Here is a 57671-nt window from a genome sequence, read left to right as displayed (position 1 = left end):
AGTATTTCCGCTAGTTGCTTCAACCAATGTTCCGCCTTTTTTAATGTCGCCTCTTTTTAAAGCTTCGTTTATCATATTAAACGCAGGTCGATCTTTTACACTTCCACCAGGATTATTTCCTTCTAATTTCAAAAATAAACGCACCCCTTTCTTTTGAAGCAAATGTGTTGCTTCAACCAAAGGCGTATTTCCTATTTGACCAATAATACTATTCTCGTATGCCATTCTTTTTTGGTCTTATTTTAATTTCTGTTTGATAGGTTACTAATGAATTTTCAGGAACTGATTCTGTAATCCAAACGTTTGCTCCAATAATACTGTTTGCTCCAATGGAAATATCTCCACCCAAGATAGTCGCATTTGCATAAATGCACACACCGTCTTCAATAGTTGGGTGGCGTTTAGTTTTTGCCAAACTTTTTGAAACAGAAACGCCTCCTAAGGTTACCCCTTGATAAATCTTCACATCCTTTCCTATAATTGAGGTTTCACCTATTACAATACCCGTTCCATGATCGATATAGAAAGACTCTCCGATAGTGGCTCCTGGGTGAATATCAATACCAGTTATACCATGCACATACTCGCTCATCATTCTCGGTAAAATGTAAACACCGCGTTTATAAAGGGCGTGACTCAATCTGTAAACTGATATCGCATGAAATCCTGGATACGCCAAATAAATCTCCTGCAAACAGTGTGAGGCAGGATCGTTCTTTTCAAATGCAATGGCATCCAAATCTAGCTTTTTTCTTATTTCTGGAAGTTCTGCTTTAAAGCTTTCCCAAATGGTCGCTCCATTTTCCATCTCTAAAGCAGATAATATCTTTAAGAAGGTCTTTTCTAAATACGAACCATGCTCCTCTTCTTGTTCACAATCGAACAAAGAATAAAACAAGCGTTTCGTAAAGGTTTTAACCGTATCTTTTAAGCAAACATTATAGCTTTTCATCTTTCGATTTTTCGGTTGATAAAAGTAAAACTTATCTCTGTAAATCCCATTCTTATTAAACATTAAATCCTACAAAGCTTTCACACCTTGCAGGATCATGTTAAAAATATGTTTTATTGGGCGTTACCCACAAAGGGTCGGGCTTTACGTTTCAAGTCCTCGCACCTCCCGCGTCGGGCTGTGGGCTTTTCTCTGCAATCCCTAACGCGGGCATACCTGCCAAGGTCATTTCTAAACCTAATTTATAGCTTGTACCACCGCTTTTGGTGCTTCTTTTCTTGTACCATCAAATCCATCAATACCAGAAACCGTGGTGTACTTTAACACAAATTTCTTACCAGGATTTATAATTTTATATGCCGCTTGACACATAATAGTGGCTTCATGAAAACCGCAAAGTATCAGTTTTAATTTTCCTGGGTAATAGTTACCATCACCAATGGCAAATATACCTGGAATATTAGTTTGATAATCTAAAGCATTATTCACTTTTATAGCATTCTTTTCAATCTCTAAGCCCCAGTTTGCAATTGGTCCCAATTTAGGTGACAACCCAAATAACGGAATGAAATGATCTGTTTCTAAAGTAATCGGCGCTTCATCTTTTTTAGTTATTTCAATGGCCTCAACCTTACCATCTCCAAGAATGTTAGTAACTTCAGCTGGTGTAATCAAAGTAATTTTACCTTCATTTTTAAGCTCTCTAACCTTTTCAACAGAATCCAAGTGCCCTCTAAATTCATTTCGTCTATGGACTAGTGTAACACTTTTTGCTACGTCGGCTAAAAAGATACTCCAATCCAAAGCAGAATCTCCACCACCAGCAATAACCACATTTTTATCACGGTACATTTCTGGCTCTTTAATAATATACTCAACACCTTTATCCTCGTAATCAGCCAAGGCATCAATAGCTGGTTTTCTAGGTTCAAAACTCCCCAAGCCACTAGCTATTGCAACAACAGGTGCGTGATGTTTTGTCCCTTTATTGGTCGTCACTATAAACGTTCCATCCTCTTGTTTTTCGATAGTATCTGCTCTTTCCCCTAAGGTAAACCCTGGCTCGAATTGTTTTCCTTGCTCTAACAGATTTCTTGTTAAATCCCCAGCAAGAATTTCTGGAAACCCAGGAATATCATAGATAGGTTTTTTGGGATAAATCTCAGAACACTGCCCACCTGGTTGTGGTAATGCATCAATTAAATGACATTTCAATTTCAATAATCCTGCTTCAAAAACAGTGAATAATCCTGTTGGTCCTGCCCCTATGATTAGTATATCCGTCTTAATCATTTTATGATTCTCTTTTTTGTATTAATCCTTTAGTGAATTCGTTTAGTGTTTCCACTTTTTCTTCGAAATCTCCTTTTATCGTTTTTCTATATTCGTTTAAATTCTTTACTAAATCGTCAATATTCTCAGGAATGACTTCCTCAAAAAATTGCCGCAAGCGTTTAGCCGTTGTTGGCGACTTTCCGTTAGTTGAAATAGCGACTTTCACATTGCCTTTTGTTACAATACCTCCCATATAAAAATCGCAGTACGGTGGATTATCTGCTACATTAACCAATTTTGCCTCGGCTCTACAATCTTTCCAAACTTGAACATTGACTTCTGGCACATCAGTCGTAGCTACAACCATATGCTTGCCAATTAAATACTTTTTTTTGTAAACATCGTCAACCAATGTTACACAACCTTTCTTGGCAAGTTCTATAGTACCTCCACGAAACATTGGTGATACCATAGTTATATGCGCATCTGGACTCGATTTTAATAAGAACGTTAGTTTTTCTTCGGCTACGTTTCCCCCTCCAACAATCAATACATTCAGGCTTCGTGCTTTTAGAAAAATAGGATATAAATTATTGCGTTCCATCATTTATACCTTTGCCACTTCACTATATATAGAACTTAACACTGCTCTTTCCTTAACCACATCGCCTATGATTATAATTGCAGGGTTTGCTAATTGCTTTTCCTCAACTATTTTTTCAATAGTATTGATGGTTCCAATGCCAACATTTTCGTTATCTCTTGTTCCATTTTGAATGATTGCCACTGCGGTATCTTCTTTTCCTTCTTTAGAAAAAATATTTACAATTTCAGCCAATTTACCCATACCCATCAATATCACAACCGTCGCAGTGGATTTGGCCGCTAAGGCTACATCTGCCGACAATTTATGCTGTTTTGTGGTTCCTGTAATGACCCAAAAACTTTCAGACGCACCGCGTTTTGTTAACGGAATACCTTGATAGGCCGGTACCGCCACAGACGATGAAATCCCAGGCACCACAAAGGTTTCCAAGCCGAACTGTCTTACATAATCAATCTCCTCAGCACCCCTTCCAAAAATAAATGGATCACCTCCCTTTAATCGTACTACATGTCCTTTTTCTTTGGCTTTTGCAACAATCAACTCATTGATTTGTTCTTGTTGAAATGCATAACACCCCTTGCGTTTCCCCACAAAAATAAGTTCGGCATCTTCCGAAGCATAGTTTAATAAAGATTCGTTGATCAGTGCATCATATAGAATGACATCAGCGGATTCGATAGCTTTAATCGCTTTTAAAGTGATTAATTCCTCATCACCTGGGCCAGCACCAACAACCGTTAATTTTGGGGTTTTAATACTCATTTCGATTTCTTAAACCGCCTTTTTTTGAGCGGCACTTAGCTCTAATTCTCTATACACTCTGGCACTTTGCAAAAATTGACTGGCACCTTCTATGTAATTTAAAGCAAACTCTCTTGAAGGTGCAAATTTATTGATTTGATACACAATATTAGCAAAGCTATCTGTTAATTCTATTATACCAGTAGAAACAAAAACCTCATCAAATTGTGTAATAATATTTGAATGACTGTTGGTTTTCTTTTTCTCTGCAGTCAATAACGCCTTTGCAGTATTGACCATAGAACTATAGGCATGATAAATAGCTCCAGAATACACGCTATTTGCAACGGATGCCTTAGCATTTTCTATTTTTTCATCACTCTCTAAGAATAATGTTGCTACTAAATCAATCACCACTCCTGCACATTCACCAATACCAATTTCTTTTACATATTTTTCCTCAGTTCCCCAATCAATAAAATCTAACTCAGTCAAATTAGATACATCTTGTAAATCTTGAAGAATATCATAAAAATATTTTTCTCCTTTTTCCTTGTAGTAGTCCACAAATAATTCTCCGTTGGAATTAGCTTCGTAATCATCTAAAATACGACGCAACGCTTCAGGACCTCTTCTACTTGGCACTTTTACAACCTTGTCTGCAAAAACACCGTTACCATCGCCTAAATTTCCACCACCAAGCAATACCTGTAAAGCAGGTGCCACCAACTTATCTGGTGTACGAACCGACATTCCTTGAAATCCAATATTTGCCATATTGTGTTGCCCACAGGCATTCATACAACCACTGATTTTAATTACTAAATCTTCGTTTTTTAAATATTGTGGATATTCCGCTTTAATCACGCGTTCTAATTCATCTGCAATTCCTGTACTGCTTGCAATACCCAAATTACAGGTGTCAGTTCCTGGGCATGCCGTTATATCTACGGCTTTGTTATAACCGGCTTCAACAAATCCTAATTTTTCTAATTCTGAGTAGAAAAATGGTACCAATTCCCTTTTTACAAAAGGAATGACGATATTTTGGCGCAAAGACAAACGAATTTCTCCTGCTGCGTAATTCTCCACCAAATCTGCTAACAACCTTGCTTTATCCGTATAGAAATCACCTAACAGCACTTTGATTCCGATAGCCACATAACCTTCCTGCTTTTGAGGAATTAAGTTGGTAGCCTTCCAAGTTTCGAAGGCTTGCTGGTCTTTAATTTCTACTGTCGGAATTTCAGCTATTTCTGCCGGCGTTGACGCTTCGTAAGTATCAGCATCAATGGCTACTGACTTTAATTCAATCGCATTTTGTTCAGCTTCTACTAACTCCTTAAACGCATCTAAACCTATATCTTTGATTAAGAATTTCATTCTTGCTTTGGCGCGACTTTTACGCTCACCATGACGGTCAAAAATCCTTAAAACACCTTCCATTACTGGAATGATTTTATCTGTTTCCAAAAACTCGTACAACACATCGGCATGACGAGGTTGCGAACCCAATCCGCCACCAATCATCACCTTAAACCCGCGAACTCCATCTTTGATTTTAGCTATAAAACCTAAATCGTGCATGTACGACAATCCTGTATCTTCATCTGAAGACGAAAAAGACACCTTGAATTTACGCCCCATTTCCTGACAAATTGGATTACGCAAAAAGAACTTGTACAGTGCATCTGCATAAGGTGACACATCAAACGGCTCGTTTATATCAATACCCGCAGTTTCAGAAGCTGTTACGTTTCTAACTGTATTACCACAAGCTTCACGAAGGGTTACGTCGTCGCGCTCCAATTCCGCCCAAAGCTCAGGTGTACGGTTTAAATCCACATAGTGAATTTGAATATCTTGGCGTGTGGTAATGTGTAATCTTCCTCTTGAATATTCATCAGAAACATCAGAAATTCGGTGTAACTGATTGCTTTTTACTTTTCCGTAAGGCAATTTAATACGAATCATTTGCACACCCTCTTGACGCTGACCGTACACCCCACGTGCTAAACGCAAGCTTCTAAATTTCTCTTCGTCTATTTTCCCATTGTGAAAAAGCTCAATTTTATTCGCTAATTCAATGATATCCTTTTCAACAACTGGATTTTCTATTTCTGTTCTAAAACTTTGCATTGTTTCTAAGTTTGAATGTTGAAAGTTGAAAAGTTGAAAAGTAGTTTGCTTTGCAACTTTTCACTTTCTAACTTTTTACTTATTTATTGGATAAAACCAGCGCCAACTGTATTGTTAGACTGTGTATCGATTATAATAAATGACCCGTTAGTTCTGTGATTTTTAAACTGATCGTAAAAAATTGGTTTGTTTAATTTAAAAGTTACAGACGCAATATCATTGATTCCCAAACTTGTTACCCCTTTTTCAAAACCAGAGTAATCTGGATGAATTTTATGGTTTATGCTATCAACTTTTGCCAGTACTTTATTAATACCATGTTGAACGATATATTTACCACCGGGTGTTAACTCATCAGTATCCATCCAACATACATTGGCTGTAAACTGTTTATCAATTGTCGGTAAGTCATTCTCTTTCACAATCATATCACCACGACTTACATTGATATCATTTTCTAAAGTGATCGTAACTGAAGAACGTCTTGATGCCGTTTCATACTTTTCGTCATAGAAATAAATATCCTTGATTTTTGAACGTGTTTTTGATGGCAACACAATAATATCATCACCAACGCTTAAATCGCCTCCATACACTTTACCCGCATATCCTCTAAAATCATGGTAATCTTCAGTTTTTGGCCGAATTACATACTGCACAGGGAAACGTGGTGTACCCACATTAAAAATATCTGCCTTATCTAATTGCTCTAAGTGCTCCAATAATGCTTCGCCTTTGTACCAAGGCATGGCATCAGATTTATTTACTACATTATCGCCTTTTAATGCACTTACTGGTATAAATGAAATTTTTTGATCTTGGTAATCACGTTTTTTCATTAATTCTTCAAAATCAGCCTTAATCTTATTATAAACCTCTTCTGAATAATCTACCAAGTCCATTTTATTAATAGCCACAACAACGTCTTTAATCCTCAATAGATTATTGATGAAGAAATGACGATTGGTTTGCTCAATAACCCCTTTTCTAGCATCGATTAAAATGATAGATGCCTGTGATGTTGAAGCCCCTGTTACCATGTTTCTTGTATATTCAACATGACCAGGAGTATCTGCAATAATGTAACTTTTCTTTTTAGTTGAAAAGTAAATATGAGCGACATCAATTGTGATACCTTGTTCTCTCTCGGCAACTAAACCATCGGTAGCTAAAGAAAAATCTAGGTAATCGTATCCACGTTGTTTACTTGTTTTTTCAATGGCTTCTAACTTATCTGTAGTTAAGGATTTTGTATCGTAAAGAATACGTCCTATTAAGGTACTTTTTCCATCATCTACACTTCCTGCTGTTGCTATTTTTAATACTTCCATTTTTTATTGGCTGTTGGCCTTTGGCTATTAGCTGTTGGCTAATCTCCGCTTGCCTAATTTTAAATTCTTTTTAGTTTGCTAATGGCTAAAGCCAATAGCTAAAGGCAAAATTTTCTAAAGAAAATTTTAAAAATACCCCTGTTGTTTACGTTTTTCCATTGCTGCTTCAGAGCGTTTATCATCAATTCGTGCTCCTCGTTCTGAAATTGAAGAATCTCTAATTTCTTCAACAACTTTATCTATTGATACTGCGTCTGATAATACCGCTGCCGTACAACTCATGTCGCCTACAGTTCTAAAACGCACCATCTCTTCTATAACTTCTTCGTGTTCGTCTCTGTAAACAACCTCATCATCAGCTGACCAAATCATACCATCTCTTAAGAATACTTTACGTTTGTGCGCAAAGTAAATTGATGGTATTTCGATGTTTTCTTTTTCTATGTAAGACCAAACATCTAGTTCTGTCCAATTTGAAATAGGGAATACACGAACATTCTGCCCATGGTCAATCTCACCATTCAACATATCAAATAATTCTGGTCTTTGGTTTTTCTCATCCCATTGTCCAAAATCATCACGAACTGAAAAAATACGCTCTTTGGCTCTCGCTTTTTCTTCGTCACGACGTGCACCACCAATTGCAGCATCAAACTTAAACTCTTCTAGGGCATCTAAAAGTGTAGTAGTTTGTAGCATGTTTCTACTAGCGTAACGTCCTGATTCCTCTTTAACTTTTCCTTGATCAATAGAATCCTGTACGTTTCTAACAATCAACTCTAAACCTAATTCTTTTACCAAACGATCTCTAAACTCAATCGTTTCAGGGAAGTTATGGCCAGTATCAATATGCATTAATGGAAACGGCACTTTAGCTGGGTAAAATGCTTTTACTGCTAAACGCACTAACGTTATCGAGTCTTTTCCTCCTGAGAATAACAACACTGGTTTTTCAAACTGTGCTGCTACTTCTCTCATAATGTAAATCGCTTCGTTTTCTAACGAGTTGATATGTGATGTATCTTTATTCATAATTAGAAGCCCCTCCTAACCTCCCCAAGAGGGAGGAAAACTTACTCGGGCGGAGTAAGTGTTTTTTGTTACTATTTTAATGTCTTAATCGGTTTCACTGTTTTACTGCCACTGCTTACTGACTATGCGTGTAAACCACACTCTCTATTTTCTAATGCTTTTGTTGGATCGAAATATTTAAATTCGTTTGGTAAGTTATTTTCTTCTAAATAAGTGTCTAATTTTTCATCAGACCAGTAATAAAAAGGACTCACTTTTAAAACCCCATCTTTACTTAAACTAAAAATGCCAATGCTATTTCTAAATGCTGTTTGTCCTTGACGTAGATTTGTAAACCAAACTTTAGGTTTGTGCTCATCCATAGCCCTTTTAAAAGGTTCCAATTTTACCTGCTCCGTAAATTCAGCATGCTTAGGGTCGTCTATAGAAGGAATCCCTAAAACCACATCACGGTGTGCTGATGTTTGTTTTGGCACATATAGATGCACATTCAAGCTTAAATCTTTAATCACCTGTTCCGCATGTCTGTAGGTTTGTGGTGTATTGTAACCTGTATCACACCAAACTACAGGTATTTCAGGTTTTACTTTGCTTACCGCATGAAGGATTGCAGCTTCATAAGGTCTAAAGTTAGTGGTAACTACCGTGTTATTACTAAGCTCAAAAGCCTTCTGGATAATTTCAGTTGGCGATGCTTTTTCAAAACTTTTATTTAATTCTTTTATCTGATCTTCTGTAAACATATCTTCTTGTTTATTTTCCCCATTTAACTGCATTCCAAATACGCTCATGGAAAAAGTAAAGTACCAATTTTGTTAAGAAATCCACTGAGGCGATTGATGCAGCAAGGGATATTCTACCTGTTAACACGTAAGAAACCACTAAGGTGTCTAAAGTACCCACTACCCTCCAACTAAGTGCTTTTGCTACACTTCTTATCGGTTTTTCTCCAACACTATCCTCCTTGTAAGTGGACTTCTGTTTACTTTTAACTAACATTTGCGCAATCATTTGTCGTTATTTTATATTAATCCTATCAATTTAGTAGGGTTTACAAAAGTAATACTTTTTTCTACACGACAAACGCTCTGTTTAATTTTTTAGGATAATGAAGTATTTTGGTGATAAAATGAAGAAAACTTATAAAGAAACGGAGTTATGATATGAATTTTACAATCTCTAAACCTTTGATAAATCTGCCAATGTCGTATTTCTAAACACTTTAAGTGTGCTATCTCTAACTTCAATCATTAATCGATGAACACTACATTTGTGCTCATCTGGACAATCATCACACTTTTCATAGTAGTTTAAACTTACGCAAGGTACCATAGCAATTGGTCCTTCAAGAACCCGCATGACATCGGTCATTTTAATTTCAGAAGGTTCACTTCTTAAATAATAGCCTCCATGCTTTCCTTTTTTAGAACCTAAAATTCCAGCCTTCCTCAAGGTAAGTAATATACTTTCTAGAAATTTTTGTGGAATTTGCTCGCTTTTAGCGATAACGCTAACTTGCACAGGAACATCTTCTCCGCTTCTTGCAATAAATGTTAGGGCTTTTAAACCGTATTTCGTTTTTTTGGATAGCATTAGGCTAATATATATATTTTAAAACACCTAACTAGTTTGTTGTATGAGATTTATCCAATGCATAAAATGTTGCCTGTACATAATCATCTCCATTACCAGAATTATTTTGGTTATAAACTCCTGCTTTAAAATACATGTATTGACCGCCAACATTGAATCCACTGCTGGCCATATTTACAGTTTTAACCACGTTATCTTTTCCTTCCCTAAAGATAATAACCGTTAGTACATCTCCAACAGTCCTAATACGATAGCTAAATTTTTCATTAAGCGCAATTCCATCCTCAGGATTTGATGCGCTACTACTTCTTGATCCAATCATCTCATACCATTGTTCATCACCATTGCCAGGAGTAGGCTCATGAGCAAAATAGATTGATCCTTTTTCATTGTTTGGTAATTTCCTGTAATACAACCGGATAGGCTCATCATCATTGGCATGTATTTGTCCAATAATTACCCTACCCACTTGATTACTATTTCCTGAGGTGGTAACATGATTTACGGCTACTGTAGCATTCATCTCGCCATCATAACCAAAAGCCGCATTTTTATCAGCTGCTGGTGCGGTACCAAAAACCCAATTATTCTTTGTAACGCCTTGTGCTTTTATACTTGTATTTGTCCCTCTAAGCATTTCGCGAAATTCTACACGTGTGTAATTCGTATTAGTAGATGTTTTAAAACCATCAACAGGACATTTAAACACCATGCCTCCATCATCAGCGGTGTAGAAATATTTACTGTTTTGATATTTGTTATTTAGTTGAGCAACTGTAATATTTAATGATGTGCCGTCCCCTTCATCTTCGGGTATACTTAAATTCCATGTAGATAAATCGAAGTTCTCTGATGGAGACTTGTTAGAATCTAATCCTTGAGGGTTTTGTGTGTCATCAGGCTTTTCAGTTTCTTCTGTGTCGTCATCAAGCATGTCGTCATCAGCCATATTTTCTCCTGAGCTACAACTAAAAAAAATTATTAGGGCAAAAAGTAAGTAAGGAATAGGGGTATATGTTTTCATTTTTCTTTTTTAAAAGATAGCTAGCTTTTCTGATAAATTACATAAGAAAATTGAAACAATTAATGTGCCAAATTATATACTCAACTTTGCCTCAAAAACAGTAACAGCTTTCCCTTTAATTTCTACATTGTAATCTTTCAAAGCTACTTGCAAAACGCCACCTCGCTTCGAAATTTGATGTGATATCATTTGTGTTTTACCTAATCTGTTAGCCCATAATGGCGTTAAGGCACAATGTGCAGAACCCGTTACAGGATCTTCATTAATTCCTGCTTGCGGTACAAAACAACGCACTACAAAATCAACATCTTCGCTTTTTCCTTCAGACGTTACCATCAAATGTCCAAGTCCGTTTGTTCTTAGAGCCTCAAAGTTCGGATTACACTTTTCAATAGCCTCTCGTTGTGCTGCAACAGCGACTACCCAATTGTCATCACTTTTATAAAACCCAACAGGTTCAAAGCCAACTAGAGTACTAAAATGCTTTGGAGTCTCCGCTTTTGAAAGGCGATACTGTGGAAACGTCATCACTACATAATCTCCTGATTTGGTAATCGTCAAATCACCACCTTTTGCTTTAAAGTGAATCACCTCATCGGATGCTTTCATTCCTAATTGATACATCATATGTGCCGACGCTAACGTGGCATGACCACACAACGGAATTTCAACGGTAGGTGTAAAATAGCGAATATCATAACCTGAACCATTGGGCGCCACAAAAGCAGTTTCGGATAAATTCATCTCCATAGCCATGTGCTGCATCCATGCTTCAGAAGGCAATTCATCAAGAATCATAACACCTGCGGGGTTGCCTTTAAAAACCTCTTCCGCAAATGCATCAACCTGGTATATTGTTTTGTTATTCATTATGCATTATTTAAAGCCTGCTCAATATCAGCAATAATATCATCAATATGCTCCAAACCTAAGGAGCAACGTACCATCCCGTCGGTAATGCCTGCAGCAGTTTTCACTTCAGCTTCCACCTTAGCGTGCGTAGTACTTGCTGGGTGCGTTACAATAGTTCTAGAATCTCCCAAATTGGCAGACAACGAACACATTTTAATGTTATCAAAAAAGGCACGACCACCATTTAAACCACCTTCAACCTCAAAAGCTACAATATTGCCACCTAAACGCATTTGTTTTTTAGCAATCTCATATTTAGGATGCGACTTTAAAAACGGATATTTCACCCATTTTACCTTTGGATGCGCTTCTAAAAACTCCGCCAACTTTAAAGCATTCTCACAATGCCTATCCACTCTAATTGCCAAAGTCTCTAAAGACTTAGATAACACCCAAGCATTAAACGGACTCATCGCAGGCCCCGTTAATCTAGAAAACAAATAAATTTCACGTATCAAGTCTGCTCTACCGACAGTAACACCACCTAAAACACGCCCTTGTCCGTCCATCAACTTCGTAGCCGAATGAATCACCAAATCCGCACCAAATTTTATAGGATTTTGCAAATACGGCGTTGCAAAGCAATTGTCAATCACCAACAGCAAACCATGTTTTTTACAAATGGCACTCAAAAACTCCAAATCCAACACATCCACACCAGGATTCGTAGGCGTTTCGGCATAAATAAATTTCGTGTTGGGTTTAATCAAGCTTTCAACCGTTTCAACGGCGTTGATGTTAAAGTACGAACACTCGATATTCCACTTCGGGAAATACTTGGTAAACAACCCATGCGTTGCCCCAAATACCGAACTACACGACACCACATGGTCGCCCGTATCCAATAAGGTGGCAAATGTAGAAAACACCGCCGCCATACCACTAGCAAACGCAAACCCCGCTTCCGCGCCTTCCATCGCGCACACTTTATCCACAAATTCGTTCACGTTCGGGTTGCTGTAGCGGCTGTATAAATCCCGCTGCTTTTCCTCGGCAAACGACGCGCGCATTTCCTCGGCATCCTCAAATACAAATCCCGATGTTACATACAACGGCACCGAATGTTCCGAAAACTGTGTCATTTCACATTGCGTCCGTATCGCTTCCGTTTCAAATTTCTTTTTACTCACTTTTTATATTTTATTTTTTTATTTGGGCGTTACCTCCGCTTAGGCTCCGGTCGGGCTTTCCGTTCCAAGTCCTCGCACCTCCTATCGTCGGGCTGTGGGCTTTCCTCTGCAATCCCTAACGCGGGTGTGTTTGCTAAGGTCATTTTTTTTACAATAGCCTTTTCAACTTTCCCAAGTTATATAATCTAGCGTTCCATCTTGATTAATATTTAGAACTAAAATTTGATTACAAGTATCTCCATCGATATCAATTGAGTAATCGAAAGTTCCAAAATGGGGGAAGCTTGCGGATAAACTCCAACCCTAACCAGATTTAGCTTCTTCATCAGTAGCCCAAGTCTTGATTTTATCGGCACATTTTTACCAATTATACCAGCCAATTCACTTTCAGTAAGTTCATCTAAGTAAAAATTTAAATAGTCTGATGTCATACTTTCTTTTTGCTCAAAGTCCGTCTTAATATAGCTACGATTCTGCTTTTCAAAATCTGGTATCTTATGGATGAAATTCAAAATCTGACTCAATTTCAATTGATCCGTTGAGACTGTTTCAAAATTCAAATCCAAGTTAATTTTTCTATCTCCAAAATTTAATGTCCAATCATAATAATCTTTTAAGTTTTCAGTGTCAATTTCTGAAAAATCAGGACTTTCTATAGTTCGAATTTTTTCTAAACTACTATCGAAATCTTCTTTTTTTGTCTTTCTAAAAAAATCAAATATTCCCATTTTCGATGATTTATCAGATTATAGTCAACTAATTAACACGCTTACCCAACCGCAAAATATCACCAAACACCCCACGCGCCGTTACTTCCGAACCTGCACCTGCACCTTGAATCACAATAGGTTGCTCCCCATAACTTTCTGTAAATATTTCAAAAATAGCATCACTTCCCTTTACATGGCCTAAGGTGCTATCGGCAGGAATTGACACCAATTTCACTTCTAAATTTCCTTTGTCTTGCGATAAATCTCCAGATAAATCGCCAACATATCTAAGTACATGCCCTGCCTTTTGGTCGTCTTTCAACTTCTGATATTGGTCGTCCAAAACTTCTAACTGACTCAAAAATGCTTCCACCGAAATATCTCGATAGGCTTCTGGTATTAAATTCAATACCTCTACATCATCAAACTCATTTTGCAAATCTAATTCCCTAGCTAAAATCAATAACTTTCTAGCCACATCATTTCCTGAAAAATCCTCACGCGGATCTGGTTCTGTAAAACCTTTATCCACCGTTTCTCTAATAATAGCACTAAACGGTTTGTCTTCCACCGAAAAATTATTGAATAAATAACTCAAGGTTCCCGAAAAGACACCTCTAATCCTGGTAATATTTTCACCCGATTCGTGTAATAATTTAATCGTATCAATCAATGGTAAACCAGCACCAACTGTGGTTTCATATAAATATTCTTTGTTATGCGATTTAAGTTCTTCTCGCAACTTGGTATAAAACTCATGCGAAATGGTGTTTGCGATTTTGTTACTTGATACCAAATCAAAACCAGCCTCAACCAACGGCATATAATTTTTATAAAACACATCACTCGCCGTATTGTCCACCGCAATTAAATTTTCCAAGTGATGGTTTTTCGCAAAGGTAATCACATCATCAATAGAACTCTCAAAATTACTGGACGCAATTGCATCTTTCCAATTAGCATCTGCGCCGTCTTTATCTAAAATCAATTTCCTTGAATTCGCAATAGCAAACACATTCAGGTTAATACCTTTGCGTTTTTCAATATCGTCTTTCGACTTTAAAATCTGATTAATCAATGCACCACCAACGCCACCATGACCAAAAATGGCAATATTTATCTTTTTAGAAATACCAAAAATCTCTCCATGCACCACATTTACCGCCTTGTGCAATTGCGATTTTTTCACCACCAAACTCACATTCTTACCCGTTACCGTATTGTTGAACAACAACGGCGTAATTTGGTTTCGAATTAACGCATTAAACGGTTTATGGAACGAACTCAATTCAATCCCCACAATAGAAATCACCGCCACATTATCATCCACAGAAATGGCATTTACGTCCTGCGCACGAAAATCGGTTTTAAACTCACGCTCCAAAGCTCTTACCGCTTGGGATGCTTGGTCGGCATCAATAATTAGCCCAATACCTCTTTCCGAAGAGCCTTGAGATACAATGCTCACACTAATCCCGCTGCTTCCTAAAGCTCCAAAAATTCTAGCATCAACGCCTATTTTTCCCAATAAACCCCGACCTTCTAAATTCAATAAGGCCACATTGTCCATTACAGACAATGACGTCACTTCTTTGGCACTTGGCTTCGCCGTAATCAACGTGCCTTTATCATCAGCATTAAATGTATTTAAAATCCTAAGGTTGATATTCTTTTCCACCAAAGGAATAATGGTTTTGGCATGCAATACCGAAGTTCCAAAATTTGCCAATTCATTCGCTTCACTAAACGACAATTCCCGTATCTGTTTTGCATCTGGCACTAAATCAGGATTCGCTGTATAGATACCGCTAACATGGGTGTAATTTTCCAGTTCTTCGGCTTCTAAAAAATTAGCAATTAAAGCTGCTGTATAATTACTGCCGTTACGTCCTAAAGTTGTGGTTTCATTCTTTAAATTCGAAGCGATAAACCCTGTAACTACATTCACCACATTCTTATTTTTGCTAAAATAGGCTTGCGTATTTTCCTTTGATAATTTAGATAAAGGTTGTGCATTACCGAAAGCTTCGTCTGTTTTTATCAATGCCCTCGCATCGGTAGCTTTAGCTGATATTCCGCGTTCATTCAACAAACTGGAAATCAACTTTACTGACAACAATTCACCTTGCGCTAAAATATTATCTTTTGTTTTTTTACTGTAATCACGCAATAAACTCACGCCTTCAAATAACTGATCTAAAAGAGAAAACTCCTTAGAAAAATCTATAGTTTTTGACGGCTCACTTTGATACGCTTTAAACGCTTCCAAATCCTCTTGATAAGGCTTTCCTTCAAGAGCTTTATTCAAAATAATCTCTAAATCATCCGTAGCCGAACCTCTCGCCGAAACCACAACAGTAATCCGTTCTCCAGCGTCCACTTTATTGGCAATTATAGAAAGTACAGTTTCTAAACCTTTGCAGTTGGCCAAAGATTTGCCACCAAACTTTAACACCTTAATGGGTTTACGCTTCGAGTCTGGCACAAAAATACCCTCAACTATTTTTTCTAACTGCTCATATTCCATTAAAAAGGCATCATGCCCGTGCAACGAATGGATTTCGCTGTAGGTTACATTAGGATTCGTCAACGCCAATTGCTTTTGCGTTTCCCGGTTTTCTTCCGCAGTAAAAAACAAATCTGAATCCACACCTATAATGTGAATCTTCGCTTCAATGTTTTCCAACACGTTGAAATTCCTATCCCTACCCTTAGTCACATCAATGGTCTTCAACAATTGATTCATCAATTTGTACGCAGATAACTGAAAACGCTCCTGCAACTTCTTACCATGATGCAACAACCAACTTTCTACATTAAAAATCTCTAAATCCTCATTTTTAGAACGCTGAAAACGTGCCTTAAACGACTCTGGCGTGCGGTAACACAACATCGCATGCATACGCGCATCATGCACCGGATGTTTAGAATTCAACAAAAATTGCTCCTGAATTTGGCAATTGGCAATCAACCAATCGGTAGATTTCCAATCTGTAGCCACAACAATTAAATGCTCCGTAAATTTGGGGTCAATTGCAGCCATTTCCCAAGCGATACCACCACCTAACGAACCTCCAATCGTCGCAAAAAGTTGTCCGGTTTGCAACACTCCCAAACCTTGTAAAAACAGTTTCGCTACATCGCGTGCCACAAAGTCCTTGTAATTGTCAATCACAAAACCGTCATACCCATTCCCAGGAATATTAAACGCCAGAATAGTATATAATTTGGTATCAATTACTTTGTCTTCACCAATTAAATCCTGCCACCAACCCATTTCACCAGCCACATTACTGTTTCCCGTCAAAGCATGATTTACCAATACAATCGGCGCCTCACCAATGGGTTTTCCAAACACCTGATAGCTTAATTGTATTTCAGGGTTCAACACACCGCTTTCGGTGGTGTAATTTTCAATTGTTATATGTTGCAGTTCGTTTTCCATAAAGAAGCCCCTCCTAGCCTCCCCAATTGGGGAGGGATTTTTACTCTTATGTTTTAAAGTCGACTATAAATTTAAACCTATCAACTTTTTTTTTTACTTATCTCTACCCCCTAAAACAATGGGAGACACCTACTATTATCTTTAAAATCAAACTCTTACCTCCCCAATTCTTCAATTACGCAAAGCACAAGTGAAGCGGAACGCTCAATGTAACGCAATACTCCACATGAGTATGATTCCTCCCCTTTGGGGAGGTTAGGTGGGGCATTTATATTTTAGCAAACGCCTGTTTTAAATCTGCCTTTAAATCCTCAATATCTTCAATACCAACAGACAATCTAATTAAATCTGGTGAAACACCTGCTGATGCTTGTTCTGCCTCGTCTAATTGCTGGTGCGTGGTACTTGATGGGTGAATAATTAAAGATTTTGTGTCCCCAATATTGGCCAACAGAGAAAAAATTTGTGTTTCGTCTGCAATGGTTTTTGCCGCATCAAACCCGCCTTTGTGACCAAATGTTACAATACCACTTTGGCCTTTTGGTAAGTATTTTTTGGCTAAAGCGTTGTACTTACTACTTTCTAAACCTGGATAGTTTACCCAAGCCACTTCGTCTTGCGCTTCTAACCATTTTGCCAATTCTAAAGCATTTTCACTATGTTGCTTGATTCTAACTGGCAATGTTTCTAAACCTTGAATAATGTTGAAAGCATTTGTTGGACTCATAGCACCGCCAAAATCACGCAATCCTTCCAAAATTAATTTAAAGGTGTAAGATGCTGCACCTAAAGTTTCATGATATTTTAAACCGTGATACCCTGCTGAAGGCTCTGTAAATTCAGGGAATTTTCCATTAGCCCAATCAAACGTTCCTGCATCAATAATTGCACCTCCCAGTGATGTTCCTTGTCCGCCAATATATTTCGTCAAAGAGTGAATAACTATATTCGCTCCGTGCTTAATCGGGTTTAATAAGGCTGGAGTTGCTACCGTATTATCCACGATAAATGGCACACCTGCTGTTTTAGATTTTTCAGCAATAGCTTCTAAATCTAATACATCTAATTTAGGATTTCCTAAAGATTCTACAAAAAACGCTCTGGTATTATCCTGTACTGCATTTTCAAAATTTTCTGCATCCGATGCATCAACAAAAGTAGTTGTAATACCTAATCTTGGTAGTGTTACACTTAATAAATTATACGTACCACCGTATAAACTACTTGAGGCTACAATATGATCGCCCGCTTTTAAAAGCGTTAATAATCCTGTAGCAATTGCTGCCGTTCCTGAAGCAAATACTACAGCACCTATACCACCTTCTACAGCAGCTAAACGCTCTTGTAAAATTTGATTGGTTGGATTATTTAAACGTGTGTAAATAAAACCTAATTCTTGTAAAGAAAATAAGTTTGCTGCGTGGTCTGAATCGTTAAACACGTAAGATGTAGTTTGGTAAATTGGTACAGCTCTTGCGCCTCCGTTTGTTGCTACATCATGCCCTGCGTGTAATGCGTTTGTTGCTAATTTTTGATCGCTCATTTTTTTAGTTTTTTTTGATTTAATAATTATATCTAATGTCCCGCAAAAAGCGGGATTAGTTCATCTTACTATTTTGAATGCATTGCTACGCAATCTCTCAAAATAGTGTTTCACTAAAAAAATGTTATAAAGAATTTTTTTAAAACTACAGACTGTAATTTTTTGGGTTATCTATCCAAACACCAATAAATGAATTGGGGTTTAAGTAGAATTTAGCACCTTCTTTAATAAGTTTAAAGGGTTGCTAAGGTTTCATCGGGTCTAATCCCTCCACCTTTCTTGATAACATTTCAATACGTTTTTGAACTTTGAGACTGCAAAGATTCGTTCTGAAAAGTTAATTTCCAAATTTTCGGGAAACTATTTTTGTTTTTCTTGGTTTTACCTGAAATTAAACACTTGACTTTGTAAAAATTTTCTACTAACTTCGTTTACCGGCGGATATGAAGAACTTGTACTGAGCTTGTCGAAGTATTATATAACGGCGCATATCCGAAATCTTGTTACCTGCAAGCTGAACCAACCAATGAGAATTTTCAATATAATAGCGACTTTCATCTTGATAATACTGGTTTTGACCATTTCATATCTGATTCCAGAATTTGATAGTATTAAGGTTGACCCAATGGGAGATGGACAATCTGGTATTGGAAAAGGAATTATTGGTCTAATGATATTAGGATTGGGAGCTTTAAGTCTAATTTTTGGGATAATTTTTGGTCTTCTAATAATAATTAGAGCTACGAATCGAACTAAATGGAGTTATATAAATTTATTGGCTTCATTGCTAATTTCAGCATATACCCTTATATACTTATTTGGTTGAAAGAAATGAAAAAAAAAATTGGACTTTTATCTTTGTTAATCCTAACAAGTTGTTCGTACAATACGGACTTTTATATATTCAACACAACGGAGAATCCAATTTTTGTGACATATGAATGTGGTCCTAATGGAGAAGTATTTGTCCCTATTCCAAGAATTGTGGAATTTGACTCGGATTTTGAAATACTGGAAATTAAAAAGGCTTATGAAATCGGAATTGAGTCTAAATCTGACTCTGAAAACAAAATCATAACGTGTGAATTAAAAAGTAGACAAGCTTTATGGATTGGAAATGACATAAATTTTTCACTAAACGACCCAAACGATGTGTTGATTTTAAAAGAAAATCTGAACGAACTAAAAGTCGAACAAAACGGAGAAAAATTATTTCGAGTAGATGACAGATATGTGGTTGACTTTTTTGAGACGATTGACAGACATACTGTTGGAATAAAAGTAAAAAAAGCCAGCAGGTAACAATGGCTATAATTCATTGCGGTTGAATTCCTAATCGGAATTCAACGCTTATTTGCTATCTTTCGGCTACGGCGGAAAGAATCCTGCGGATTTTTCCGCAATGTAAACATACGAGCCGAGACCGGTAAACGAATCTCCCCAAAAAAGCAAAATCTAAACAGATTAACCAGAAATTAGCAAACAAGCCCCGCGCAAGGGATTGCAGTGGCAGCTTTTGGCGAGGCGTGCATCGAGCCAAAACTATTAACGAAAAGCCCGACCCCTTATGGGTTGCGCCCAAAACATCTAAGCTTGTGTTTGTAAAAATTTATCGCGAATAATTTGGCCTATAGGTCGATTTTCAATCTTTGATTCCAGCCAAGAAATGATGTCTAAATACAAAAACGCGCGACTTTGATAGGGGTCGTTCTCAAACTCTTTTAACTTTTTGTGTAGTTTGATGAATTCGCCTTTTACTTCGTGCGGATAAATATCGGGTAGGGTTCTTAAAAACTTAATGAATTCTTTTTGCACTTCGTACAAATCTTCCATCTTAATTAAGAACTTGTAGGTGCTTTTTATGAGGATATCCAAATTGTAATCCAGTCCCGCCTCGTAGTGCGCCACCAAATTTAAAATTCTTGAAAAACACAATAAATCCTCGCGCATTTGCAATGATTTATTGCTAATGATTTTGTCCAAGTAAAAGATGCACTTTCTGGTTTCGCCAGCCCCAAAATACATGCTCGCCATTTTATAATAAAACACCATGATATGATGCTCATCTATGCGGTTTTTATAGCTTTTAAGTTTTTCTAAAACCGTATCAATTAATGGTAACCCTTCCACAAAACTGCCTTCAATAAAGTGCAGATTAAACTTGTTATTGTATATGTATAAAAACGCCAGAGATTCGTTATTATCATCTAAAGGAAACCACTTTTCTTGAGTAATTGCCTCAAATTTTGATAAGGTTTCTTTGAACTTATCATACTGCCGTAAGTAAAATAAAGCCTCCAATAAATAGTGATTTCCGCGAAGGAAAAAGACAGGATTTAGTACAATCATGTCCTTTTTATCATAGAATAAATCCACCCATTTGGATGCGTATTTATAACAGGCCAAAAAATCTACAGTTAAAAAGCTATACCACAGTTTCGCCTTGTACAACCATAATTTTTCACGAAAACCTAGTTTGTTGATATCATATTTAGGCAGCCTATCGTGGTAATATTTATCAATAATTTGAAACTCTTCGTCATTTTTTACATATCCCGTTTTTAAAAAGAGGCCATACAACTGCAACGACAAATTGGAGAGTTTACTGGCCAAAACATTATGTTGGCTTAGTTCCTTGGCTTGAATGGTCAACTCGTCCGCACGATTACTGATACTTCTGGTAATGTACTGGGATTCAATAATTTTTTCAAGTTCAACTATTTCATAAGCTACATTCTTTTCTTCATTAGAAATTGCAAGACTTTTTGCCTTATCAAGAATTTTTAAACTTTGTTTGTAAAGTCCTTTGTGATATAAAATGGTTGCAAAATCAAGCTGCTCACGTATCTGAATCCTGATGTTTTGATGCGACGGATTCAAACGCAAACTAATGAGAATCTGTTTATATAAATGTGCTTTAAGGTTGGATAACTGTTGCTTTTTTACGATGCCCTTTTTTAAAATGGCAGCCTCATCATAGGCCTTTAATTTATCCAAAATATTGAACAGCATTAAAAACTTAGAATCATCGTTTACACCCAATCTGCCGACGTAAAGTTTGAATTGTCGCTTTTCAGATTTTGAAAGCGATTTTACCAAAACAAATAAATTATCTTTTTGCTCTTTTACCATAGTCATAAAATCAACTTTATATAGTTGATTTTCAATTACTTAAACTATCATTAATTCAGTTAAACGTCGTAAAAAAAATGAGATGAATAGTAGCTTTTACGAAACCAAAATATAAATTCGTGTAACAATAAGAAAATATATTCTAATAAATGTCTGATAATCACGTTCAAATTTTTGACACTACCCTTCGCGATGGTGAGCAAGTTCCTGGCTGTAAGTTAAATACAGAACAGAAATTAGTTATTGCAGAACAACTTGATAATTTAGGGGTGGATATTATTGAGGCAGGGTTTCCCGTCTCTAGTCCTGGAGATTTTAAATCGGTAGAAGAAATATCTAAAATAGTAAAACATGCTACGGTTTGCGGACTTACCAGATCAGTAGAAAACGATATTAAAGTTGCAGGAGAAGCGCTTAAATACGCTAAAACACCAAGAATCCATACAGGAATTGGCACTTCAGAATCTCATATAAAATTCAAATTTCGTTCAACACAGGAAGATATTATAGAGCGTGCAGTAAAAGCTGTGAGTTACGCCAAATCTTTTGTGGAGGATGTTGAGTTTTATGCTGAAGATGCTGGTAGAACAGATAATGAATATTTAGCTCGAGTATGTGAAGCGGTTATAAAAGCTGGTGCTACAGTGCTAAACATTCCTGATACAACAGGTTATTGTTTACCACATGAGTATGGTGCTAAAATTAAATACTTAAAAGAAAACGTAAAAGGCATTGAAAAAGCTGTTTTGTCGTGCCACTGCCATAACGATTTAGGTTTGGCAACTGCCAATTCCATAGAAGGTGTAATTAACGGTGCCCGCCAAATAGAATGTACCATTAACGGTATTGGCGAGCGTGCTGGAAATACCGCTTTGGAAGAAGTTGTGATGATTTTGCGTCAACATCCTTATTTAAATTTGGATACCAAAATAAACTCTGAAATGTTATATGGCATCAGTCAATTGGTATCTGATAGCATGGGTATTTACACCCAACCGAATAAAGCGATCGTAGGCGCCAATGCTTTTGCACACAGTTCTGGCATTCACCAGGATGGTGTGATTAAAAACCGTGAAACTTACGAAATTATAGACCCTAAAGATGTGGGGGTTGATGCATCTGCTATTGTTTTAACAGCGCGAAGTGGAAGAGCAGCGTTGGCTTATAGGGCGAAAAACATTGGCTACGAGTTAACGAAATTGCAGTTGGATGAAATCTATACCAATTTCTTAGATTTTGCCGACCAGAAAAAAGAAGTTGATGATAACGATATTCATCAAATAATTGAAAATAGTAAGGTATACAAAGAAATTGTATCCTCTTAATCGAATAAATTTCAATTTTAAAAACGAAGCTTCTTAATTTACAAGAAGCTTTTTGCGTAAAGCGTACAAAACCAAATTAAATGAAATTAGATATTGCTGTTTTACCAGGAGATGGCATTGGCCCCGAAGTAACCGCCGAGGCGGTTAAGGTGCTTAAAGCTATTGGTATGGCATTCGAGCATACATTTAATTTCAAATATGGTTTAGTTGGTGCAGCTGCAATTGACGATAGCAAAAACCCTTTACCAGAAGCTACTATCGATTTATGCAAGGATACTGATGCCATACTTTTTGGCGCCATTGGGGATACTGCTTACGATATTGATCCTGACGCCAATGTACGTCCAGAGCAAGGTCTTCTGGGATTGCGCAAGGCATTGGGGCTGCACACCAATATTCGTCCTGTGATTGCCTATGACGATTTATTAAACAAGTCTTCATTAAAGGTAAAACAGATCAAGGATACCAATATTCTCATTTTTCGCGAACTTACTGGAGGTATTTATTTCGGTAAAAAAACTTTGAGCAAAGACGGTAGCACAGCATCTGATGTTTGTGAATATCACCGTTTCGAAATAGAGCGTATCGCGCATTCTGCTTTTAAAGCAGCCCGTTCTAGAAAAGGGAAATTAACTTTAGTGGACAAATCCAATGTGCTGGAAAGCTCACGTTTATGGCGTCGCGTGGTTTTAGAAATCGCAAAACAATACCCAAAAGTAGCACTCGATTTCATGTTCGTAGACAACGCTGCGGTTGAGCTCATCAAAAACCCAAGGCAGTTTGATGTTATCCTTACGGAGAATATGTTTGGAGATATCCTATCAGAAGAGGCCAGCGTAATTGTGGGGTCCATAGGTTTGTTGGCATCCGCATCCAAAGGAGATACCCATGCCATGTTCGAGCCTATCCACGGTGCTTATACCAAAGCCAAAAATAAGGGCATTGCCAACCCTATCGCCTCTATCCTCTCAGCAGCGATGTTGTTGGATCATTTCGATTTGGTAGACGAAGCTGCACTAGTAAGGGAAGCTGTAGATAAATCATTAAAATTGCACATCACCACACCCGATTTAAATACCAAATACGATAATATCACCACAAGCAAAGTGGGTGATTTTATTGAAGATTTTATAAACAATCCAGAAGAAACCAATCTAAACTTTACTAATATTCACTTAGGGCAATCCACAATTATTTAATTATTTTGAATTAGTCACCAATACAATTAAATACCAAACTAAACTTTAGGAGACGTCCAGATGCAAGAGCCCAATTCTAGGGCTCTTTCTCTTTTATTTTTTTAGGGCGTTACCCGCAAGGGGTCGGGCTTTCCGTTACAAGTCCTCGCACTTCCTGCGTCAGGCTGTGGGCTTTCCTCTACAATCCCTAACGCAACCCTATCCGCCAGCTTAGTGCATCAAAACTATCTTTTTAGTACATTTGGAAATACACAACTAAAAAATATGGAAGTTTTAGGAATAGACATTGGGGGCTCAGGCATGAAAGGCGGATTAGTCGACCTAGAGACAGGAGTACTTACCACCGATCGCTACAGAATACCAACGCCAGCATCACGCAAGCCAGAGGATATGGTAAAAGTATTTAAGCAGATTGTAGATTATTTTGAATATGACGGTCCCGTTGGTTGCGGATTTCCCACTATTATAAGACATGGCGTTTGCAAATCCGTAAGCAATCTAAATAAAGGTTGGATGAATGTAAACGTGCAAGAACTATTCTCTAAAGTCTGTGGAAATCCTATCACCATCATAAATGATGCTGATGCAGCTGGGTATGCCGTAATGAATTATGGTATTGGTAAAAATGAAAAAGGTTTAGTAATTATGATAACCATTGGCACTGGCATTGGTAGTGGTGCATTTTACAACGGCAAACTCATCCCAAACTTCGAGTTAGGTCAGATACCTTATAAAAAGTATAAAAAAATAGAACACTATGCTGCTGATTCTATCCGTACAAAAGAAGATTTAAGTTTTAAAGTTTGGGGTAAACGCCTTAATAAGTTTTTAGGTTTAGTAGATGTTATTGTATGCCCTGATTTAATAATACTAGGTGGTGGTGTGTCAAAACATTACGGCCAATACGAGAAACAAATACATATTGAAACGCCTGTAAAACCTGCCGAACTTGGTAATCATGCTGGCATTATTGGTGCAGCAGCAGCTATTTTAGATCAGGACAAAAACTAAATAACGCCCATTCTAGATAGGGAACTTAGCTCTAATCTTATCTAAGCACAAATTGTGAATACTACCAACGTGTGTATGTTGTTTTGAGGTATCTGGAACGTAGGTACCATCCTGTACTTGCCCACCAATTTTTTGGTAAGCTTCTCTAAAACTTTGGCCTTCAACAACAAGGGTATTGATATTATCTACAGTAAATAAATATTTATACTTATCATCATGGATATCTACATCTTTAACTATAATTTGCTGAATAGAATAATTGAATATATCCAAGATGTCCTTCAACTCTTCAAAAGCTGCAATCATGTTTTCTTTTAGCAACTGAAAATCCCTGTGATATCCGCTTGGTAAGTTATTCGTGATAAGCACCATTTCAGCTTGTAAAGCCTGAATTTTATTGCACTTCCCGCGAATCAATTCAAACACATCTGGGTTCTTTTTGTGTGGCATGATGCTGCTGCCCGTTGTGAGTTCATCCGGAAACGAAATAAACCCAAAATTCTGGCTCATATACAAACATATATCCATGGCAAAACGGGATAAGGTGTTGCACAAGCTACCTAAAGCTGCGGCAATAGTGCGCTCGTTTTTTCCACGTCCCATTTGTGCAGCAACAACATTGTATTTTAATGTTGCAAAGTTCATTTCTTTGGTAGTTAATTCCCTATCGATTGGAAACGAACTACCATAACCTGCTGCAGAACCTAATGGGTTTTGATCTACCGTTTTAATGGCTGCATCTAATAAAAATACATCATCAATCATTAGCTCTGCATAAGCAGAAAACCATAGTCCAAAGGATGATGGCATTGCCACTTGTAAGTGCGTATATCCTGGTAAAACCTTGTCTTTGTTGCTATCGGCTAAATCTAAAAGTGTATCAAAAAGCGTTCTGGTTTTAGTTCTAATTAAACCTAAATTCTCCTTATAATATAAATGACAAGCCACTAAAACTTGGTCGTTTCTAGAACGTGCCGTATGTATCTTTTTTCCAACCTCGCCGAGAGATTGGGTTAATTCAAACTCAATTTTAGAATGTACATCTTCAAACTGCGCGTCTATTACAAACGTACCATCTTCAATTTGAGATATTAATACGTCTAAACCACCCAATAGTTGTTGCAGTTCTTCATCGGTTAAAATCCCAATACTCTGTAGCATCTTTGCATGTGCTTTTGATGCAACAACATCATATTTTGCGATATGAATATCGATTTCACGGTCGTTTCCAACAGTGAAATTTTCTATTTTTTTATCTATTGATATGCCTTTATCCCACAACTTCATGTTATCAATGTTTATTTGTTTATACGTTAATTTGTTTAAAAGGCACTTCAAGTAAACAATTCTGCATTTGTTTTTATGGATTCCTGCCTGCGCAGGAATGACAGAACCATTAAACTATTGCCACATTCAACGATTAAACCATTATATAATTACTCGATTTAACAATTCAATATATATTTTAATACCTTCTTCTATTTCATGCAAATAAATAAATTCATCTGCCGAATGTGATCTTGTGCTATCGCCTGGGCCCAATTTTAAACTCGGGCAAGACAACACGGCTTGATCCGATAATGTTGGTGAACCATAAGTTGTTCTTCCCATTGCAATTCCAGCTTTTACCAATTCATGATCTGTTGGAATGCATGATGAATTCAACTGCAGACTACGCGGTGTGATGCTAGTTACAGGTGCTTCCTTTTGTAAAATTTCTGCAATTTCAGAATTTGAATATGCGTCGTTTACGCGCACATCAATCACCAAATTTAAGTCGGCAGGTACCGCATTGTGCTGCTTGCCAGCACTAATTTGGCTTACCGTTAATTTCACATCACCTAAAGCATCAGAACCTTTTTCAAACTTGTAATCTTTGAACCATTTCAGGACTTCAATTGACTTGTATATCACATTATCATCATTGGGATGTGCCGCGTGACTCGGTGTACCTTCCAATACAGCATCAAACACCACCAATCCTTTCTCGGCTACTGCTAAGTTCATCAAGGTTGGTTCTCCAACAATAGCAACATCAATTTTTGGAATGATGGATAACATACTATTTAAACCATTGGGTCCACTGCTTTCCTCTTCCGCGGAAGCGACAATCACTAAATTATATTTTAAATTTTTATGATTGTAAAAATGTGTAAATGTAGCGATTAAAGACACCAAGCATCCGCCTGCATCATTACTTCCCAAACCATATAATTTTCCGTCTTCTACAATTGCTTTAAATGGATCTTTTGTGTAAGCAGAATTAGGTTTTACCGTATCATGATGGGAATTCAACAATAGCGTTGGTTTACCTTCTTTAAAATATTTATTTACCGCCCAAACATTATTTTTAGTGCGTTTATAATCAACACTATGGCTGTTAAACCAGTTTTCAATATGTGCAGCAGTATGGTCTTCTTCAGAAGAAAAAGACTGTGTTTCGATAAGCTGTTTTAAAAGCGCAATAGCTTCTTTCGTAAGTTGCTCCATCATAAATACAAGGTAGTAAACTTTTGATCTTTATCGCTGATTACAGTTGGATTTCCAATAAACACCCTTGATACTCCAAATTCGATAGCGCGAAAGCTATTATCTAATTTGGGCAACATCCCATCATGGAAAGCACCTTGGTGCTTTAACTGCTCGTACGTACCGTAATCCATATATTCAATCACAGAATTTTCATCATCCACAGATTTTAGGACTCCATTTTTTTCAAAACAATAGTACAACTCAACTTGATACAATTTTGAAAGCCCAATAGCCAATTCGGACGCTATCGTATCTGCATTGGTATTAAATAACTGTCCGTTACCATCATGCGTTATCGCACAAAACACTGGTGTGAAGTCTGCTTGAATTAATTTATTAATAGACTGATGATTCACTTTTTTAACGTCCCCCACAAACCCATAGTCAATCTCCTTTACAGGTCGTTTTTTTGAATAAATACTATTGATGTCAGCACCTGTTAAACCAATCGCATCGATGTTTAACCCTTGAAGTTTTGCAACAATATTTTTATTTACCAAACCACCATATACCATTGTGATAACTTCCAGCGTATCGGCGTCTGTAATGCGTCTACCATTAATCATATTAGAAGCAATACCTAACTTAGAAGCAACATGTGTTGCGCGTTTACCGCCACCATGCACCAATATTTTATAGCCTTCTAACTTTGAAAACAGTTGTAAAAAATCGTCCAAAGCACTAGAGTCTTCTATGACGTTACCTCCTATTTTTACTATTGATAGTTGTTCTTTAGACATTTACTAAGAGTTTTTTAAGTACTAATTGCGCCGCGTATGTTCTGTTATTTGCTTGTTCAATCACAATAGCACTATTGCTATCTAAAACAGCATCTTCAACTACCACATTTCGTCTTACTGGCAAACAGTGCATAAATTTAGCATTACCTAATTTAGCTTTAGTTATCATCCAATTGGGGTCTGTATTGATGACTTTGCCATAGTCCTCATAAGAACTCCAGTTTTTGGTGTAGATGAAATCCGCATCCTTAAACGCTTCTTCTTGATTATGATAAATAGGTGTGTCTCCTATAATTTCAGGGTTCAAATCGTAGCCTTCAGGGTTTGCAATTACAAATTCTACATCCATTTTTTGCATTACCTGTGTAAAACTATTTGCTACGGCATGGGGCAGCGCTTTTATGTGAGGCGCCCAACTTAGTACTACTTTTGGTTTCGCTTTCGTTTTGAACTCCGAAATGGTTAAAGCATCGGTTAACCCTTGTAAGGGATGACCTGTAGCACTTTCCATATTTACAATGGGCACAGAGGCATATTCCATAAAGGCTCTCATTACCTGCTCACTTTCATCTTTAGCTTTATCAGTTAAGGTTGGAAATGCTCTAACGGCAATAATATCACAATACTGAGATACCACGGCAGCTGCTTCTTTGATGTGTTCTGCTGTATTGCCATTCATAACCGTCCCATCTTCAAACTCTAAACCCCAAGCATCACCTGATACATTCATCACAATTGGATTCATTCCCAAGTTCAACGCCGCTTTTTGTGTACTTAAGCGTGTACGCAAACTGGAATTGAAAAATAATAATCCCAAGGTTTTATTTTGCCCTAATCCTAAATGTTTTAAGGGATTAGCTTTAATGATCTTCGCCTCGTCAATCCAGGCGTCAATGTTATCTATATCGTTTATGGATGTGTAATGTTTCATTCTATTTTATTTTGGTAAACGGCACTTTATTTCCCATAGCATTTTCTATGAAATTATCTTGTAACCCGTTTACAATCCAAGTTTCAATATTTGATTTTTTAGCAACAGCGGCAGCTTCAATTTTACTTTGCATACCTCCACTTCCGTGAGAGGATTTAGAATTTGTCACTTCAGTATTTAGTTCTTTAAAATCAGTAACATTTTCAATGGTCTTTGGCGTGCCTTTCTCCATTGAAGATTTGGTGTAAATCCCATTGGTATTGGTGGCGATGATAAACAAATCTACATCTAACAATGAAGCGGTCAATGCTCCCAACTTATCATTGTCACCAAACTTAATTTCATCAGTAGCTACCGTATCATTTTCGTTAATAATTGGGATATAATTATTGTTGACCAATACATTAATGGTGTTTGTGATATTGGTTCTACTTTCTTCCTTCTCAAAATCGGAATAAGACAATAAACACTGCGAGCTTAACAAGCCATATTCTCTAAAAATTTCTTGATAAATCCGTATTAAATGTGGCTGACCAATGGATGCCAAGGCTTGTTTTACAAATACATCTTCTTGTTTGCTTTCAAGTTTTACGAATTGTTTAGCTACAGCAATTGCCCCAGAGCTTACAATAATAAACTCGAAGGTGTCTTGAAGTTTTGCAATTTGACAAGCTATATCTTCAATCTTACCTCTGGAAATATTATCGGTTTCCTTGGTCAGGGTGTTGGATCCAACTTTTAATAATATGCGTTTTTTCTCTTTAAGCATGTGTTTATCTTATTTGTCCATTACCGTGAACATACCATTTGTTGGTTACTAAATGTTGCAGCCCAATTGGTCCACGCTGGTGCAACTTATCTGTACTTATGGCCAGCTCACCGCCTAAACCTAACTGACCTCCATCTGTAAATCTCGTTGAGGCATTGTGATATACCGCAGCCGTATCTACATTTTCCATAAAGGTTTTTGCGGCAGTTTCATTAGTTGTAATTATAGACGATGAATGTCCGCCAGAGTATTTATTGATCATATCTATAGTATCTTGATTAGACGCTATCTCCCCAATTAAGATTTTATAATCTAAAAATTCTTCGTACCAAATATCATCTGAAGTGATTGCTTCTAAACCGTTTTCTTTGGAAATTGTTTCATCTCCTAACACTTCAATTTTAAAATCTTTTAATTTTGAAATCAATCGCTTTACAAATTCGCCTTTATTTGGAAGATTCTCATCAATCAATACTTTATCTACCGCATTGCAAGCTGAAATTTTTGATTTGCCGTTCATGATAACATCTAATGCAATGTCTAAATCTGCTTCTTTATGCACATACACAAAATTGTTGCCTCTTCCACTTACAATCACAGGACATGTAGCATGTTGTTTTACAAAAGCAATTAAACGCTCACCCCCACGAGGCACGATTAAATCCAGACGCTGTGTTGGCTTTTCTAAAAAAGTTTGAGTCTCAGTTCTGTTGAATTGTAAATATTCTACCCAATCTTTTGAAGCATCTTGTTCTTTCAGCGCTTGATGCCATAACTCCACAATTTTTAAGTTTGAACGTAAGGATTCTTTACCACCTTTTAACAAAATTTTATTGCCAGATTTAAAGGCAATACCAGCAGCTTCAACAGTGACATCAGGACGAGATTCATAGATAATCAACACTGTACCAAACGATGCTGTTTTGTTGTACACTTGCATGCCATTGTCATGTTTGAAGCTAAAACGCTCAACGCCTACGGGATCTTTTTGAGACGCCAAATGGGTGGCAGCCTTAATCATTTCATCAACCTTGGCATCGTCAACTTTTAAACGGTCAAACATAGAAATATCATCACCATCATAAGCGTCTAAATCTGTTTTGTTTATGGCAATGATGTTTGCTCTTTCCTGTTCTAACAACTCTGCCATTCTTAATAAAACAGCGTTTCTTGTTTCTATGGATAGTAATGTGTTCATCTTATAAGTTTTCAGTCTCGGTCTCAGTTAGCAGTTTGCTCAACTTTTTTTATAGCTGTTTCCAATGCCTCAAAAAATTGGTTAATATGTTGTTTTTCAATATTTAACGGTGGTAAAATTCTCAGCAACTTCTTATTTGCAGCACCTCCCGTAAAAATATGATGATTGTAAATTAAATCTTTACGTAAATCGCCCACTTCAAAATCAAATTCCAAACCTAACATCAAACCTCTTCCTTTAATATTTTTTATTTCAGAAATAGTATTGGCTTTAGATATAAAATAATCAGACATCGCATTTACATTGTCCATCAAGTTCTCCTCTTCAATGGTGTTCAATACCGCTAAACCTGCGGCACAAGCCAGATGGTTACCCCCAAATGTGGTGCCCAACATCCCATATTTGGCCTCAATATCTGGATGAATTAGAACTCCACCAATCGGAAACCCATTGCCCATACCTTTTGCAATAGACACAATATCTGGCGTTACATTATAATGCTGAAACGCAAAGAATTTACCGGAGCGTCCATAACCGGATTGCACCTCATCGGCAATAAACATGGTGTTGTTCAATTTACAAAGGGCAAAAACTTGCTCAAAGAAATCTTTACTCCCTTGGTCCAAACCGCCTACACCTTGAATAAACTCTACAATCAGCGCACAAACATCACCTTTTTCCAGTTCAGTTTTTACACCTTGAATGTCATTTAAAGGCAAAATGGTTACGGCTTGTTGTGCATTTATCGGTGCTATAATATTTTTGTTATCGGTTGCCGCTACAGCTGCCGACGTACGTCCATGGAACCCATTTGTAAAAGCTACAACACGTTTTTTTCCTGTTTTAAAAGATGCTAATTTTAAGGCGTTTTCATTTGCCTCAGCACCAGAATTACATAAAAACAATTGGTAATCTTTACAACCGGACAATGCTTCAATTTTATTAGCTAACTGCTGTTGCAATGGATTCTGAATGGCATTAGAATAAAATCCGAGTTCAGACACCTGTTTTGTAACCGCCTCTACATAATTAGGATGCGCATGTCCAATGGAAATCACTGCATGTCCTCCATAAAGGTCTAAGTATTCCATTCCTTTATCATCGTAAACATGAATACCCTTTCCAGAAACTGGCGTAACATCATATAACGGATATACATCAAACATTGGCATAACTAACTCTTTTTAATTTGATTAATTTTTTCAAACGACGCACTAATACCTCTGATTAAGGCAGAACTCAATCCCTGGTGCTCCATTTCATTTAAACCTTCAATAGTACAACCACTTGGTGTAGTAACTCTATCAATTTCTGCCTCTGGATGTCTGCCTGATTCTTTCAATAAACTGGCAGCACCATAACAGGTTTGCAACGCCAATTCATGTGCTTCCTCAGCCTCAAAACCAAGTTGAATGGCACCCTGTGTGGTCGCACGCACCAAACGCATCCAAAATGCAATTCCACTCGCACAAATTACTGTAGCCGCTTGTATCTGTTCCTCAGGAATCACCATTGTTGTTCCTAACTGATTAAAAATGCTTTTCGCCAATTCAATCTTTAATTGCCCCACATCATTAGCCGATAAACAGGTCATGGATTTACCAATCGAAATTGCTGTATTGGGCATTACACGAATAATATGTTTTTCATCACCAATAATACTTTCAATTTTAGAAATTGAAAATCCAGCAGCAACCGACATCACCACATGATCCTCTGAAATTAAAGGCTCCACCTCCTTCAAAACACCCTCAATATGTCGTGGCTGAAGCGCAAAAATCACAACATCACTATGCTCTACAGCAGTCGCGTTGCTATTTGTAATCGTCACATAATCCTCATCTACAAATGCATTCACTTGCGATGTATTTCTATCACTCAGGTACAACGACGTAAACGACTTGTTTTTAATCAGTCCCTTCGCAATCGAGCTCCCTAAATTCCCTGTTCCAATTATGGCTATTTTCATGTCTAAATACTTTTTTATTCTTTTTTTATGGCGTTACCCACAAGGGGTCGGGCTTTACGTTTCAAGTCCTCGCACCTCCTACGTCGGGCTGAGGGCTTTCCTCTGCAATCCCTAACGCGCCACTCTTTCCTTAAAAATAGGTTGCTTTCAGCCCCAATCCTGTTGTTTCTTCCAATCCAAACATTAAATTCATGTTCTGTACTGCTTGTCCAGAAGCACCCTTTAATAAATTATCAATTATACTGGTTATCAATAGTTTACCGTTATGTTCATGTAAATGTATCAAACATTTATTGGTGTTCACCGCTTGCTTTAAATGTAAATTATCATCACTAATAAAAGTAAAGGCAGCATCTTTGTAAAACGACCTATACATTACTTTAGCTTCGTCTATTGACCCTTCAAAATCTGTATAAATCGTTGCAAAAATTCCTCTGGAAAAATTACCTCTATTTGGCATAAACAAAATTTCTGAATCAAATCCGTTTTGTAATTGCTGTACCGATTGGTGAATCTCTCCTAAATGCTGGTGTGTAAATGGCTTATAGTATGAAAAGTTATTATCTCTCCAAGTATAATGCGTTGTTGCTGATAATGATGTTCCTGCCCCTGTGGCACCAGTAACCGCATTAATATGTACATCGTTATTCAATAAACCGGCATCCGCCAATGGCAATAAACCCAACTGAATAGCAGTAGCAAAACATCCTGGATTTGCAATATACTTAGCACTTACAATAGCCGTTTTATTTAATTCTGGCAAACCATACACAAAAGTTTTACCCTCGAAATCTTTATCCGCTTCCAATCTAAAATCATTTCCTAAATCAATAATTTTAGTGTTTTCAGAAAAGGTATTTGCCGACAAGAACTTCACCGAATTTCCATGGCCCAAGCATAAAAACAATACATCAACATAAGGATTTACAGTGTCTGTAAACTTCAAATCCAAACTACCTACTAAATCTTGGTGCACCTTACTAATGTTGTTTCCAGCATTTGATGTACTGAACACAAAATCAATCTTAGCTTCTGGATGGTTAATCAACAATCTGATTAACTCTCCTGCGGTATAGCCTGCACCACCTATTATTCCAACACTAATCATTTTTTAAGAATTTACTTGTTGATATATTTTGTTCTGATTACCCAAAATCTTGATAAAACCTTTAGCGTCATCGGCGGTCCAAGCTTTGTTTTCTTCACCGTAGCTACCAAACTTTGCACTCATCAAATCATGCTCAGATGTGATACCATCTAATGAGAAATGGTAAGGTTGCAAGGTTACCGTCACGTCACCTGATACCTTCTCTTGACTACTTTCTAAAAAGGCTTCAATATTTCGCATTACAGGATCCAAATATTGTCCTTCGTGCAAATGCATCCCGTAAAAACTAGACAAATATTCCTTGTGCTGTAATTGCCATTTCGTTAATGTGTGTTTCTCAAGTAAGTGATGCGCTTTTACTGTAATTAAAGCTGCTGCAGCTTCAAAACCTACACGACCTTTAATACCTACTATAGTATCTCCCACATGTATATCTCTACCTATGGCATATGCCGAAGCGATATCATTTAACTTTTCAATATTAACTTCAGGCGTATTAGCTTCACCATTTAATGCTACAAATTCGCCCTTATCAAACGTTAGTGTTACTTTTTCTTCTCCTTCTTTTTCTAATTGCGATGGGTAGGCGTCGCTTGGTAAAGCCTTTTCAGAAGTAAGGGTTTCTTCACCTCCTACACTTGTGCCCCAAAGTCCTTTGTTGATAGAGTATTTCGATTTTTCCCAGGACGCTTCAATACCTTTAGATTTTAAATAATCAATCTCCTCTTGTCTTGTTAATTTTTGATCTCTAATTGGCGTTATAATTTTAATGTTTGGGGCCAATGTTTGAAAAATCATATCAAATCGTACCTGGTCATTTCCTGCACCTGTACTTCCGTGAGCAATATATTCTGCATCAATACTTTTGGCGTACTCGATAATTTCAATGGCCTGTATAATACGTTCGGCACTTACAGACAATGGATATGTGTTATTCTTCAATACATTACCAAAAATCAGATACTTTACTACTTTCTGGTAAAACGTAGCTACGGCATCAATATTTTTATATGTAGAAACACCCATTTTATAAGCATTACTTTCAATATAATTAATTTCTTCCTGTGTAAACCCTCCTGTATTTACACTTACTGCATGTACATCATAATCTTTTGATAAGCTTACCGCGCAATACGATGTATCTAATCCACCACTATATGCTATTACTAATTTTTTCATTGAATTATTATTTTTATCTTTTCCGTAAGACGGAAATCTATTTTTTTTCTTTTCTTAAAAACAATGCTTGTTTTATTCGTTTTAACCTTTTAAATGCTTTTTCCTTAACCTGTTTTGGCTCTGAGTTGTCATCCTTCCCGACCTTTTTAGGGTCGTAAAGCATCCCCGTACATAGACACATTTTTCTTTTGGTACGCGTTAGCACATCGTAGTTTTGACAGGTTTGACAACCATCCCAGAACGTTTGGTCGTCTGTTAATTCTGAAAATGTTACGGGTTTGTAGCCCAAATCACTATTCATTTTCATTACTGCCAATCCTGTAGTGATACTAAACACCTTTGCATCAGGAAATTTAGTTCTGGAATGTTCAAAAATTTTGTGCTTTATCTTTTTTGCAAGCCCCTGTCCTCTATAGTCGGGATGCACAATTAATCCAGAATTGGCCACAAATTTACCATGGCCCCATTTTTCTATGTAGCAAAACCCTGCAAATGTATCGTCATCTAAAGCAATAACAGCATTACCGTTCTCTATCTTAGATGAAATATACTCTGGCGTACGTTTTGCAATACCAGTACCTCTAACCTGAGCCGATTGGGCAATGGTCTCGCAAATAGCTTCTGCGTATTTAATATGTGATTTGTCGGCTATTACAACCTTCATTATCGTCGTTTTAATTTAAATTTTGATTTATTCTTTTTGAAACCTGAACCGGACTCACCTAAGTTCAAAAACAGATAATATACCCTTACGGGCGACGAGGGAAACGACGACGCATCATAGTAATTGGATTAATTACTGAATTAACTTTATTTTGAAATGCTATGATTAAATTTTTGGACACTGTTTGAAAAATTAAAAATGACGTTTATAAGTTTACTTCGTTTTGGGGTATTAGAAGCGGCGGCGACGGCACGCGGGGAAACCAGGAGTAGTAAAACGTATTTTATTTTTTAAATTTTCCATGTTGTAAAACTAAGACATTATTTTATAAACGCCTAAAAATGATGTGGTTTTTGAGAAAAATTGAGAAAAACTCGATTTTTAGAAGGTTTTATTTTAAAAATTTGAAGAATTAAAAGTTTTTATAAAAAAAATGCACGAAATCTATCGTAAATCGAGCAGAGTAGTTTAGTTTTTCAAGAATCAGTCTAACGCTCTAACCCAAATATTTCTATAACTTACACGGCTATTATCACCATGATCTTGAAGTTGCAAAGGTGCTTTCCCATGGGGCTTGTTTTTAGGCCAACCGATATATTCTGTAGTACCCTCAATTTCAAAATGGTCCTGAATTAAAACACCATTATGTAATACCGTAATGGTTGCCGATTTTATTTTTTTACCTAGTTCATCAAATTCTGGAGCGTGGTAAATGATATCGTAAGTATTCCATTTACCTGATGGAACAGAAGCCTTAGCTAGAGGCACGGATTGTTTATAAATAGAACCTACCTGACCGTTAACATAAGTATCATTATCATTATTATCCAACACCTGAACTTCGTATCGCCCTTGTAAAAATACACCACTATTCCCTCTGTTTTGCCCTTTTCCTTGCACCTTTGCTGGCGATTTCCACTCTAAATGAAGCTGAACAGACCCGAAACTTTGTTTTGTTCTAATATCGCCAGATTTATCCTTAACAGCCATAGAACCATCATTATTCAAAACCCATTCTACAGGCCTACCATCTTTAGTGTGTTCCCATGCATCAAAATTACTACCATCAAACAACACGATAGCATCACTTGGCACACCATCTTGCGCATAAGGATGTACTGTGGGCGGTACAGGCTCATAAAACTCAGTTGCTTCTGGTTTAGTAGGCTCATTCTGTTTTTCAAGAGCCTTTTCCTTTTCTATTCTTTGAAGTGCCTTTTCTTTTGCCACCTTTTGACTCTTATCTTCTAAAAGATAATTACATGAAAAAGTTGATAAGACTAACAACAAATATAAAATGCGCTTTACCATAAAATCATAACTTAAAAGATCTGTCAGGTCTGAATATTTATATCCCAAGAACACTTTTCAAATAATCTTCATCAATATCGCCACCGGCAAAATCATCAAAACTGCGAGTGGCCGCTTCAATAATATGCTTTTGAATAAATGGTGCGCCTTCCCTTGCGCCTTGCTCAGAAGATTTTATACAACATTCCCATTCCATAACCGCCCATAAATCCAGACCGTATTTAGTTAGTTTAGAAAAAATAGCACTAAAATCTACCTGCCCATCGCCTAAACTTCTAAAACGTCCAGCACGATCTTTCCAATCTGCATAACCACCGTAAACACCTTGTCTTCCAGTAGGGTTAAATTCGGCATCCTTTACATGAAAGGCCCTAATGCGCTCATGATAAATATCAATAAAAGACAAATAGTCTAACTGTTGCAATACAAAATGACTCGGATCATACAACAAATTGGCACGAGCATGGTTGCCTGTGGCCTCTAAAAAACGTTCGTACGAAATGCCATCATGTAAATCCTCTCCTGGATGAATTTCATAGCACACATCCACACCTTCTTCATCAAAATGATTCAAAATTGGTAACCAGCGATTAGCCAATTCTTTAAAACCCATTTCTACCAAACCGTTAGGCCGTTGCGGCCATGGATAAACCGTATGCCACATTAATGCCCCTGAAAACGACGCATGGGATTTTAACCCCAATCGTCTACTGGCAGTGCCCGATTTTTTCACAAAATCTATCGCCCATTCCGTTCTCGCTTTTGGATTTCCCCGTACCGTTTCTGGTGCAAACCCATCAAACATGGTATCATACGCAGGATTTACGGCTACCAGCTGCCCTTGCAAATGTGTTGACAGCTCAGTAATTTCTAATCCATATGAATTTACTTTTCCATTAAGTTCATCGCAATACGTTTGACTATCTGCAGCTTTTTCAATATCTATTAAGCTACTTTCCCAAGTTGGGATTTGTATGCCTTTATAACCTAAATCCGCGGCCCATTTGCACATACCATCCAATGAATTGAATGGTGCCTCACTTCCTGCAAACTGCGCTAAAAATACTGCTGGTCCTTTTATTGTTTTCATATCTTATACCTTCTATAAGCCCCACCTACCCCCATTAGGGAGGAACTGGGTACTTAATTATTATTTATTTTTTGGGCGTTACCCACAAGGGGTCGGGCTTTACGTTGCAAGTCCTCGCACCTCCTACGTCGGGCTGTGGGCTTTCCACTGCAATCCCTAACGCGGGCATATCCGCCAAAGTTATTTTTAATCATTTAATACCTTCATTACCTTCTCAATCAAAATATCATCTTTCTCTTTTAAAAAAATAATTGTCGGCCCATAAACATTATGTATTGCAAGAAGACCATATTCTTCATTATATAATATCGGTCCAGTGCCATCAACTAAAGGATCTTTTAAATTGTAAAATTCAAATTTTAAATTATTTAACCTCTTGCTACTAAAAGATTTTCTGTTTCTGTTTGTGAATTTTTCAAATCCAAAAAACAAAGAATCCTTAATCTTTCTTATGGATATAACTTTTGATGAGTCAATATGATTTACATACCTACAATTCAATGAATCTCCATTTCTATTGAATGTTAATATAAATTTCTCCTCTTTAGGCTCTGACCCAAAAAAGATTATTGCATTTCTTTCTGTCTTCCAATTTATATCTTTTTCAGAACAATTGAAGAAAATCGAAAATATCAATATGTAAATACAGTAAAATTTCAAGAATTAAATCTTCGTCCAACTAGAATTATTCTTATCACTTTCAACCGCAGCATAAATAAATTTCATCCCACGAACACCATCCTCAACAGTTGGATAATCTGGTTTTTCAATTGATTTTTCTTCGTTAATAGCTGTTAAATGCGTTGCAAAGTTTTTATAGATTGTCGCAAAAGCCTCCAAATAGCCTTCAGGATGTCCTGCTGGAATTCTACTTACTTCCAAAGCCTCGTCGTGCAATCCGTTGCCATTGGGCGTGTATATTTTTTTAGGCTCCTCCAACCAGCGCGTAATCAATTCATTAGGGTTTTCCTGATACCACTCCAAACTCCCTTTGGTACCATAAACTTTTATACCAAGATTGTTTTCTTCGCCTAAAGCAATTTGAGAAATAGAAATTGTGCCTTTAGCACCATTCTCCATACGGATTAACATATTACCATCATCATCTAAAATTCTACCTTCTCCAAAACGCCCTAAATCGGCAGCTATTTCTTCAATTTTTAAACCAGTAATGTATTCAATTAAATTCTCTGCATGTGTCCCAATATCGCCTAATGCACCACCAATTCCAGATTTTTTAGGATCTACTCTCCACGCTGCTTGTTTTTGTTCTGTCTTTTCTAAAGAGGTTGACAACCATCCTTGTAAATATTGTGCTTGTATTTTTCTGATAGTCCCAAGCTCCCCGTTAGCCACCATTGCCCTTGCTTGCTTTACCATAGAATTACCTGTATAATTGTGGGTCAAAGCAAACAATTTACCGCTACCATCTACAACTTTTTTTAATGCCTCTGCTTCATCTAAAGTTAAGGTTACAGGCTTATCACAAACCACATGAAACCCATATTCCAAAGCCATTTTTGCAGGTGGAAAATGCATATGATTTGGGGTTACGATAGCTACAAAGTCCATTCTCACATCTTCAGGAAGTTCTGCCTCTGTTTTAATCATCTCTTCAAAAGTACCATAGCATCTGTTTTTATCTAAGTTTAATGCTAATCCGGAAGCAATCGATTTTTCAGCAGTACTGCTAAACGCCCCACATACCAATTCTATCATCCCGTCAATTGCTGCTGCTTTTCTGTGTACATCTCCAATGAATGAACCAGCACCTCCGCCAACCATTCCCATTCTTAATTTTCTGCTCATAGTTTATTTAAGCTTCTACTTTAGTATTTCTTTTTTTCATATAAATATGCAATCCTAAAAATGCAACAATTAAGATTGCTGGTAATATCGACATGGTTCTAAGTGCTTCAGAAGCATCAGCGTTATCCATAAGATTTCCCATTATCGGTAAAACGATAGACACCGAAAACATACCTGCACCGCCCATGATGGAGAGCCCTAGAGCACCCGTTTCTGGCAAATATTCAGCAACAAAACCAAGCATTGTAGGCCAAAAGAATGTAACACCAATGGCAAAAACTGCTGCGGCAACGAATACCATACCTCCACTTGTAACGGTTAACATCCAGAGTCCGATAAATGTAAAAATCGCAGAATATAGCAACATCCCTGACGGACTTAATTTATGCACCACCTGTCCTGCAAACAAACGGCCCAATGCCATTATACCGTTAATAAAGGCTAATACCAATAAAGGTTTTGCAACCGACTCTTTTAAGAGGGATTCTATACGTTGGGTGGTTCCCAACTCTGAAGCTGCCGTTAAAAACATGCATGCTACCATAAATAAAAACAACGGTTTTAAAACACTTGAAAACATTTTCTTGTTACTCACCCCCATTTGTACACGTTCTGTAACGGGTATTTTTTGACCCCAAAATAGAGCACCATATATTACTAACGGAATAAACAAAGTTCCTACCATAATTTGCCAACTAAGGCCCATTACATCCATTACCAACCAACCCACAAGTGCACCAATGACAATGCCTCCAGGAAACCATACATGAAACCTGTTTAACATTTTTGTTTTTTCTTCAGGATACATTGATGCTACCATGGGATTTAGTGCAGCTTCAACAAATCCGTTACCTATACCAATAAATAAAGTTGCAATAAACAGTGATGTCATGGAATCTGCCATGAGTGTTAAAACGATGCCAACAGCATGCGTTATAAATGCCATCCACGTTATTTTTTTTATACCTAATAAATCCACCAAAGGCCCACCAATAATCATGGCAATTGTAAAACCAAAAAAGGCTGGCGCAAAGGCATAACCAATTTGTTCTAGTGTAAGGCCTACACCTTCAGGCCCAAAAACGGTTTCTAATCGAGCACGTATGGCAAATGTCATTGCCGTCGTGATTAATGCTAGGCAGCTTCCAAGGAACAGCCTGTTCTTATTAATACTTTCCATATATTTAATTGGTTTGATTGTATGTTTAGCTAAGTTGTTTTCCAATCTTGGTCAATAAATCTCTGGTAGCAATAATACCTGCTTCTTCAGTCATGCCATGACCTTCAAATTCAATGCCCACATATCCCGTATATCCTGATTCTTTCACCATTTTCATAACTTTATAGTAATCAATTTTAGTTTCATTCCCGTCATCATCAAAGTGATACGATTTTGCACTTACCGCTTTTGCAAACGGTAGTAATTCTTTCATACCTTTATAAGTATCATAGGCTTCTAAACAGTTTCTATCTTTATCTTTTTTGATACAGAAATTTCCAAAATCAGGTAACGTTCCACAATTTTCATTTTCAATTTGCGAAAACACTTGAGTCATCCATTCACCATTCGAAGAAAAACCACCATGGTTTTCTACAAGAACATTAATATTTGAACCTTTTGCAAACTCCGACAATTTGGTGAGTGAATCAATCCCAGACTTCACCGCATCAGCCTTATCAACACCCCCTGCTAAATTCACCCGAATGGCATGACAGCCTAAAAAATGCGCCGCTTCTACCCATTTATAGTGATTCTCAATGGCTTTTAAACGCTTTTTGGTATCTGCATCGGCCAACCCGCCTTCACCATCCACCATAATTAATACATTCTGCTGACCTTCGGAATTTGCCCTAGTTTTCATTTCCTTCAAATAACCCATGTCTTTAGCCTTGTCCTTAAAAAACCCGTTGACATATTCTACACCTTCACAACCAAAGCTTCTGGATTTTGCTGCAAAATCTAAATTATCCATTTCACCACTTTGCAATGAGCGATGAAAAGACCACTGCGCTAAAGAGATTTTGAAAAACAAATCACCGTTTGAATTAACATCTTCAACAATACTGTCTTCAACGTTACGCTTTTTAGAGTTTTTACAAGCTAGCAAACCCAAAGAGGATAAAGCAAAACTTGCCTGGGAGGTTTTAAGGATAAATGTTCGGCGCTTCATAAATTTTAAATGTCTTTTAGGTTAATTAAATTCGTTATAAGTCTAGGTGCGAAACATATTTTTAAGAATATAGCAACACAAAATAGCCATTTTTCCATTTATATTAATATTTTTAAAGATATTATTCGTTTTTCATTAAAAAATACGAAAAACGTTACGGAGTATTTTATTTAATGAGAACCAATTGAAATGAATTATAACGCAAAAAACAAAACCTCAGAATACGACGCTATTGTAATTGGTACTGGTATTTCTGGAGGATGGGCAGCCAAGGAATTATGTGAAAACGGACTTAAAACGCTTGTTTTAGAGCGCGGGAGAATGGTAGAGCATATAAAAGATTACCCCACCATGAACCTAGACCCGTGGGATATGGAACTAAGAGGTGAACCCACTGCCGAAGAAAAAGCAACACAATACAAACAAGCCAGAACAGGCTATGTGGTTAAAAAAGACTCCCGCCATTGGTTTGTTAATGATTTTGAGCATCCATATAATGAGAAAAAACGCTTCGACTGGATTAGAGGGTATCATGTTGGTGGACGTTCCATTATGTGGGGCAGACAATCCTATAGACTTAGTGATTTAGATTTTGAAGCCAATAAGAAAGATGGATATGGTGTAGATTGGCCTATTCGCTATAAGGATATTGAACCATGGTACAGTTATGTAGAAAAATTTGTTGGCATTAGTGGAGAAGCTTTAGGTTTACCACAACTACCTGATAGTGTTTTTGAACCACCAATGGAACTTAATTGCGTAGAACAACACCTAAAGGAAGAAATGGCAAAAAACCAAGGGCGTGTTTTAACTATTGGAAGAGTAGCGCATATTACGGGTGACAAACCACGCGAAGGTCGAGGCAACTGCCAATTTAGAAATAGATGCAGACGTGGATGTCCTTATGGAGGTTATTTTAGCAGTAATGCTTCAACGCTTCCTGCCGCTGCGCGCACAGGAAACATGACATTGAGACCAAACTCTATAGCTTATGAGATTATTTATGACGATACCCTTAAAAAAGCGAGAGGTGTAAAAATCATCGATACTGAAACTAAGGAAAAATTAGAATTTGAAGCTGATATTATTTTCTGTTGTGCATCCGCCCTAGCTTCTGCCTCTATTTTAATGCAATCTAAATCCGAGCGCTTCCCTAACGGTTTAGGTAACGATTCTGGTGAATTAGGACATAATATCATGGATCATCACCTAGGTTCTGGAGCATCTGGAACTATTGATGGTTTTGAAGACAAATATTATAAAGGTAGAAGGCCCAATGGCATATACATACCCCGCTTTAGAAACCTTGGAGATATGGCCAGTGAACAAAAATCGTTTTTAAGAGGCTATGGCTATCAAGGTGGTGCCGGAAGACGCGGTATTAATGAACATGTAGCTGAACTTGGATATGGTAGTGAATACAAAGAAAAAATTCTAGAACCTGGACCATGGCGTATGCATCTCGGTGGCTTTGGGGAATGCCTCCCTTATCACGACAATAAAATGACTTTGAACTACGACAAGCTAGACCAATGGGGCTTACCCACCATCACGTTTGATGCGGAATGGAAAGAAAATGAGCTTAGCATGCGGAAAGACATCATAAACCAAGCGGTAGATATGCTTGAGAAAGCGGGGTTTAAGGATATTGATACATTTGATAGACCTGCAGCCCCTGGTATTGGCATCCACGAAATGGGAACTGCTAGAATGGGTAGAGACCCTAAAACATCAGTATTGAATAAGTATAACCAGATTCATAGTGTACCTAACGTATATGTAACTGATGGGGCTTGTATGACATCTGCTGGTTGCCAAAATCCCTCGTTAACCTATATGGCCTTAACTGCACGAGCCGCAAATCATGCTGTTAAACAATTTAAAGCAAAACAATCATGAAACGTAGAGAAGCACTAAAACAAATTGGTTTAACCTTAGGATATTCTGCTTTAGCCCCAAGTGCCTTAAGTATTTTACAGAGCTGCACGAGTGAAGCTAAAAAATGGACACCCGTTTTTTTTACTGAAGAAGAAGCTATAATTATTAAAAATCTAGTAGATTTAATATTGCCAAAAACAGATAAGTCTCCCGGTGCTTTGGATGTTAACGTTCCTCAATTCATAGATCTATATGCTTCAAAAGCTTATGATGACAAAACTGTAGTTAAGTATAGAGAGGAGATAAAAAGCATTGTGGATGCACTTCCTATTTCAGAAGATGGAGCTAAAGGCTTAAAACCTGAAGATTACACCACGTTGTTAGACAAATATTTAAAAATATCTAAAACTGAGGCAAACCAGTTAAGAAAAGAAAGGAATTTAGTATTTAAAGCACTTTCAAACTTAAGAAATCAAACCGTTTGGGCATACAAAACAAGCGAAATTGTTGGTGAAAAAGTATTGGCCTATGACCCTATTCCCGCACAACAAATAGGGTGTTTACCTTTAGATGAAGCTACGGAAGGAAAAGCATGGTCCCTATAAAAACTCAATGATGATAAAATTTTCAAACAACTTAATGGCCGTTTTAGTTTTGTTGCTGTCCATAGCATACTCCTGTAAACAAAAGCAGAAAGAAACATCTGAAGCCAACAAGGAACAATGGATTAAATTATTTAATGGCAAAAATTTAGAGGGCTGGTCTCCAAAAATAAAAGGCTATGCTCTCGGGGACAATTACAACAATACCTTCATAGTTGAAGATGGTATTTTAAAAGTAAGCTACAAAGCTTATGATTCGTTTAACAACGCCTTTGGACATTTGTTTTACAAAACACCGTATAGTGACTACAAATTTAAAATGGACTACCGTTTTACTGGCGAACAAGCACCGGGAGGAAGAGCCTGGGCACTTAGAAATAGTGGTATTATGATTCATTGCGAAGATCCAAAAGGGATGGAACTAAACCAGAACTTCCCTGTATCCATTGAAGTACAACTATTAGGAGGAAATGGTGTGGATGAACGTGCTACGGGAAATTTATGCACACCTGGAACACATGTGTTTTACAAAGACTCACTTATTACTGAGCATATTATACAATCGTCCTCAAAAACCTATCATGGCGACCAATGGGTGCATGTTGAAATTGAAGTAAGAAACGACTCTATTATTAAACATTTTATAAATGGGAAAGAGGTTTTAAGATACAGCAAACCCCATATTGGTGGTGGTGCTGTTAATACAGGGGACAAATGGCTACCAAAAGAAAATCAGCCACTAAAAGGTGGTTATATTTCTTTACAAAGTGAGAGTCATCCTGTAGAATTTAAAAATATCGAGCTTTTAGTTTTAGATGAGTAAAATAAAGGTTACTCTTTTTAACCACTTATTTTTTCGTGAATAGTTTTTGCCGCCAATTCGCCAGAAAGCATCGCAGCATTTAATGAACCATTAAGCAACGTATCACCTGCAAGATAAATAGCATCCGTTAGCTGTGTTTCCGAAGGAAGAACACTGTAAGATACATCCTCAATGTCTGGTAGCGCATTTTTTATATGGTACGTTTTTAAATGCCGTAATGTTGTGATATTAAAATGAGTTTTCAATTCATCTTTAATCCGATCTATAAGCTTTGTTTCTCCTAAATGATGTTGCTTTACTACACTAACCGATAATAACTTATTGGAGTTACTTTCACTTGGCGGAAATGATATTGAATTTATAAGCGCTTCTTTCGTTTCTGCCAATAAACCAATCATATACTTTGGGAATACCATAGATGCATCTACTTCAAAATATAAAGTCTGTGTGCTTTTCCATTCGTTTACTGTAGTAGTTAAATTTGAAATAACATTGGACGCTTCGGTAGCTACAATACAATAATCAAAAGCCATTTCTATATCATCGCTTAAAACAATCGTGTTTGCCTTTACACTTTTAACTTGATGTTCATACTTAATTGTAGTTTGGTTTAGCTTTCCAAGTAATTGATTTGGGATATCCTGAATACCGTGCTTTGGAACAACAGCTTCACCCGCTCCAAACATCTTAAAAACAAACTCAAACATTCTTGATGATGTTTTCAATTCAGTTTCGAGAAAAATACCTGTGAAAAATGGTTTGAAAAAATCATTTATCATGGCATCTGAAAAACCAAAGCGTTTTAAATATTGCAATGTATTTACAGATTCATCTTGGAAAATAGCTTCTACTGTTTTTTTATTGAGCATCCGTTTCAGTTGAAATACTTTTATCTTATCTGATAATGAGCCCACCAGTGAAAATAATGTAGAGCCCAATAACGAAATATCTCTTAATGGATCGCCAATAGTTAAGCGTTTACCATTCTTAAATATATAAGATCCTGATACAAATGATTTAAGATTCAAGGTATTGTAATCGAGATATTTTTGAGCCATTGGATAAGCACTTAACAGTACTTGAAACCCTCTATCTAAAACATAGCCTTCTACTTCGTCAGATTGTACACGACCTCCAACACGAGTATCAGCTTCTAAAATTGTAGGCTTATAACCAAACGCCTCTAGCTGTAATGCCGCAACTAAACCACTTACTCCTGCTCCTACTATTACTACCTTTTCGTCCATATCTCTTTTGTTTTTGGTCATCAAATGGACCTACAAACTAAAAAGTGCTTTATTTAAACAATAAAGCACTTTAAAAATGACTCTCATGTCTTGTTTATTCAACTATGAATTTCCCTTTCATTAAGGCATAGTGCCCTGGAAAGCTACATAGAAAATCGTAAGTACCTGCAGCGGGTGCATCAAACTCTACAGAAGTGGTCTGCCCACCACCAATTAATTTAGTCATTGCAACAATATCACCTTCAGCATCTGTTGGGATATAGCCATTGTCCCTTGCAGTGGCAGCCTTATTTCCAAAGGCAGTAAGATCAACACCTTGTTTCAAAATAACGATATTATGACCCATAACATTAATGTCCATTTTGCCTGTATGTCTCAATGTTAGTTTCACTTTTTGACCAGCCTTTACACGAAGTTCTTTTTTATCAAATTGCATCGCATCATTTCCTGCAATTACTAAATTAGCAACATTGTCATCTACTTTTTTTTCCTCTTTCTTCGTGCCTAGTTTAATCTTCTGTTCTGGCGTTTCTTTCTTTTTTTCACCACCACAGCTAAGCACTAATGACGCTAATATTACCCCTGTAATTAAAAATTTAATCGTTTTCATATCCTTTTTCTTTTTTTGTTTTTGCAAAGATAATTATTACCTCTCAAATTAGTTTTATGATTTACCTAGTTAAGAAAAACTAGCTCTATAATAGAACCTTTCTAAATAGTGAAATTTATAGAATATAATCCGTACTTATAAAATTTGACGCTTTCTCATCTAATAATTCATTTAGAATCGCATTATTATAGTCGTTATCCTTTGAAGCCACAAAAGTTCTAATGGAAAATGATCGTAAAGCGTCTGTAACACTTAAAGTTCCTACCGCAGAGTCTTTCCTTCCTGTGAATGGATATACATCTGGCCCACGCTGACAAGAGCTGTTTAAGTTTACGCGACATACAAGATTTACCAAAGTATCAATTAATGGAGATAAGGTTGTTACGTTTTTTCCAAATAAGCTTACCTGTTGTCCATAATCAGATTCTGCCATATCGTCTAAAGGCTCTTCAATATCAGAAAATGATACCACAGGAATTACCGGTCCGAACTGCTCTTCCTTAAATACTCTCATATCTTTTGTTACAGGAAATAGTACCGCTGGAAATATAAAATTTTCTGTTGTTTCGCCGCCTTTTTTATTTAGAATTGAAGCGCCTTTATCTTTAGCATCATCAATTAATTCTTGGATATAAGCAGGTTTATCTACCTCTGGCAGTGGTGTTAACTTTGCACCATTCTCCCACGGATTTCCAAATTTTAACTGGTCTACTTTATAAGCAAAACGTCGGTTAAACTCTTCAACAATTGATTCGTGTACATAAAGTACCTTAAGGGCGGTACAGCGTTGTCCGTTAAACGATAAAGTACCAGAGATACACTCTTCCACGGCTAAATCTAAATCTGCGTCAGGCAATACAATGGCAGGGTTCTTAGCTTCTAATCCTAATACCATGCGCAGCCTATTCCCTTTTGGGTGTTGCGCTTGTAAGGCATTCGCAGATTTACTGTTTCCTATTAACGCTAGCACATCTACTTTACCCGATTTCATAATTGGTGTCGCCAAAACACGACCGCGACCGTAAACAATATTAACCACACCTTTTGGAAAGCTATTTTGAAACGCCTCCAACAAGGGAGAAATTAATAACACTCCAATTTTTGCAGGCTTAAATATGGTGGTATTTCCCATGATTAGTGCTGGAATCAATAGCGCAAAGGTTTCATTTAGTGGATAGTTATACGGCCCTAAACACAAGATAACACCTAATGGTCCCCTACGAATATGTGCATAAACACCGGCATGCTTTTCAAACTTTGCTGAATCCCTATCTAGTTGCTTATAGGCTTCGATGGTATCATAAATGTAATCCACCGTTCTATCAAATTCTTTTTCTGAATCTGGTAAATTTTTTCCAATTTCCCACATTAATAATTTTACCACCTCGTCTCTCTTGGTTTTCATTTGCTCCACGAAGGTTTCCATGCAAGCAATCCTATCTTCAACCTTCATGGTAGGCCAAAGACCTTGTCCTTTGTCATAAGCTTTTTCAGCAGATTTTAGAGCTTCCATAGCTTCAGTTTCACCAAGCGTTGGTATCGTTCCTAAAAGTGTCGGTTTATAGGTTTCTGTACTTGATATTGTAGAATACACTTCTGTTGTATCACCACTCCACTGTTTTAATTCTCCGTCAACGAGATAGGTAGATTGGTGTAACAAATCAGTTATTTTATAGTCGTTTGGAATTTCTACTTTTGCTTTGCTCATGGTTATATTTTTAATGGTGCTAAGATATTCAATATTTAGGACAAACCCTTTTTACAAAAGTCGCCAAAACCTTTAAAAACTTAAGATGTAATGGCTCTTTTATATTAAAAATGGACTATAACGTTTGCGGGGTTTCTTATAGTTAGGATTAAACTATTAGTTGGCAATCTTACCCGCGTTAGGGATTAAACGGCATACTTCGACTGCGCTCAGCACAGGTGTTGAAGCTCCCGACGTAGGAGGAGCGACTAGTGAAAGCCTACCTGCCGGTAGGCAGACCCGAATCCTCTAGCCCTGAGGTTCTCGAAGGGTGTGGGCAACGCCAAAAAAAACCTCGCACAAAATATGCGAGGCTTTTCAACATTTAAAAAATGTTTAGCTTAGTTTAGTTGAATTGTTATACTATTGGCTTCATAGCCGTCATAGCTGTTCTTAAGAATGTTCCTATTTTCTCAACGGGATGCGCTCTTAAGGCTGCATTTATTTCGATTAGTTTAGCATTGTCAACACCTTCTCCATTGTCTTTTGCAAAAGGCTTTCCAATCACGTCAGTACTTACGGTTTTCATGAAATCTGCTAATAAAGGCTTACATGCATGGTCGAATAAGTAACACCCATACTCTGCAGTATCAGAGATTACACGGTTCATTTCGTATAATTTCTTTCTAGCAATAGTGTTTGCAATAAGTGGTGTTTCGTGTAAAGACTCGTAATATGCAGATTCATCGATAATACCAGACTCAGTCATCGCTTCAAACGCTAATTCTACACCTGCACGAACTAAAGCCACCATTAAAACACCGTTATCGTAATATTCTTGCTCGCTAATTTCCATATCACCTGCCGGTGTTTTTTCAAATGCAGTTTCTGCAGTTTCAGCTCTCCATCCTAACAGCTTAGCATCTCCATTGGCCCAATCTGCCATCATTCCACTAGAGAAGTTGCCTTCCATAATATCGTCCATGTGCTTTTGGAATAACGGACGCATAATATCCTTTAATTCTTCTGACAATTCAAAAGCTTTAATTTTTGCTGGATTTGATAAGCGATCCATCATGTTTGTGATACCACCGTACTTCAATCCTTCTGTTACAGTTTCCCAACCGTATTGAATTAATTTTGAAGCATAACCAGGATCGATACCTTCCTCTACCATTTTATCAAAACAAAGAATAGATCCTGTTTGTAACAAGCCACAAAGAATGGTTTGCTCTCCCATTAAATCTGATTTTACCTCAGCTACGAAAGACGACTCTAAAACTCCTGCTTTATCACCTCCAGTTGCTACAGCATAAGCTTTGGCCTGAGCCAATCCTTTTCCTTCTGGATCATTTTCTGGGTGTACCGCAATTAGCGTTGGCACACCAAATCCGCGCTTGTACTCTTCACGAACCTCAGAACCTGGAGATTTAGGTGCACACATAATTACGGTTAAATCTTCGCGCACTTGCATACCCTCTTCCACGATATTGAAACCGTGAGAATACGATAGTGTAGCACCTTTTTTCATTAAAGGCATTACAGCATTAACAACGTTAGTATGTTGTTTATCTGGAGTAAGGTTTAACACTAAATCAGCTGTTGGAATGAGCTCCTCGTAAGTACCAACAGTAAATCCGTTTTCGGTAGCATTTACATAAGAGGCACGCTTTTCTTTTATAGCAGCCTCACGCAACGTATAAGAAATATCTAACCCAGAATCTCTCATATTAAGTCCTTGGTTTAATCCTTGAGCACCGCAACCTACAATTACAATTTTCTTGCCTTTTAATGCGTTTACGCCATCAGCAAATTCTGAAGCGTCCATAAATCTACATTTAGACAATTGGTTTAATTTACCAGCTAATGTAAGTGTGTTAAAATAATTTTCCATTGTTTGTTTATTGATTTAATAGTCTGTTTGCATCCATCAAACTAAGATGCTTTATTTAATTTTGGTTTATTGTTGATTTCTAAATTCTTCTAATATTTCTGAAACTTTCATTTCCTCTTTGGTAACAGCGATACGTCCTGACCGAACGAATTGCATGATACCAAACTTATCCAGTTTTTCGCGAAGTTCTTCAATTTCATGACGTCTTCCCGTGTTTTCTAGCACAAAAAAATCGCGATTTACAGTTACGATTCTAGCATCGCTTTCCTTTATGATATTCTGAATCTGCGGTTCTTCAAACAGTAGTTCGCTCTTTATTTTGAACATGCAATTCTCAGTAAAAATAGTCTCGTCATTTGTATGGTAATAAGCTCTAATAGCTTCCACCTGTTTTTCTATTTGACGTACCACTTTAATAGCTTGATCTTCGGTGATTTTAACCACAATTACGAAACGGTTTACATTTTTAATTTCTGATTGTGAAGTGGTTAAACTTTCAATATTGATATGTCTGCGCTGAAAAATAGCAGAAATACGATTTAACAATCCGATATTGTTTTCGGTGTAAACGGATATGGTGAATGTCTTTATCTCTTGACTCATTTTTTAAATGAATTAAATCTAATACTTATAATACTAAACATCGATTATCGACTTAGCTTAAACGGATATCTGAAACTGAAGCTCCAGAAGGAATCATCGGGAAAACGTTGTCTTCTTTCTCAACACAAACTTCTAAGAAGTATGAGGCATCTGATTCCATCATTTCCTTAACCGCATCGGCTAATTCCTCACGTTTTGTAACACGTTTAGCATCAATATGATACCCTTTCGCTATGGTAACGAAATCTGGGTTTGTCATTTCTGTTGAGGCATAACGCTTATCAAAAAACAACTGTTGCCACTGGCGTACCATCCCTAAAAATTCGTTGTTTAATACCACAATTTTTACAGCTGCTTTTTGCTGAAAAATAGTACCGAGTTCTTGAATATTCATTTGGTAACCACCATCCCCAATTATGGCCACAACTTCACGATGTGGTTCTGCCATTTTTGCTCCAATAGCTGCAGGTAAGGCAAACCCCATGGTTCCCAAACCACCAGATGTAATATTACTCTTAGAATGATTAAACTCTGCATAACGACACGCTATCATTTGGTGTTGCCCAACATCTGAGACAATTGCGGCATTTCCATCACTATAATTATTGATTTCCTTTAAGACTTCACCCATGGTTAAGCCTTCCTTTTCAGGTAACAAATCGTCTTTTATTACCGCATCATACTCAATCGCATACAAGTCGTTAAACTCTTTAAGCCACGCATCATGAGAATTCTCTTTTAATTCTGAAAGTAATAAAGCCAAACTCTCTTTTGAATCTCCTAAAACGGCAAGGTCTACTTTTACGTTTTTATTAATTTCGGCGGGATCAATATCAAAATGAATGATTTTGGCCTGTTTTGCATAGGTATTTAAATCTCCCGTAACACGGTCGTCAAAACGCATACCAATTGCAATTAAAAGATCACATTCATTAGTTAACTTATTTGGCGCATAATTACCGTGCATCCCCACCATGCCTACATTTAAAGGGTGTGATGTAGGAATTGCTGAAGCCCCTAAAATTGTCCACGCAGCAGGTACACCAGATTTTTCGATAACAGCCTTTAATTCTTCCTCTGCTTTACCAAGAATAACTCCTTGACCCCAAACAATCATTGGCTTTTTGGCGTTATTGATTAATTCCGCAGCTGCTTTCACATCATTACTATCAGTTTTCGGCACTGGATTGTAACTTCTTACCGCCGTACATTTTTCATACTTAAAATCGAACTCCTCAAACTGCGCATCTTTTGTAATATCAATAAGTACAGGTCCTGGTCTTCCACTTTTTGCAATGTAAAATGCTTTTGCCATTACCTCAGGAATTTCCGAAGCTTTAGTTACTTGCGCATTCCACTTGGTAACGGGTGTTGAAATACCAACAATATCCGTTTCTTGAAACGCATCTGTACCCAATAAATGTGAAGGTACTTGTCCTGTGATACAAACAATAGGTGTTGAGTCTATCTGTGCATCTGCAATTCCCGTAATTAAATTGGTTGCTCCAGGCCCTGAAGTAGCCATAGCTACACCTACTCTTCCTGAAATTCTTGCATAACCTTGGGCAGCATGTGCCGCACCTTGTTCGTGGCGTGTTAATACATGATGAATCCTATCTCTATATTTGAACAACTCATCATATACCGGCATAATAGCTCCACCTGGATAGCCGTAAAGTATATCTACACCTTCAGCAATCAAACATCTTATAATGGCTTCACTACCAGAAATACGTTCGGTTTTTGCTGCTTTGTTTACTTCTTTTTTTATAGTTTCTGTATTCATGATATGTCTTTTTTTGAGACCCCTCGACTGTGCTCAGGGTGACATAAAACTGTATTTAAAATGCATCCGTTACACAACCTTTAGAGGCTGATGCTACTGATTTTGCATATTTGTATAAAATTCCTTTTTTATGTTTTGGTGCTGGTTCAACCCACGCTGCTTTTCTTTTCGCTAACTCCTCATCGGAAATTAAAACATTAATGGAGTTGTCCTCGGCACTAATTCTTATTTTATCTCCTGTCTTCACTAATCCTATCGTACCTCCAGACTGTGCCTCAGGTGTAATATGTCCCACTACAAAACCATGGGTTCCACCAGAAAAACGTCCATCTGTAATCAATGCTACAGATTTACCCAAACCAGCACCCATAATTAACGATGTTGGTTTTAGCATCTCAGGCATTCCCGGACCACCTTTTGGACCTACATAGCGAATGACGACGACATCACCTCTTTCTACTTCACCGTTTGATATTCCTGTATTTGCATCTTGCTCACTATCATAAACCACCGCTTTACCTTCAAACAACAAACCTTCATTACCAGATATTTTTGCTACAGCACCTTCTTCTGCTAAATTCCCATAAAGGATTTGTAAATTCCCAGAGGATTTTAATGCAGCTTCTTTTTGGTACACAATATCTTGGTCCTCAAACTCAATAGCTTCAACATCTACTAAATTTTCAGCAAGCGTTTTACCAGTAACCGTCATACAGTCGCCATGTAAATAGCCGTTTTCTAGCAAATATTTCATAATGGCAGGAATACCTCCAATACCATGCACATCTTCCATAAGGTATTTTCCGCTAGGTTTTAAATCACCTATTAAAGGCGTTTTATCACTTACACGTTGAAAATCCTCAAGTGTAAAATCAATATCAGCAGCATGAGCAATAGCTAAAAAGTGCAGTACCGCATTTGTAGAACCACCTAAAGCATTTACTAACGTGATAGCATTTTCAATAGACTTTTTTGAGATGATATCCAACGGTTTTAAATCAATTTCCAATAAATGCTTAATTGCTCTTGCATAGCGTTCCGCTTCCGATAATTTATTTGGGTTTTCAGCAGGAATAGAAGAGTTGTAAGGTAATGCAAAACCCATGCACTCTATTGCCGATGCCATAGTATTTGCGGTGTACATACCACCACAAGCTCCTGCTCCTGGAATGGAGCGTTTTATAATTTCTTTATATTCTACTTCATCAATTTCTCCAGCTACTTTTTGTCCAAGTGCTTCAAAAGCCGAAACGATATTTAACTTTTTTCCCTTATAAGTACCAGATGCTGTGGATCCGCCGTACATCATAATTGAAGGACGATTTAAGCGCAACATAGACATTATCGCTCCAGGCATATTTTTATCACAACCCACAATAGCAATTAATGCATCGTAACTTTGTGCATTCATAACCGTTTCAATAGAATCTGCGATAATATCTCGCGATACTAATGAATAATTCATTCCTGATGTCCCCATAGAAATACCATCACTTACACCAATGGTATTAAAGCCCAAACCTACTAAACCAGCGATATTACATTCAATTTTAACCTCATCCTTTAGCCCATTTAAATGCATGTTACAAGGGTTACCATCATAACCAGTACTAGCAATACCCACTTGTGCCTTCTGCATATCCTCATCCGTCAAACCTGCTGCATACAACATGGCTTGCGATGCTGGTTGCGACTCATCCTGTGTTAATCTTTTACTATATTTATTAAGTTCGGCCATTTTTATTGAAAATAATTTTAGGTTTCAGTTTATTTAGTTACAAAAAAATTAATGTCTTTAAGAATTTTAACAGGAATTCTCAATTTCAGTCAACGAAAATAATTCTTTATCATATTACCAAGATTCTATAAGGTTTTAACGGGTTAAATTCACTGCACTAAATATTATGTTAAAATTTTGAAAAACAGTTATTTAACTTCAATATTTTATGATGTTCAAACAGAAAAAGTTTATAAAATTTTTGGGCGTTCCCTAAGTTCCGTACCTACAAGGTCAAAGAAAACCTTGCAGGAGTCTCTCCGGTCGGGCTTTCACTAGTCGCTCCTCCTACGTCGGGAGCTCCAACATTCATCCTGCACTGAGCTCAGTCGAAGTGTTCAATCCCTAACGCGGAGGTGTCCGCCAAAATCACGCTTTAACCAAAGCAATAACTTCACTTGCTATTTTTTAGTATTTTAAAAATAAAAATCAGTAAAATCTATAGCGTGAAAAATGACAAAATACCTTCATCTTTTCTTTTATTTTTTTACTTTTGCACATCATAAATCACAGAGGAAAGATTTGACTGATTGCAACCTCTTTGCACCTAAACATTTTGGTGCAAGTAAAAATGCTAAAGGCAGTGTAAACTCCTGAGACGTTTTCCGTCAAATCTTGCTTCATAAATAACATAATATGCCATATTTATTTACTTCAGAAAGTGTTTCTGAGGGACATCCAGATAAAGTTGCAGATCAAATTAGTGATGCTTTAATTGATAATTTTTTGGCCTTTGATGCCGAATCTAAAGTTGCCTGTGAAACTTTGGTAACCACAGGACAGGTAGTTCTTGCTGGCGAAGTAAGGTCACACACTTATTTAGACGTACAAAAAATTGCCAGAGACACCATAAACAAAATTGGCTATACCAAGGGCGAATATATGTTTGATGGTAATTCTTGTGGGGTGCTTTCTGCAATTCATGAGCAATCTGAAGAAATTAACCAAGGTGTGGATAGAGGCAGCAAAGAGGAACAAGGTGCTGGAGACCAAGGTATGATGTTTGGCTATGCCACTAACGAAACCGAAAACTACATGCCCCTAGCGCTTGATTTATCACATCGCATCTTAATTGAATTAGCTAAATTAAGACGGGAAAATAAAGACATTACTTATTTGAGACCAGATTCTAAAAGTCAGGTAACTATTGAATATAGCGATGACAACGTACCTCAACGCATTGATGCTATTGTAGTTTCCACACAACATGATAACTTTTCTGATGACGATACCATGCTTGCAAAAATTAGGGAAGATATTATCAACATCCTTATTCCAAGAGTAGTTGCCACACTTCCAGAAAACATACAGAAACTGTTCAATAGCAACATCACCTATCATATCAATCCTACGGGAAAGTTTGTTATTGGAGGTCCACATGGTGATACCGGATTAACGGGCAGAAAAATTATTGTAGATACTTATGGTGGAAAAGGTGCCCACGGTGGTGGTGCATTTTCGGGAAAAGATCCCAGTAAAGTAGATAGAAGTGCGGCTTATGCTACGCGTCATATTGCAAAAAACCTGGTTGCGGCAGGTGTTGCTGATGAAGTTTTAGTGCAGGTAAGTTACGCCATTGGAGTAGTAGAACCTATGGGTATTTTTATTGACACTTACGGCACGTCAAAAGTAAATTTAAATGACGGCGAAATTGCCAAAAAAGTATCTGAAATTTTTGATATGCGTCCTTACGCTATTGAAAGCCGTTTAAAATTGCGCTCTCCAATGTACAGCGAAACTGCTGCTTATGGGCATATGGGACGCACCAATAGAACAGTAACTAAAACATTTTCTCAGCCTAATGGCGACAGTAAAACTATTGATGTAGAATTGTTTACTTGGGAAAAGTTGGATTATGTAAATGCCGTAAAAACCGCTTTTGACTTGTAAAAATATTACAACTTTATAACATTGAAAGACCGCTTTGTAGTGGTCTTTTTTTATTTACCACCAACTTGACTTGGTAGAAATTTTCGTCTACCTTAGCTTATCGAACGATATGGTTCACTTGTGCTGCAGCTTAGGGAAGCATTAAAGCGGAACCATATCTCAAAATTGTGCGCAACCTGAAAAGCCAACCGACAATTAATGGAATTTGATAAAAACTTATTGTCTTTTTTAAAACCAAGGTTGTTAGATGAATTAATTAATAAATCTACACTTAAGGAATTTTCAAAAGGCACTGAAATTTT

The 57671-nt window shown here is 37.1% G+C and carries 51 protein-coding genes and 1 riboswitch (1 of these 52 running past the window's edge); of the genes, 9 read left to right on the top strand and 42 right to left on the bottom strand.

Annotated features, from left to right (window positions below):
- From cysM to EYD45_RS10960, 17 genes are all read right to left on the bottom strand, one after another.
- Window positions 1-225, bottom strand: the start of a protein-coding gene (gene cysM / locus EYD45_RS11045) for a cysteine synthase CysM (RefSeq protein ID WP_130964612.1). The gene continues 666 nt to the left of window position 1, outside the view; only the first 225 of its 891 coding nucleotides appear in the window; it begins with the start codon at window positions 223-225; the stop codon falls past the left edge of the window.
- Complete coding sequence (epsC, locus tag EYD45_RS11040; protein WP_130964611.1) at window positions 209-952, bottom strand: serine O-acetyltransferase EpsC; 744 nt, start codon at window positions 950-952, stop codon at window positions 209-211. Before epsC ends, cysM begins: the two co-directional genes overlap by 17 nt.
- Before the next feature lie 237 nt (window positions 953-1189).
- A complete protein-coding gene (locus EYD45_RS11035) occupies window positions 1190-2245 on the bottom strand; it encodes an NAD(P)/FAD-dependent oxidoreductase (protein ID WP_130964610.1) in 1056 nt (351 codons plus the stop codon).
- A gap of 1 nt (window position 2246) precedes the next feature.
- Window positions 2247-2831: a precorrin-2 dehydrogenase/sirohydrochlorin ferrochelatase family protein gene (locus tag EYD45_RS11030; protein ID WP_130964713.1), complete on the bottom strand. Its 585-nt coding sequence runs from the start codon at window positions 2829-2831 to the stop codon at window positions 2247-2249.
- A gap of 3 nt (window positions 2832-2834) precedes the next feature.
- Window positions 2835-3596, bottom strand: a complete 762-nt coding sequence (gene cobA, locus EYD45_RS11025; RefSeq protein ID WP_130964609.1) for a uroporphyrinogen-III C-methyltransferase — start codon at window positions 3594-3596, stop codon at window positions 2835-2837.
- 9 nt (window positions 3597-3605) lie between these two features.
- Entirely contained in the window at window positions 3606-5714 is a 2109-nt protein-coding gene (locus EYD45_RS11020) for a HEPN domain-containing protein (protein ID WP_130964608.1), read from the bottom strand.
- Between the two features lie 83 nt (window positions 5715-5797).
- Window positions 5798-7045: a sulfate adenylyltransferase subunit 1 gene (locus EYD45_RS11015; protein WP_130964607.1), complete on the bottom strand. Its 1248-nt coding sequence runs from the start codon at window positions 7043-7045 to the stop codon at window positions 5798-5800.
- 126 nt (window positions 7046-7171) lie between these two features.
- Entirely contained in the window at window positions 7172-8077 is a 906-nt protein-coding gene (gene cysD, locus EYD45_RS11010; RefSeq protein ID WP_130964606.1) for a sulfate adenylyltransferase subunit CysD, read from the bottom strand.
- Between the two features lie 122 nt (window positions 8078-8199).
- Window positions 8200-8820 (bottom strand): phosphoadenosine phosphosulfate reductase domain-containing protein, encoded by a 621-nt coding sequence (locus EYD45_RS11005; RefSeq protein WP_130964605.1) that lies wholly within the window; start codon window positions 8818-8820, stop codon window positions 8200-8202.
- 10 nt (window positions 8821-8830) lie between these two features.
- Window positions 8831-9076, bottom strand: a complete 246-nt coding sequence (locus EYD45_RS11000) for a DUF2061 domain-containing protein (RefSeq protein WP_394343494.1) — start codon at window positions 9074-9076, stop codon at window positions 8831-8833.
- 180 nt (window positions 9077-9256) lie between these two features.
- A complete protein-coding gene (locus EYD45_RS10995; protein WP_130964603.1) occupies window positions 9257-9670 on the bottom strand; it encodes an RrF2 family transcriptional regulator in 414 nt (137 codons plus the stop codon).
- Between the two features lie 31 nt (window positions 9671-9701).
- On the bottom strand, window positions 9702-10694 hold the full coding sequence (locus EYD45_RS10990) for a polysaccharide lyase family 7 protein (protein ID WP_130964602.1): 993 nt from the start codon (window positions 10692-10694) through the stop codon (window positions 9702-9704).
- Between the two features lie 72 nt (window positions 10695-10766).
- Window positions 10767-11564: a PhzF family phenazine biosynthesis protein gene (locus EYD45_RS10985; protein WP_233702629.1), complete on the bottom strand. Its 798-nt coding sequence runs from the start codon at window positions 11562-11564 to the stop codon at window positions 10767-10769.
- Window positions 11564-12736, bottom strand: a complete 1173-nt coding sequence (locus EYD45_RS10980; protein WP_130964600.1) for a trans-sulfuration enzyme family protein — start codon at window positions 12734-12736, stop codon at window positions 11564-11566. The genes EYD45_RS10985 and EYD45_RS10980 overlap by 1 nt, the downstream gene beginning before the upstream one ends.
- 215 nt (window positions 12737-12951) lie before the next feature.
- A complete protein-coding gene (locus EYD45_RS10970; RefSeq protein WP_130964599.1) occupies window positions 12952-13464 on the bottom strand; it encodes a DUF2004 domain-containing protein in 513 nt (170 codons plus the stop codon).
- 28 nt (window positions 13465-13492) lie between these two features.
- Window positions 13493-16891 (bottom strand): bifunctional aspartate kinase/homoserine dehydrogenase I, encoded by a 3399-nt coding sequence (gene thrA, locus EYD45_RS10965; RefSeq protein WP_130964598.1) that lies wholly within the window; start codon window positions 16889-16891, stop codon window positions 13493-13495.
- 268 nt (window positions 16892-17159) lie between these two features.
- Window positions 17160-18434: an O-acetylhomoserine aminocarboxypropyltransferase/cysteine synthase family protein gene (locus EYD45_RS10960; protein WP_130964597.1), complete on the bottom strand. Its 1275-nt coding sequence runs from the start codon at window positions 18432-18434 to the stop codon at window positions 17160-17162.
- Window positions 18435-18598: 164 nt separating this feature from the next.
- A riboswitch (SAM riboswitch) is annotated at window positions 18599-18723 on the bottom strand.
- A 285-nt stretch (window positions 18724-19008) separates the two neighbouring features.
- Between EYD45_RS10960 and EYD45_RS10955 the strand changes: the two genes are divergently transcribed.
- Together EYD45_RS10955 and EYD45_RS10950 are read left to right on the top strand one after the other, a co-directional pair.
- Window positions 19009-19260, top strand: a complete 252-nt coding sequence (locus EYD45_RS10955) for a hypothetical protein (protein ID WP_130964596.1) — start codon at window positions 19009-19011, stop codon at window positions 19258-19260.
- 5 nt (window positions 19261-19265) lie between these two features.
- On the top strand, window positions 19266-19736 hold the full coding sequence (locus tag EYD45_RS10950; RefSeq protein WP_165453929.1) for a hypothetical protein: 471 nt from the start codon (window positions 19266-19268) through the stop codon (window positions 19734-19736).
- 285 nt (window positions 19737-20021) lie between these two features.
- Here the strand turns inward: EYD45_RS10950 and EYD45_RS10945 are convergent, their stop codons facing one another.
- The gene (locus tag EYD45_RS10945; RefSeq protein ID WP_394343498.1) at window positions 20022-21566 is read right to left on the bottom strand and encodes a hypothetical protein; all 1545 of its coding nucleotides are present in this window, start codon (window positions 21564-21566) and stop codon (window positions 20022-20024) included.
- A 149-nt stretch (window positions 21567-21715) separates the two neighbouring features.
- Here EYD45_RS10945 and EYD45_RS10940 point away from each other — a divergent pair, with 149 nt between their 5' ends.
- From EYD45_RS10940 to ppgK, 3 genes are all read left to right on the top strand, one after another.
- Window positions 21716-22891: a 2-isopropylmalate synthase gene (locus tag EYD45_RS10940; RefSeq protein ID WP_130964593.1), complete on the top strand. Its 1176-nt coding sequence runs from the start codon at window positions 21716-21718 to the stop codon at window positions 22889-22891.
- A gap of 80 nt (window positions 22892-22971) precedes the next feature.
- Window positions 22972-24090: a 3-isopropylmalate dehydrogenase gene (gene leuB / locus EYD45_RS10935; RefSeq protein ID WP_130964592.1), complete on the top strand. Its 1119-nt coding sequence runs from the start codon at window positions 22972-22974 to the stop codon at window positions 24088-24090.
- A 264-nt stretch (window positions 24091-24354) separates the two neighbouring features.
- The gene (gene ppgK / locus EYD45_RS10930; RefSeq protein WP_130964591.1) at window positions 24355-25101 is read left to right on the top strand and encodes a polyphosphate--glucose phosphotransferase; all 747 of its coding nucleotides are present in this window, start codon (window positions 24355-24357) and stop codon (window positions 25099-25101) included.
- A 12-nt stretch (window positions 25102-25113) separates the two neighbouring features.
- On the opposite strand, the gene argH is transcribed toward ppgK, so the two are convergent.
- The 17 genes from argH to EYD45_RS10845 form a co-directional block, all read right to left on the bottom strand.
- Window positions 25114-26388 carry an argininosuccinate lyase gene (gene argH, locus EYD45_RS10925; protein ID WP_130964590.1) on the bottom strand — a complete coding sequence of 425 codons (1275 nt, stop codon included), beginning with the start codon at window positions 26386-26388 and terminating at the stop codon, window positions 25114-25116.
- Window positions 26389-26529: 141 nt separating this feature from the next.
- Window positions 26530-27594: a M20 family metallo-hydrolase gene (locus EYD45_RS10920; RefSeq protein WP_130964589.1), complete on the bottom strand. Its 1065-nt coding sequence runs from the start codon at window positions 27592-27594 to the stop codon at window positions 26530-26532.
- Window positions 27591-28373, bottom strand: a complete 783-nt coding sequence (gene argB, locus EYD45_RS10915; protein ID WP_130964588.1) for an acetylglutamate kinase — start codon at window positions 28371-28373, stop codon at window positions 27591-27593. The genes EYD45_RS10920 and argB overlap by 4 nt, the downstream gene beginning before the upstream one ends.
- The gene (locus tag EYD45_RS10910) at window positions 28366-29304 is read right to left on the bottom strand and encodes an N-acetylornithine carbamoyltransferase (RefSeq protein WP_130964587.1); all 939 of its coding nucleotides are present in this window, start codon (window positions 29302-29304) and stop codon (window positions 28366-28368) included. The genes argB and EYD45_RS10910 overlap by 8 nt, the downstream gene beginning before the upstream one ends.
- A gap of 1 nt (window position 29305) precedes the next feature.
- Window positions 29306-30073: a glutamate 5-kinase gene (proB, locus tag EYD45_RS10905; protein WP_130964586.1), complete on the bottom strand. Its 768-nt coding sequence runs from the start codon at window positions 30071-30073 to the stop codon at window positions 29306-29308.
- Window positions 30074-30077: 4 nt separating this feature from the next.
- Window positions 30078-31271 carry a glutamate-5-semialdehyde dehydrogenase gene (locus EYD45_RS10900; RefSeq protein WP_130964585.1) on the bottom strand — a complete coding sequence of 398 codons (1194 nt, stop codon included), beginning with the start codon at window positions 31269-31271 and terminating at the stop codon, window positions 30078-30080.
- Window positions 31272-31294: 23 nt separating this feature from the next.
- On the bottom strand, window positions 31295-32443 hold the full coding sequence (locus tag EYD45_RS10895; RefSeq protein ID WP_130964584.1) for an aspartate aminotransferase family protein: 1149 nt from the start codon (window positions 32441-32443) through the stop codon (window positions 31295-31297).
- Window positions 32444-32445: 2 nt separating this feature from the next.
- A complete protein-coding gene (gene proC / locus EYD45_RS10890; RefSeq protein WP_130964583.1) occupies window positions 32446-33240 on the bottom strand; it encodes a pyrroline-5-carboxylate reductase in 795 nt (264 codons plus the stop codon).
- Window positions 33241-33370: 130 nt separating this feature from the next.
- The gene (gene argC, locus EYD45_RS10885) at window positions 33371-34348 is read right to left on the bottom strand and encodes an N-acetyl-gamma-glutamyl-phosphate reductase (protein ID WP_130964582.1); all 978 of its coding nucleotides are present in this window, start codon (window positions 34346-34348) and stop codon (window positions 33371-33373) included.
- A gap of 3 nt (window positions 34349-34351) precedes the next feature.
- A complete protein-coding gene (locus tag EYD45_RS10880) occupies window positions 34352-35527 on the bottom strand; it encodes an argininosuccinate synthase (protein ID WP_130964581.1) in 1176 nt (391 codons plus the stop codon).
- 37 nt (window positions 35528-35564) lie between these two features.
- On the bottom strand, window positions 35565-36191 hold the full coding sequence (locus EYD45_RS10875) for a GNAT family N-acetyltransferase (RefSeq protein ID WP_130964580.1): 627 nt from the start codon (window positions 36189-36191) through the stop codon (window positions 35565-35567).
- Window positions 36192-36674: 483 nt separating this feature from the next.
- Window positions 36675-37502: a 3-keto-disaccharide hydrolase gene (locus EYD45_RS10870; RefSeq protein WP_130964711.1), complete on the bottom strand. Its 828-nt coding sequence runs from the start codon at window positions 37500-37502 to the stop codon at window positions 36675-36677.
- A gap of 37 nt (window positions 37503-37539) precedes the next feature.
- Complete coding sequence (locus EYD45_RS10865) at window positions 37540-38592, bottom strand: sugar phosphate isomerase/epimerase family protein (RefSeq protein WP_130964579.1); 1053 nt, start codon at window positions 38590-38592, stop codon at window positions 37540-37542.
- 186 nt (window positions 38593-38778) lie between these two features.
- A complete protein-coding gene (locus EYD45_RS10860) occupies window positions 38779-39252 on the bottom strand; it encodes a hypothetical protein (RefSeq protein ID WP_130964578.1) in 474 nt (157 codons plus the stop codon).
- A gap of 3 nt (window positions 39253-39255) precedes the next feature.
- Window positions 39256-40401, bottom strand: coding sequence for a Gfo/Idh/MocA family protein (locus tag EYD45_RS10855; RefSeq protein WP_233702627.1), 1146 nt, complete (start codon window positions 40399-40401; stop codon window positions 39256-39258).
- 7 nt (window positions 40402-40408) lie between these two features.
- Window positions 40409-41581 (bottom strand): MFS transporter, encoded by a 1173-nt coding sequence (locus EYD45_RS10850; protein WP_130964577.1) that lies wholly within the window; start codon window positions 41579-41581, stop codon window positions 40409-40411.
- Window positions 41582-41606: 25 nt separating this feature from the next.
- Window positions 41607-42572 carry a sugar phosphate isomerase/epimerase family protein gene (locus EYD45_RS10845; protein WP_130964576.1) on the bottom strand — a complete coding sequence of 322 codons (966 nt, stop codon included), beginning with the start codon at window positions 42570-42572 and terminating at the stop codon, window positions 41607-41609.
- Window positions 42573-42761: 189 nt separating this feature from the next.
- On the opposite strand from EYD45_RS10845, the gene EYD45_RS10840 reads away from it, so the two are divergent.
- Genes EYD45_RS10840 through EYD45_RS10830 form a run of 3 tightly spaced genes read left to right on the top strand, consistent with a single transcriptional unit; the run spans window position 42762 to window position 45875 of the window.
- Complete coding sequence (locus tag EYD45_RS10840) at window positions 42762-44471, top strand: GMC oxidoreductase (protein ID WP_130964575.1); 1710 nt, start codon at window positions 42762-42764, stop codon at window positions 44469-44471.
- The gene (locus EYD45_RS10835) at window positions 44468-45055 is read left to right on the top strand and encodes a gluconate 2-dehydrogenase subunit 3 family protein (RefSeq protein ID WP_130964574.1); all 588 of its coding nucleotides are present in this window, start codon (window positions 44468-44470) and stop codon (window positions 45053-45055) included. Before EYD45_RS10840 ends, EYD45_RS10835 begins: the two co-directional genes overlap by 4 nt.
- Window positions 45056-45062: 7 nt before the next feature.
- Entirely contained in the window at window positions 45063-45875 is an 813-nt protein-coding gene (locus EYD45_RS10830; protein ID WP_233702626.1) for a 3-keto-disaccharide hydrolase, read from the top strand.
- 17 nt (window positions 45876-45892) lie between these two features.
- Here EYD45_RS10830 and EYD45_RS10825 read toward each other — a convergent pair whose 3' ends face one another.
- From EYD45_RS10825 to ilvD, 7 genes are all read right to left on the bottom strand, one after another.
- On the bottom strand, window positions 45893-47122 hold the full coding sequence (locus EYD45_RS10825) for an NAD(P)/FAD-dependent oxidoreductase (protein ID WP_130964573.1): 1230 nt from the start codon (window positions 47120-47122) through the stop codon (window positions 45893-45895).
- Window positions 47123-47216: 94 nt separating this feature from the next.
- Window positions 47217-47732 carry an azurin gene (azu, locus tag EYD45_RS10820; RefSeq protein WP_130964572.1) on the bottom strand — a complete coding sequence of 172 codons (516 nt, stop codon included), beginning with the start codon at window positions 47730-47732 and terminating at the stop codon, window positions 47217-47219.
- Window positions 47733-47847: 115 nt separating this feature from the next.
- Window positions 47848-49440, bottom strand: a complete 1593-nt coding sequence (locus EYD45_RS10815; protein ID WP_130964571.1) for an NADP-dependent glyceraldehyde-3-phosphate dehydrogenase — start codon at window positions 49438-49440, stop codon at window positions 47848-47850.
- Window positions 49441-49837: 397 nt separating this feature from the next.
- The gene (ilvC, locus tag EYD45_RS10810) at window positions 49838-51313 is read right to left on the bottom strand and encodes a ketol-acid reductoisomerase (RefSeq protein ID WP_130964570.1); all 1476 of its coding nucleotides are present in this window, start codon (window positions 51311-51313) and stop codon (window positions 49838-49840) included.
- A 66-nt stretch (window positions 51314-51379) separates the two neighbouring features.
- Entirely contained in the window at window positions 51380-51916 is a 537-nt protein-coding gene (ilvN, locus tag EYD45_RS10805) for an acetolactate synthase small subunit (protein WP_130964569.1), read from the bottom strand.
- A 52-nt stretch (window positions 51917-51968) separates the two neighbouring features.
- Entirely contained in the window at window positions 51969-53702 is a 1734-nt protein-coding gene (gene ilvB, locus EYD45_RS10800; RefSeq protein ID WP_130964568.1) for a biosynthetic-type acetolactate synthase large subunit, read from the bottom strand.
- Between the two features lie 55 nt (window positions 53703-53757).
- Window positions 53758-55440: a dihydroxy-acid dehydratase gene (ilvD, locus tag EYD45_RS10795; protein ID WP_130964567.1), complete on the bottom strand. Its 1683-nt coding sequence runs from the start codon at window positions 55438-55440 to the stop codon at window positions 53758-53760.
- 675 nt (window positions 55441-56115) lie between these two features.
- On the opposite strand from ilvD, the gene metK reads away from it, so the two are divergent.
- The gene (gene metK, locus EYD45_RS10790) at window positions 56116-57369 is read left to right on the top strand and encodes a methionine adenosyltransferase (protein ID WP_130964566.1); all 1254 of its coding nucleotides are present in this window, start codon (window positions 56116-56118) and stop codon (window positions 57367-57369) included.
- The last annotated feature ends 302 nt before the right edge of the window (window positions 57370-57671 follow it).

This window comes from Hyunsoonleella flava, from assembly GCF_004310325.1.
Taxonomy (GTDB): Bacteria; Bacteroidota; Bacteroidia; order Flavobacteriales; family Flavobacteriaceae; genus Jejuia; species Jejuia flava.
Note: the sequence above shows the minus strand (reverse complement) of the source record. Positions and strands in the feature narration are given on the sequence as shown.

Excerpts from the sequence above, each read along its gene's own strand:
- EYD45_RS11035 (WP_130964610.1), bottom strand. The coding sequence starts at position 2,245 with ATGATTAAGACGGATATACTAATCATAGGGGCAGGACCAACAGGATTA.
- metK (WP_130964566.1), top strand. The coding sequence starts at position 56,116 with ATGCCATATTTATTTACTTCAGAAAGTGTTTCTGAGGGACATCCAGAT.
- EYD45_RS11005 (WP_130964605.1), bottom strand. The coding sequence starts at position 8,820 with ATGTTTACAGAAGATCAGATAAAAGAATTAAATAAAAGTTTTGAAAAA.
- EYD45_RS10835 (WP_130964574.1), top strand. The coding sequence starts at position 44,468 with ATGAAACGTAGAGAAGCACTAAAACAAATTGGTTTAACCTTAGGATAT.
- proB (WP_130964586.1), bottom strand. The coding sequence starts at position 30,073 with ATGCTTAAAGAGAAAAAACGCATATTATTAAAAGTTGGATCCAACACC.
- EYD45_RS10825 (WP_130964573.1), bottom strand. The coding sequence starts at position 47,122 with ATGGACGAAAAGGTAGTAATAGTAGGAGCAGGAGTAAGTGGTTTAGTT.
- epsC (WP_130964611.1), bottom strand. The coding sequence starts at position 952 with ATGAAAAGCTATAATGTTTGCTTAAAAGATACGGTTAAAACCTTTACG.
- EYD45_RS10995 (WP_130964603.1), bottom strand. The coding sequence starts at position 9,670 with ATGCTATCCAAAAAAACGAAATACGGTTTAAAAGCCCTAACATTTATT.
- EYD45_RS10985 (WP_233702629.1), bottom strand. The coding sequence starts at position 11,564 with ATGAATAACAAAACAATATACCAGGTTGATGCATTTGCGGAAGAGGTT.
- EYD45_RS10870 (WP_130964711.1), bottom strand. The coding sequence starts at position 37,502 with ATGGTAAAGCGCATTTTATATTTGTTGTTAGTCTTATCAACTTTTTCA.
- EYD45_RS10855 (WP_233702627.1), bottom strand. The coding sequence starts at position 40,401 with ATGAGCAGAAAATTAAGAATGGGAATGGTTGGCGGAGGTGCTGGTTCA.
- EYD45_RS10940 (WP_130964593.1), top strand. The coding sequence starts at position 21,716 with ATGTCTGATAATCACGTTCAAATTTTTGACACTACCCTTCGCGATGGT.
- EYD45_RS10875 (WP_130964580.1), bottom strand. The coding sequence starts at position 36,191 with ATGAAGGTTGTAATAGCCGACAAATCACATATTAAATACGCAGAAGCT.
- EYD45_RS10830 (WP_233702626.1), top strand. The coding sequence starts at position 45,063 with ATGATGATAAAATTTTCAAACAACTTAATGGCCGTTTTAGTTTTGTTG.
- thrA (WP_130964598.1), bottom strand. The coding sequence starts at position 16,891 with ATGGAAAACGAACTGCAACATATAACAATTGAAAATTACACCACCGAA.
- EYD45_RS10945 (WP_394343498.1), bottom strand. The coding sequence starts at position 21,566 with ATGGTAAAAGAGCAAAAAGATAATTTATTTGTTTTGGTAAAATCGCTT.
- ilvN (WP_130964569.1), bottom strand. The coding sequence starts at position 51,916 with ATGAGTCAAGAGATAAAGACATTCACCATATCCGTTTACACCGAAAAC.
- EYD45_RS10910 (WP_130964587.1), bottom strand. The coding sequence starts at position 29,304 with ATGAAACATTACACATCCATAAACGATATAGATAACATTGACGCCTGG.
- azu (WP_130964572.1), bottom strand. The coding sequence starts at position 47,732 with ATGAAAACGATTAAATTTTTAATTACAGGGGTAATATTAGCGTCATTA.
- cysD (WP_130964606.1), bottom strand. The coding sequence starts at position 8,077 with ATGAATAAAGATACATCACATATCAACTCGTTAGAAAACGAAGCGATT.
- EYD45_RS11030 (WP_130964713.1), bottom strand. The coding sequence starts at position 2,831 with ATGGAACGCAATAATTTATATCCTATTTTTCTAAAAGCACGAAGCCTG.
- EYD45_RS10970 (WP_130964599.1), bottom strand. The coding sequence starts at position 13,464 with ATGGGAATATTTGATTTTTTTAGAAAGACAAAAAAAGAAGATTTCGAT.
- EYD45_RS10880 (WP_130964581.1), bottom strand. The coding sequence starts at position 35,527 with ATGAAAAAATTAGTAATAGCATATAGTGGTGGATTAGATACATCGTAT.
- EYD45_RS10895 (WP_130964584.1), bottom strand. The coding sequence starts at position 32,443 with ATGCCAATGTTTGATGTATATCCGTTATATGATGTTACGCCAGTTTCT.
- EYD45_RS10840 (WP_130964575.1), top strand. The coding sequence starts at position 42,762 with ATGAATTATAACGCAAAAAACAAAACCTCAGAATACGACGCTATTGTA.
- cobA (WP_130964609.1), bottom strand. The coding sequence starts at position 3,596 with ATGAGTATTAAAACCCCAAAATTAACGGTTGTTGGTGCTGGCCCAGGT.
- argB (WP_130964588.1), bottom strand. The coding sequence starts at position 28,373 with ATGTCTAAAGAACAACTATCAATAGTAAAAATAGGAGGTAACGTCATA.
- EYD45_RS10850 (WP_130964577.1), bottom strand. The coding sequence starts at position 41,581 with ATGGAAAGTATTAATAAGAACAGGCTGTTCCTTGGAAGCTGCCTAGCA.
- EYD45_RS11020 (WP_130964608.1), bottom strand. The coding sequence starts at position 5,714 with ATGCAAAGTTTTAGAACAGAAATAGAAAATCCAGTTGTTGAAAAGGAT.
- EYD45_RS10900 (WP_130964585.1), bottom strand. The coding sequence starts at position 31,271 with ATGAACACATTACTATCCATAGAAACAAGAAACGCTGTTTTATTAAGA.
- ilvD (WP_130964567.1), bottom strand. The coding sequence starts at position 55,440 with ATGGCCGAACTTAATAAATATAGTAAAAGATTAACACAGGATGAGTCG.
- ppgK (WP_130964591.1), top strand. The coding sequence starts at position 24,355 with ATGGAAGTTTTAGGAATAGACATTGGGGGCTCAGGCATGAAAGGCGGA.
- EYD45_RS10865 (WP_130964579.1), bottom strand. The coding sequence starts at position 38,592 with ATGAAAACAATAAAAGGACCAGCAGTATTTTTAGCGCAGTTTGCAGGA.
- argC (WP_130964582.1), bottom strand. The coding sequence starts at position 34,348 with ATGATTAGTGTTGGAATAATAGGTGGTGCAGGCTATACCGCAGGAGAG.
- EYD45_RS10815 (WP_130964571.1), bottom strand. The coding sequence starts at position 49,440 with ATGAGCAAAGCAAAAGTAGAAATTCCAAACGACTATAAAATAACTGAT.
- EYD45_RS11000 (WP_394343494.1), bottom strand. The coding sequence starts at position 9,076 with ATGTTAGTTAAAAGTAAACAGAAGTCCACTTACAAGGAGGATAGTGTT.
- EYD45_RS10950 (WP_165453929.1), top strand. The coding sequence starts at position 19,266 with ATGAAAAAAAAAATTGGACTTTTATCTTTGTTAATCCTAACAAGTTGT.
- EYD45_RS10845 (WP_130964576.1), bottom strand. The coding sequence starts at position 42,572 with ATGAAGCGCCGAACATTTATCCTTAAAACCTCCCAGGCAAGTTTTGCT.
- EYD45_RS10990 (WP_130964602.1), bottom strand. The coding sequence starts at position 10,694 with ATGAAAACATATACCCCTATTCCTTACTTACTTTTTGCCCTAATAATT.
- ilvC (WP_130964570.1), bottom strand. The coding sequence starts at position 51,313 with ATGGAAAATTATTTTAACACACTTACATTAGCTGGTAAATTAAACCAA.
- leuB (WP_130964592.1), top strand. The coding sequence starts at position 22,972 with ATGAAATTAGATATTGCTGTTTTACCAGGAGATGGCATTGGCCCCGAA.
- ilvB (WP_130964568.1), bottom strand. The coding sequence starts at position 53,702 with ATGAATACAGAAACTATAAAAAAAGAAGTAAACAAAGCAGCAAAAACC.
- EYD45_RS10960 (WP_130964597.1), bottom strand. The coding sequence starts at position 18,434 with ATGAGCGATCAAAAATTAGCAACAAACGCATTACACGCAGGGCATGAT.
- proC (WP_130964583.1), bottom strand. The coding sequence starts at position 33,240 with ATGAAAATAGCCATAATTGGAACAGGGAATTTAGGGAGCTCGATTGCG.
- EYD45_RS11015 (WP_130964607.1), bottom strand. The coding sequence starts at position 7,045 with ATGGAAGTATTAAAAATAGCAACAGCAGGAAGTGTAGATGATGGAAAA.
- EYD45_RS10920 (WP_130964589.1), bottom strand. The coding sequence starts at position 27,594 with ATGATGGAGCAACTTACGAAAGAAGCTATTGCGCTTTTAAAACAGCTT.
- argH (WP_130964590.1), bottom strand. The coding sequence starts at position 26,388 with ATGAAGTTGTGGGATAAAGGCATATCAATAGATAAAAAAATAGAAAAT.